The organism is Vibrio sinensis, assembly GCF_003605645.1.
GTDB lineage: Bacteria > Pseudomonadota > Gammaproteobacteria > Enterobacterales > Vibrionaceae > Vibrio > Vibrio sinensis.
On sequence record NZ_QVMU01000007.1, the window covers coordinates 57,672 to 115,342 of the forward strand.

The 57,671-nt window shown below is 42.7% G+C and carries 53 protein-coding genes (2 of these 53 cut by a window edge); 39 read left to right on the top strand and 14 right to left on the bottom strand.

Annotated elements, in window-relative coordinates:
- Positions 1–1,370, bottom strand: the 5' portion of a protein-coding gene (htpG, locus tag DZ860_RS09805; protein ID WP_120030757.1) for a molecular chaperone HtpG. Its footprint begins 535 nt before the window's first position; only the first 1,370 of its 1,905 coding nucleotides appear in the window; its start codon is at positions 1,368–1,370; its stop codon lies beyond the left edge, outside the window.
- A gap of 262 nt (positions 1,371–1,632) precedes the next feature.
- Here htpG and DZ860_RS09810 point away from each other — a divergent pair, with 262 nt between their 5' ends.
- The 3 genes from DZ860_RS09810 to DZ860_RS09820 all read left to right on the top strand — a co-directional run bounded on the left by DZ860_RS09810 (position 1,633) and on the right by DZ860_RS09820 (position 3,891).
- Entirely contained in the window at positions 1,633–2,526 is an 894-nt protein-coding gene (locus DZ860_RS09810) for a transcriptional regulator (protein ID WP_120030758.1), read from the top strand.
- Between the two features lie 12 nt (positions 2,527–2,538).
- Complete coding sequence (locus DZ860_RS09815; protein ID WP_120030995.1) at positions 2,539–3,057, top strand: regulatory protein ToxS; 519 nt, start codon at positions 2,539–2,541, stop codon at positions 3,055–3,057.
- A gap of 78 nt (positions 3,058–3,135) precedes the next feature.
- Positions 3,136–3,891, top strand: a complete 756-nt coding sequence (locus DZ860_RS09820) for a sulfite exporter TauE/SafE family protein (protein ID WP_120030759.1) — start codon at positions 3,136–3,138, stop codon at positions 3,889–3,891.
- A gap of 239 nt (positions 3,892–4,130) precedes the next feature.
- Here DZ860_RS09820 and yfcE read toward each other — a convergent pair whose 3' ends face one another.
- A complete protein-coding gene (gene yfcE, locus DZ860_RS09825) occupies positions 4,131–4,679 on the bottom strand; it encodes a phosphodiesterase (protein WP_120030760.1) in 549 nt (182 codons plus the stop codon).
- 312 nt (positions 4,680–4,991) lie between these two features.
- Here yfcE and DZ860_RS09830 point away from each other — a divergent pair, with 312 nt between their 5' ends.
- From DZ860_RS09830 to DZ860_RS24410, 6 genes are all read left to right on the top strand, one after another.
- Positions 4,992–5,906: a TIGR01777 family oxidoreductase gene (locus tag DZ860_RS09830; protein ID WP_120030761.1), complete on the top strand. Its 915-nt coding sequence runs from the start codon at positions 4,992–4,994 to the stop codon at positions 5,904–5,906.
- A 79-nt stretch (positions 5,907–5,985) separates the two neighbouring features.
- Positions 5,986–6,813: an SDR family oxidoreductase gene (locus DZ860_RS09835; protein ID WP_120030762.1), complete on the top strand. Its 828-nt coding sequence runs from the start codon at positions 5,986–5,988 to the stop codon at positions 6,811–6,813.
- Between the two features lie 310 nt (positions 6,814–7,123).
- On the top strand, positions 7,124–7,978 hold the full coding sequence (locus DZ860_RS09845; protein WP_120030763.1) for a co-chaperone YbbN: 855 nt from the start codon (positions 7,124–7,126) through the stop codon (positions 7,976–7,978).
- Positions 7,979–8,255: 277 nt separating this feature from the next.
- The gene (locus tag DZ860_RS09850) at positions 8,256–9,185 is read left to right on the top strand and encodes an SPFH domain-containing protein (protein ID WP_120030764.1); all 930 of its coding nucleotides are present in this window, start codon (positions 8,256–8,258) and stop codon (positions 9,183–9,185) included.
- Between the two features lies 1 nt (position 9,186).
- Positions 9,187–9,642 (top strand): NfeD family protein, encoded by a 456-nt coding sequence (locus DZ860_RS09855; protein WP_120030765.1) that lies wholly within the window; start codon positions 9,187–9,189, stop codon positions 9,640–9,642.
- A gap of 399 nt (positions 9,643–10,041) precedes the next feature.
- Positions 10,042–10,215, top strand: coding sequence for a hypothetical protein (locus tag DZ860_RS24410; RefSeq protein WP_165862882.1), 174 nt, complete (start codon positions 10,042–10,044; stop codon positions 10,213–10,215).
- A gap of 67 nt (positions 10,216–10,282) precedes the next feature.
- On the opposite strand, the gene DZ860_RS09860 is transcribed toward DZ860_RS24410, so the two are convergent.
- The 4 genes from DZ860_RS09860 to zipA form a co-directional block, all read right to left on the bottom strand.
- On the bottom strand, positions 10,283–11,173 hold the full coding sequence (locus DZ860_RS09860; protein WP_120030766.1) for a DUF2057 domain-containing protein: 891 nt from the start codon (positions 11,171–11,173) through the stop codon (positions 10,283–10,285).
- Between the two features lie 227 nt (positions 11,174–11,400).
- Positions 11,401–12,561 (bottom strand): porin, encoded by a 1,161-nt coding sequence (locus DZ860_RS09865; protein ID WP_120030767.1) that lies wholly within the window; start codon positions 12,559–12,561, stop codon positions 11,401–11,403.
- Positions 12,562–13,105: 544 nt separating this feature from the next.
- On the bottom strand, positions 13,106–15,055 hold the full coding sequence (locus DZ860_RS09870) for a BRCT domain-containing protein (RefSeq protein ID WP_120030768.1): 1,950 nt from the start codon (positions 15,053–15,055) through the stop codon (positions 13,106–13,108).
- A gap of 365 nt (positions 15,056–15,420) precedes the next feature.
- Entirely contained in the window at positions 15,421–16,347 is a 927-nt protein-coding gene (gene zipA / locus DZ860_RS09875; RefSeq protein ID WP_120030770.1) for a cell division protein ZipA, read from the bottom strand.
- A gap of 198 nt (positions 16,348–16,545) precedes the next feature.
- On the opposite strand from zipA, the gene cysZ reads away from it, so the two are divergent.
- The 5 genes from cysZ to crr all read left to right on the top strand — a co-directional run bounded on the left by cysZ (position 16,546) and on the right by crr (position 21,778).
- Complete coding sequence (cysZ, locus tag DZ860_RS09880; protein ID WP_120030772.1) at positions 16,546–17,295, top strand: sulfate transporter CysZ; 750 nt, start codon at positions 16,546–16,548, stop codon at positions 17,293–17,295.
- Positions 17,296–17,772: 477 nt separating this feature from the next.
- Complete coding sequence (gene cysK / locus DZ860_RS09885; protein WP_120030774.1) at positions 17,773–18,741, top strand: cysteine synthase A; 969 nt, start codon at positions 17,773–17,775, stop codon at positions 18,739–18,741.
- Positions 18,742–19,042: 301 nt separating this feature from the next.
- Positions 19,043–19,300, top strand: a complete 258-nt coding sequence (locus tag DZ860_RS09890) for an HPr family phosphocarrier protein (RefSeq protein ID WP_120030776.1) — start codon at positions 19,043–19,045, stop codon at positions 19,298–19,300.
- A 134-nt stretch (positions 19,301–19,434) separates the two neighbouring features.
- Positions 19,435–21,159 (top strand): phosphoenolpyruvate-protein phosphotransferase PtsI, encoded by a 1,725-nt coding sequence (gene ptsI, locus DZ860_RS09895; RefSeq protein ID WP_120030778.1) that lies wholly within the window; start codon positions 19,435–19,437, stop codon positions 21,157–21,159.
- A gap of 109 nt (positions 21,160–21,268) precedes the next feature.
- Complete coding sequence (gene crr / locus DZ860_RS09900) at positions 21,269–21,778, top strand: PTS glucose transporter subunit IIA (RefSeq protein ID WP_120030779.1); 510 nt, start codon at positions 21,269–21,271, stop codon at positions 21,776–21,778.
- Between the two features lie 87 nt (positions 21,779–21,865).
- Here crr and DZ860_RS09905 read toward each other — a convergent pair whose 3' ends face one another.
- On the bottom strand, positions 21,866–23,017 hold the full coding sequence (locus tag DZ860_RS09905) for a 2-octaprenyl-3-methyl-6-methoxy-1,4-benzoquinol hydroxylase (RefSeq protein ID WP_120030781.1): 1,152 nt from the start codon (positions 23,015–23,017) through the stop codon (positions 21,866–21,868).
- Positions 23,018–23,285: 268 nt separating this feature from the next.
- Here DZ860_RS09905 and miaB point away from each other — a divergent pair, with 268 nt between their 5' ends.
- The 5 genes from miaB to lnt all read left to right on the top strand — a co-directional run bounded on the left by miaB (position 23,286) and on the right by lnt (position 28,869).
- Positions 23,286–24,710 (top strand): tRNA (N6-isopentenyl adenosine(37)-C2)-methylthiotransferase MiaB, encoded by a 1,425-nt coding sequence (miaB, locus tag DZ860_RS09910; protein ID WP_120030783.1) that lies wholly within the window; start codon positions 23,286–23,288, stop codon positions 24,708–24,710.
- 66 nt (positions 24,711–24,776) lie between these two features.
- Positions 24,777–25,874 carry a PhoH family protein gene (locus DZ860_RS09915; protein WP_120030785.1) on the top strand — a complete coding sequence of 366 codons (1,098 nt, stop codon included), beginning with the start codon at positions 24,777–24,779 and terminating at the stop codon, positions 25,872–25,874.
- Positions 25,875–25,881: 7 nt separating this feature from the next.
- Positions 25,882–26,349 (top strand): rRNA maturation RNase YbeY, encoded by a 468-nt coding sequence (ybeY, locus tag DZ860_RS09920; RefSeq protein WP_120030787.1) that lies wholly within the window; start codon positions 25,882–25,884, stop codon positions 26,347–26,349.
- A 71-nt stretch (positions 26,350–26,420) separates the two neighbouring features.
- Positions 26,421–27,320, top strand: a complete 900-nt coding sequence (gene corC / locus DZ860_RS09925) for a CNNM family magnesium/cobalt transport protein CorC (RefSeq protein WP_120030789.1) — start codon at positions 26,421–26,423, stop codon at positions 27,318–27,320.
- 40 nt (positions 27,321–27,360) lie between these two features.
- Positions 27,361–28,869 (top strand): apolipoprotein N-acyltransferase, encoded by a 1,509-nt coding sequence (lnt, locus tag DZ860_RS09930; RefSeq protein WP_120030791.1) that lies wholly within the window; start codon positions 27,361–27,363, stop codon positions 28,867–28,869.
- 108 nt (positions 28,870–28,977) lie between these two features.
- Here lnt and DZ860_RS09935 read toward each other — a convergent pair whose 3' ends face one another.
- Positions 28,978–29,448, bottom strand: coding sequence for a zinc ribbon-containing protein (locus DZ860_RS09935; RefSeq protein ID WP_120030793.1), 471 nt, complete (start codon positions 29,446–29,448; stop codon positions 28,978–28,980).
- Between the two features lie 123 nt (positions 29,449–29,571).
- Between DZ860_RS09935 and leuS the strand changes: the two genes are divergently transcribed.
- From leuS to DZ860_RS10000, 13 genes are all read left to right on the top strand, one after another.
- Positions 29,572–32,148: a leucine--tRNA ligase gene (leuS, locus tag DZ860_RS09940; protein ID WP_120030794.1), complete on the top strand. Its 2,577-nt coding sequence runs from the start codon at positions 29,572–29,574 to the stop codon at positions 32,146–32,148.
- 195 nt (positions 32,149–32,343) lie between these two features.
- A complete protein-coding gene (locus DZ860_RS09945; protein WP_120030796.1) occupies positions 32,344–32,970 on the top strand; it encodes an LPS-assembly lipoprotein LptE in 627 nt (208 codons plus the stop codon).
- A gap of 17 nt (positions 32,971–32,987) precedes the next feature.
- Positions 32,988–34,001, top strand: coding sequence for a DNA polymerase III subunit delta (gene holA / locus DZ860_RS09950; protein ID WP_120030798.1), 1,014 nt, complete (start codon positions 32,988–32,990; stop codon positions 33,999–34,001).
- A gap of 61 nt (positions 34,002–34,062) precedes the next feature.
- Positions 34,063–34,374, top strand: coding sequence for a ribosome silencing factor (rsfS, locus tag DZ860_RS09955; RefSeq protein WP_120030800.1), 312 nt, complete (start codon positions 34,063–34,065; stop codon positions 34,372–34,374).
- A gap of 3 nt (positions 34,375–34,377) precedes the next feature.
- On the top strand, positions 34,378–34,848 hold the full coding sequence (rlmH, locus tag DZ860_RS09960; protein ID WP_120030802.1) for a 23S rRNA (pseudouridine(1915)-N(3))-methyltransferase RlmH: 471 nt from the start codon (positions 34,378–34,380) through the stop codon (positions 34,846–34,848).
- 6 nt (positions 34,849–34,854) lie between these two features.
- Positions 34,855–36,762, top strand: a complete 1,908-nt coding sequence (gene mrdA / locus DZ860_RS09965; protein ID WP_120030804.1) for a penicillin-binding protein 2 — start codon at positions 34,855–34,857, stop codon at positions 36,760–36,762.
- A complete protein-coding gene (gene rodA, locus DZ860_RS09970) occupies positions 36,762–37,883 on the top strand; it encodes a rod shape-determining protein RodA (RefSeq protein WP_120030806.1) in 1,122 nt (373 codons plus the stop codon). Before mrdA ends, rodA begins: the two co-directional genes overlap by 1 nt.
- A complete protein-coding gene (locus tag DZ860_RS09975; RefSeq protein WP_120030808.1) occupies positions 37,884–38,669 on the top strand; it encodes a septal ring lytic transglycosylase RlpA family protein in 786 nt (261 codons plus the stop codon).
- Between the two features lie 87 nt (positions 38,670–38,756).
- Positions 38,757–39,935 carry a serine hydrolase gene (locus DZ860_RS09980; protein WP_120030810.1) on the top strand — a complete coding sequence of 393 codons (1,179 nt, stop codon included), beginning with the start codon at positions 38,757–38,759 and terminating at the stop codon, positions 39,933–39,935.
- A 154-nt stretch (positions 39,936–40,089) separates the two neighbouring features.
- Positions 40,090–40,368, top strand: a complete 279-nt coding sequence (ybeD, locus tag DZ860_RS09985) for a DUF493 family protein YbeD (protein WP_120030812.1) — start codon at positions 40,090–40,092, stop codon at positions 40,366–40,368.
- 226 nt (positions 40,369–40,594) lie between these two features.
- Positions 40,595–41,248, top strand: coding sequence for a lipoyl(octanoyl) transferase LipB (lipB, locus tag DZ860_RS09990; protein ID WP_120030814.1), 654 nt, complete (start codon positions 40,595–40,597; stop codon positions 41,246–41,248).
- A gap of 7 nt (positions 41,249–41,255) precedes the next feature.
- Positions 41,256–42,221 (top strand): lipoyl synthase, encoded by a 966-nt coding sequence (lipA, locus tag DZ860_RS09995; RefSeq protein WP_120030816.1) that lies wholly within the window; start codon positions 41,256–41,258, stop codon positions 42,219–42,221.
- 142 nt (positions 42,222–42,363) lie between these two features.
- Entirely contained in the window at positions 42,364–42,690 is a 327-nt protein-coding gene (locus DZ860_RS10000; protein WP_120030818.1) for a hypothetical protein, read from the top strand.
- Between the two features lie 83 nt (positions 42,691–42,773).
- Here the strand turns inward: DZ860_RS10000 and glyA are convergent, their stop codons facing one another.
- Positions 42,774–44,024, bottom strand: a complete 1,251-nt coding sequence (gene glyA / locus DZ860_RS10005) for a serine hydroxymethyltransferase (RefSeq protein ID WP_120030819.1) — start codon at positions 44,022–44,024, stop codon at positions 42,774–42,776.
- 386 nt (positions 44,025–44,410) lie between these two features.
- On the opposite strand from glyA, the gene DZ860_RS10010 reads away from it, so the two are divergent.
- Positions 44,411–45,010, top strand: a complete 600-nt coding sequence (locus DZ860_RS10010; RefSeq protein ID WP_120030821.1) for a YitT family protein — start codon at positions 44,411–44,413, stop codon at positions 45,008–45,010.
- Between the two features lie 108 nt (positions 45,011–45,118).
- Here the strand turns inward: DZ860_RS10010 and gmhB are convergent, their stop codons facing one another.
- Entirely contained in the window at positions 45,119–45,670 is a 552-nt protein-coding gene (gmhB, locus tag DZ860_RS10015; RefSeq protein ID WP_120030823.1) for a D-glycero-beta-D-manno-heptose 1,7-bisphosphate 7-phosphatase, read from the bottom strand.
- 223 nt (positions 45,671–45,893) lie between these two features.
- Between gmhB and metN the strand changes: the two genes are divergently transcribed.
- Genes metN through DZ860_RS10030 form a run of 3 tightly spaced genes read left to right on the top strand, consistent with a single transcriptional unit; the run spans position 45,894 to position 48,440 of the window.
- Positions 45,894–46,928, top strand: coding sequence for a methionine ABC transporter ATP-binding protein MetN (metN, locus tag DZ860_RS10020; RefSeq protein WP_120030825.1), 1,035 nt, complete (start codon positions 45,894–45,896; stop codon positions 46,926–46,928).
- Positions 46,918–47,595, top strand: a complete 678-nt coding sequence (locus tag DZ860_RS10025) for a methionine ABC transporter permease (protein WP_120030827.1) — start codon at positions 46,918–46,920, stop codon at positions 47,593–47,595. Before metN ends, DZ860_RS10025 begins: the two co-directional genes overlap by 11 nt.
- Positions 47,596–47,630: 35 nt before the next feature.
- A complete protein-coding gene (locus DZ860_RS10030; RefSeq protein WP_120030829.1) occupies positions 47,631–48,440 on the top strand; it encodes a MetQ/NlpA family lipoprotein in 810 nt (269 codons plus the stop codon).
- A 110-nt stretch (positions 48,441–48,550) separates the two neighbouring features.
- Here the strand turns inward: DZ860_RS10030 and DZ860_RS10035 are convergent, their stop codons facing one another.
- Entirely contained in the window at positions 48,551–49,432 is an 882-nt protein-coding gene (locus DZ860_RS10035; RefSeq protein ID WP_243641839.1) for a glycosyltransferase, read from the bottom strand.
- A 299-nt stretch (positions 49,433–49,731) separates the two neighbouring features.
- On the opposite strand from DZ860_RS10035, the gene tsaA reads away from it, so the two are divergent.
- Both tsaA and DZ860_RS10045 read left to right on the top strand, forming a co-directional pair.
- Positions 49,732–50,427 (top strand): tRNA (N6-threonylcarbamoyladenosine(37)-N6)-methyltransferase TrmO, encoded by a 696-nt coding sequence (gene tsaA, locus DZ860_RS10040; protein ID WP_120030833.1) that lies wholly within the window; start codon positions 49,732–49,734, stop codon positions 50,425–50,427.
- 113 nt (positions 50,428–50,540) lie between these two features.
- Positions 50,541–52,256 (top strand): proline--tRNA ligase, encoded by a 1,716-nt coding sequence (locus tag DZ860_RS10045; RefSeq protein WP_120030835.1) that lies wholly within the window; start codon positions 50,541–50,543, stop codon positions 52,254–52,256.
- A 104-nt stretch (positions 52,257–52,360) separates the two neighbouring features.
- Here the strand turns inward: DZ860_RS10045 and DZ860_RS10050 are convergent, their stop codons facing one another.
- The gene (locus DZ860_RS10050) at positions 52,361–53,206 is read right to left on the bottom strand and encodes a class II glutamine amidotransferase (protein WP_120030837.1); all 846 of its coding nucleotides are present in this window, start codon (positions 53,204–53,206) and stop codon (positions 52,361–52,363) included.
- Between the two features lie 96 nt (positions 53,207–53,302).
- Positions 53,303–53,881, bottom strand: coding sequence for a D-sedoheptulose 7-phosphate isomerase (lpcA, locus tag DZ860_RS10055; RefSeq protein ID WP_120030839.1), 579 nt, complete (start codon positions 53,879–53,881; stop codon positions 53,303–53,305).
- 294 nt (positions 53,882–54,175) lie between these two features.
- Here lpcA and fadE point away from each other — a divergent pair, with 294 nt between their 5' ends.
- A complete protein-coding gene (fadE, locus tag DZ860_RS10060) occupies positions 54,176–56,623 on the top strand; it encodes an acyl-CoA dehydrogenase FadE (RefSeq protein WP_120030841.1) in 2,448 nt (815 codons plus the stop codon).
- Positions 56,624–56,731: 108 nt separating this feature from the next.
- Here fadE and DZ860_RS10065 read toward each other — a convergent pair whose 3' ends face one another.
- On the bottom strand, positions 56,732–57,671 hold the 3' portion of the coding sequence (locus DZ860_RS10065; RefSeq protein ID WP_243641840.1) for a TIGR03503 family protein. Its footprint extends 314 nt past the window's final position; 940 of the gene's 1,254 nt are visible here — the last part of the coding sequence; its start codon lies beyond the right edge, outside the window; its stop codon occupies positions 56,732–56,734.

Consider the following 57,671-nt stretch of genomic DNA (forward strand, 5'->3'; position numbering starts at 1 on the left):
TGCTCTAAGTGAGGGCTATTTTTCGCCGCAGCATAGCTATCAGCAGTCAGATAATAGATCTTATCCTGCCCCTCTTTCATGCGTTCTACGTAAGAGCTTAAACCAATCGTCTGTTCAGCTGAATCAACTTCTGTCGATGCAAAACGAAGCAGTGAAGCGACTTTCTCTTTATTTGCCATATCTTCCGCAGGGCCTTCTTTCAAGACCATGCCGAATTCTTTCCAGAATGACAGATATTTTTCATTGTCATTTTTTGCCATGCGTTCAAGCATAGAAAGAACACGTTTAGTACAAGCACCACGTAGAGACTGAGTCACTTTATTGTCTTGTAGGATCTCGCGCGATACGTTCAGTGGTAGATCATTTGAATCAATCAAACCTTTTACGAAACGTAAGTACGAGGGCATAAACTGCTCTGCGTCATCCATAATGAATACGCGTTGAACATACAGTTTCAAACCTGATTTATGTTCACGGTTCATCATATCCCAAGGCGCTTTAGCTGGGATATAAAGCAAGCTAGTGTAATCGTTTTTACCTTCTACTCGATTGTGGCTCCAAAGTAGAGGATCAGCAAAGTCATGTGAAACATGCTTATAGAATTCTTGATATTCCGCATCAGTAATGTCTGATTTATTGCGCGTCCATAGTGCTTGAGCTTTGTTAATTTGCTCCCACTTCTTCTCGCCTGTTTCTTTGCCTTCTTCATCACGAACAGCAGTTTGGATTGAAACAGGGATGCCAATGTGATCAGAGTATTTACCAATCACTTCACGCAGACGCCACTCATTTAAAAACTCTTTACCATCTTCACGCATGTGCAGAATAATGTCAGTACCACGAGTTTCTTTATGAATATCTTCAATCGTGTAATCACCCTCGCCTGCTGAATGCCACTGTACCGCTTGGTCTGCACTTAGACCTGCTGCTCTTGTACGAACAGTAACAGCATCAGCTACAATAAACGCGGAGTAGAAACCAACACCAAATTGGCCAATCAGTTGAGAGTTTTTACCTTGCTCTTCAGAAAGGTTTGAGAAAAACTCTGCGGTGCCTGATTTTGCGATAGTACCAAGATGTTCAATCACATCTTCACGGCTCATACCGATGCCGTTATCGCAAATAGTTAAAGTGTTCGCAGCCTCATCAAACGCCAATTTTACGCCTAACTCTGCATCACCTTGATACAAGTCAGCATTAGACAACGCTTGAAAACGTAACTTATCAGCAGCATCAGATGCATTGGAAATCAATTCACGTAAAAAAATCTCTTTATTTGAATAAAGAGAATGAATCATTAGGTGAAGTAGTTGTTTTACTTCAGATTGAAAACCACGTGTTTCTTTGTTCTGTGTCACAGTTTCGCTCATGTTCGCTCCATAACATCTATACTTATCAAGCCTCTACTCGATTCGATTAAGGCCAATACAATGATGATTTGTTTTAAAACATGAGGGTATAAAATGTAAATTCAAGGTCAAAAATGATAAAAACAGTGTTTTTTTTCCTCTAACTTGACTATCCTTGCATCTCAAAAAAACAATAACATAAATACTCAATCATCAGGTTGATGAATCTTTTTTTATAAGCGCGCGAATAAAATCTGGATTTTTTATAATAATGGCCAATTCCATGAGTAACATCGGCACCAAGTATATCCTTGCAAGCAGATTCACTTTTGATCCCAATACTAATTCGTTGATCGATGTGGAATATGCTAGCGAAATCATCCGCTTAGGCAGTAACGAAAGCCGAATTTTACTGCTACTCGCTGAGAAACCCAATGAAGTCATTTCTCGCAATGAACTGCACGATTTTGTCTGGCGAGAGCAAGGGTTTGAAGTCGACGATTCAAGCCTAACGCAAGCGATTTCTACCTTAAGAAAGCTGCTAAAAGACTCAACGAAATCACCTCAATTTGTAAAAACCGTTCCTAAGCGCGGCTACCAACTGATTTGTACCGTCGAGAGAACAACACCTTTGCTAAGTGGCGAAGAAGAAACCTCTGTTCTATCGATTGACTCAGATCTTGAACTTGAAAGCCCTCAAGAGCGCTTACCTGAAATTGAATCAGCACCTGAACTTATCACTGTCGAAGAAGCGTTACCTGAGCCAGAATTAAAAAACAAAGCTGCAAACTCATCCTCTACACAAAAAGAATCAAAGCCAATGTCTTGGTCGATTCGTATCATGCTTGCTCTGGCTGTTTTACTTCCTCTCTTTGTTATTTTACTGACTACCCCTGCTGAATCAGAGTTTCGTCAGATTGGTACCTATGACAATGTCAGTGTAAAAACAACCGTTAACCATCCTGATCTTTCTCGCTGGAATGCCTCGATAGAGCAATGCATCATTCGATATAATAAAACACATACTGGTGAACTTACTCCGATAGAAGTCATTGCGACTGGTGGTGAGAACAATCAGCTTGTTTTAAATTATATTCATAGCCTCAAACATTCCGGCGAAAACGTCACATTACGCATCTTTGCTGAACAAGAAGATTTCAGTAAAGTGTGCCAATAGATGGGAAATAAGATGAATCAAAAAATTGCAGCTGGAATCCTTATTCTCTCCGCTATCTTTAGTACATGGTTGTATTGGGGAAGTGATTTAAAAATTGAGCAAATCCTCACATCACAAGAGTGGCAATCTCGCATGGTCACCCTTATTAGTGAACACATTCGTGAAGATGCCGTCGGCCCTTTACGTCAGGTGAAAGTCTCTTCAAATGTGAAATACTTACCGAACGGCACATATATTCGTGTCGCTATCGTAAAACTCTATTCAGCAAATCACCCAAACAATGAAAGCGTAATAAATATATCTGAATCAGGAAGTTGGGAAATCAGCGATAACTACTTATTAGTTTCACCAACAGAGTTTAAAGATATTTCATCATCACAAAACAAAGACTTCACAGGCAGTCAGCTTAAGCTTATTACCCAGTTGTTTAAAATGGATGCACAACAAAGTCGACGTATTGATATTGTGAATGAAAAAACCTTGCTACTGACTAGCTTAAGTCACGGCTCTACGGTACTTTTCTCTAACTAAACTTTTTGTTACGCAAACGAAGGAGGCATGATGCCTCCTTTTTTATCACCTGATTTACTATGAAAGCGACTGTATTATATGGATTGGATACACTCTCTTGGCCTCTTTGTCGGCTCTCTTATTGCTAATACTCTAGCCTCACTTTCCGGAGGCGGTGCGGGTTTACTGCAATTCCCACTGTTGATATTTTTGGGCCTGCCCTTTTCTACTGCTCTTGCTACTCATAAAGTCGCTAGTGTCGCTCTCGGGCTCGGTGCTGCTTTTACTCATATCAAACAGAAAAGCATTCCTCCTACCATAGCCCTATACCTCATTTTAGTGGGTAGCCTAGGCGTTATTATTGGCGCTAATCTTGTACTCATGATCCCTGAAAATATCGCTGAAAAAGCGCTGGGTGGCATGATACTAGCGATTGGAATCTATTCTCGAGTTAAAAAACAACTAGGCCAAGAAGAGATACAAGCAAATCGAACCGTAACGGGTTGGACTATTGGCGGAATCATTTTCGTGCTTATCGGTATTATCAATGGATCACTCACCGCCGGCTCCGGCTTGTTGGTGACACTATTTCTCGTTCGCTGGTTTGGTTTTAGTTACAAGCAAGCCGTTGCGCTTACTATGATATGCGTGGGGTTATTTTGGAACGGGATTGGTGGTATAGCAATGATACAGGCAGGAGCGCCTATTCATTGGCCCTGGCTTGGTACTTTACTGCTCGCATCATTACTCGGTGGAGCACTAGGTGCATTCCTTACGACTCGATTAAGTAATCAATTCATTAAACTCTGTTTTGAGTTACTCACCGCTGCGGTGGGCATCAAACTCTTAGTATAGAGGTTAATATGAACAAGGCTATCATCGGTATCTATTCCTACCGTCAGTGTAACTAGATGCTTGGTTCGTCAGGTCTTCATATCCAATCAAAGAAGTACGCCCTGACGAATCAGGGCGTACTTCTTTGAATAAGGCAGCTTGGATAGTGCTATTTAAGCAGTGAAGTTCACCTCAATATATCGGGCGCAACACTACTATTTATTATGCGTTTTTTATCACGAGTGATTAGTTACGAGTGATTACATGATACTTGTTTGCAGTAATACATCGCCGTCAAAATTAACCACTTGCAGCAAACCGTTACTCAGCAACCCATAGCTGGCAGCAAAATTATCGCGCGGGAAAGTGATTGAACCCGGATTAAAAATAAACTGCTCACCATCCTTTTCAGCGACTGGAATATGTGAATGTCCATGGACAATCGTGTCGCCGATGCGCAACGCTGGACGTTTTGAAGCATTATATAAATGCCCATGAGTCAAAAACAAACGCTGTCCAGATTCTAACAACAACCATGCGTAATCCATCATCATTGGGAACGACAACAACATCTGATCCACTTCGCTATCACAATTACCACGTACTGCGACGATTCGGTCGGCGTAACTATTTAATAATTCAGCGACGGCTGGTGGGTTGTACCCTTCCGGAATAGGGTTACGAGGACCGTGATTTAAAATATCCCCGAGCAAAACCAATGTGTCGGCGCCAGATTGATTAAACGCACTCAACATTTTTTCAGTTGCTGGCAAGCTACCGTGTATATCTGAAGCAAAAAAGACTTTCACTACATCATCTCCTCAAAATACTTGAGGGCATTCTACGTAAATGAACTCGACTCGTCATCTGAACCATCCCATTAATCACAATATTATGGTACCTAATATGGCTGTCTCTCATCTCGTCTCATCAGGATTTTAAAATATCTATAACCTGACACTTAATGAACCAAATGCTTCAAGCTCTTCGTACTATATAACTGCCAATAAGACTTGTGAGATGCTCCCATTAGAACACTAATAAATCACTCACTATCAATTGTGATTGTGAGCATCTCTATGCGACTTAGGTATATAATTAACTAACAACAGGAGGTGAACATGAAACTATTGTTAACGGGCGGCAGTGGATTTATCGGTCGAGAGCTATTGAAACACTTAACTAATTACAACATTGTTTTATTAACACGCTCACCAGAGCAAGCGCGAAAAAACCTCCACTATGCCGACCTTGGCAATATCTCCTATATAAATAGTTTAGATGAATTTGACGATCTGAATGATTTTGATGCTGTCATTAATTTGGCTGGAGAGCCGATTGCAGATAAACGCTGGAGTCCTAAGCAAAAAGAGCTCATTTGTAACAGTCGTTGGAAGACGACTGAAAAAATTGTTGACCTCATCCACGCGAGCACCACACCTCCCGAAGTTTTTATCAGTGGCTCAGCGGTTGGTTATTATGGTGATCAACAACACCACTCTTTTGATGAATCTTTGCATGTCCACAACGATGGTTTTCCTTATACAGTCTGCGCAAAATGGGAACAAATAGCCTTAAGAGCACGTTCAGAACAAACCCGTGTCTGCTTACTGAGAACCGGATTGGTTCTTTCTCCGCAAGGAGGTGCACTAGGCAAAATGCTGTTACCTTATAAATTGGGCTTAGGGGGTTCTATCGGGTTAGGTAAACAATACATGCCATGGATTCATATGCTCGATATGGTTCGCGGCATCGTTTATTTACTCGATACTAAACATGCCAGTGGTGTGTTTAACTTCTGCGCGCCTCATCCTGTGACTAACATGCACTTTAGTAAAATGCTCGCCAAAACACTGCACAGACCCCATATATTGTTCACCCCTAAGTGGGCGTTAAAATTGGCGATGGGTGAAAGTTCTGTGTTGCTGTTTGATAGCATACGAGCCAAGCCCAAAAAACTCACCGAGCTTGGATTTACCTTTAGTTACTCTCGTTTAGAACCCGCATTGAAAAACTTATTACAACATCATGAATAATCCATTACTCTGAATCTGTCTCCCCTTAAACCGCCTAGATAGCGTTACTTAAGGGCAACTTATTTCACGGAAGGACGTCATGAATAAGGCGGTATTGATTACAGGGTGCTCAACTGGTATTGGTTACACTTGTGCACACGCATTACAAAGTCAAGGTTACCAAGTCATCGCAACCTGCAGAAAAGCAGAAGATGTTGAACGACTTAAGCAAGAGGGGTTAACTTGCATTCAATTAGACTTAGCTGATAGCAACAGTATTTCTAATGCAGTAAAAGAAGTATTCGCCATCACTCATGGTCAACTCTATGCCTTATTTAATAACGGCGCTTACGGTCAACCCGGTGCATTGGAAGACTTACCCACTCAAGCATTGCGTGAACAATTTGAAACTAATTTCTTTGGCTGGCACCAACTTGTGACCGAAATATTGCCGATAATGAGACGTCAAAACGAGGGGCGGATAATACAAAACAGCTCGGTGTTAGGGTTTGCAGCAATGAAATATCGTGGCGCTTATAATGCGTCAAAGTTTGCATTAGAGGGATGGACAGACACACTGCGATTAGAACTAGCCGGTAGCAATATTCATATTAGCTTAATTGAGCCAGGCCCTATTGAAACCCAGTTCAGAGCAAATGCGCTTCGTGCTTTTCGACGCTGGATAAACATAGAGCAGAGCGTTCATAGCAAACAATATCAACAACAAATAGCTCGGCTAGAAAAAACCACCTCCAACAATGCGTTTACTCTACCACCGGATGCCTGCATTGCACCGTTACTCGATGCATTGACGGCAAAAAAACCAAAAATCCGCTATCGTGTTACGACTCCAACCAAAGTATTCGCAATTTTAAAACGAATATTACCCACTAGAACTCTGGATAAAATATTGCAAAAAGCCGCATAAAAGTGTGGCTCTGTCATGCTACCGTCACAATAGAAGACTAGGATACATAATGTCCCCAAACAGCATCCTTAAACAAGCGTTTCATACGGTAATAGACATGACATTGAACCAGCTCAACTGGCTATGCGTGGGTGTTACGCTAACATGGTTTATTGTGACGTAAACGCCTACGCTTGTTATTAAAACAAAAAACACTGCTTTTATAGCAGTGTTTTTTGTTTGTGCGCACCATAGCCACCAGAATGACTTGATATAACGGCTCTCTGCCCATATGTTTGTTGCATAGACAGACATCGCAAGGATACGTCAAATGCATTCACCTTTTATTATTGAACTGAATGAGCAAAACTTCCGTCAAGTGTTAGAAAGCTCAATGCAGTCACCTGTATTAGTTCATTTTTGGGCTCCAATGAGCCAAGAAAGCGCTCAAGTCATCCCAGACCTGCAAGCTTTAACTCAACAATACAATGGCGCTTTTACCCTTGCTTTACTTAACTGCGAGCAAGAACAAAACATTGCCTCTCAGTTTGGTGTGCAAAGCATTCCGACCATTGCTCTGTTTATTAATGGGCAAGCTGTCGATGGGCTCGGCGGTCCTCAAGGTATTCATGAGATTCAACAAATGCTCGTGAAACACTTACCAAGCCAAGATGAATTAAATTTCATGCAAGCGGTTGAGCTTATCCGTCAAGGAGAGCACGCACAGGCACTTCCCCTACTTAACCAGCTTTCTCAAGAACGCCTGCAAAAAGGTGATGCAAAATTAGCATTGGCGGACTGTTTGATTGAAACCCAAGATTTTGTTCAAGCCGAGCAAGTGCTCAGCCACATTCCTCTTGAATATCAAGATAATGATTACAAAAGCTTAATTGCCAAATTAGATTTACATAATCAATCTGCAAATAGTCCTGAAATTCAATTGCTAGAAGCCAGTTATCAGCAAAACCCTGACGATCACAAAATTGCTAATGAGTTAGCCCTTAGCTACCATCAAGTTCAGCGTGATGAAGAAGCATTAGAAATGTTGTGGACGATTTTACGTGCAAATATGAATGCGCTCGATGGTGAAATCAAAAAAACATTTATGGATATTCTTGCAGCTCTAGGGCAAGGAAATAATGTTGCAGGAAAATATCGCCGACAGCTGTACTCTCTCCTTTACTAAAAAATTCAAGACAAAAGCTGGAATCCCTCAGCTTTTGTCTTATTTATATCCTATTGACTGACACCTCAGACATTGAATACCTCGCTAGATAGTAAATAAGAATACTTTCAGCGCATAAGTGGACTATGTAATTAGAGGGGACTAACCTAGCCCACACCGCTGTAATTTTAAGTATGACAAGCACATAAATCGTCCTGCATCTCATTTATACGTTTGTTTCTATCGCTCAATTAAGCAACAATATCGTCTGTTATTTACAGATATGGATATTATAGAGATGATAGATTACTCACTTATTACCATTGGCGTCTTCATCGTTGTCGTGATCGCAGTCATTGCTGCCGGTGTTAAAACCGTTCCGCAAGGAAGTCACTGGACAATAGAACGATTCGGCCGTTATACCCACACACTCACGCCAGGCCTTAACATCATTATTCCTTTCGTTGATTCTGTTGGGCAGAAAATCAGCATGATGGAACGTGTCCTTGATATCCCTGCTCAAGAAGTTATTTCGAAAGATAATGCCAACGTCACCATTGATGCAGTTTGTTTTGTTCAGGTTATCGATGCTTCAAAAGCTGCTTATGAAGTCAATGACTTAGAGCATGCTATCCGAAACCTAACCCTCACCAATATTCGTACTGTCCTAGGTTCTTTAGAGCTCGATCAAATGCTCAGCCAGCGTGACATGATTAACGTTAAGCTCCTTGCCATTGTCGATGAAGCAACCAACCCATGGGGTGTAAAAGTTACCCGTATTGAAATTAAAGATGTTCAGCCACCCGCCGATTTGACAGCAGCAATGAATGCGCAAATGAAAGCTGAACGTAATAAACGTGCGGATATCTTAGAGGCAGAGGGGGTTCGCCAGGCTGAGATCCTCAAAGCAGAGGGGCATAAACAATCGGAAATCCTCAAAGCCGAAGGACAAAAGCAAGCCGCTATTTTACAAGCAGAGGCTCGTGAACGTGCGGCTGAGGCCGAAGCAAAAGCGACCCAAATGGTTTCAGAAGCTATCGCAAAAGGTGACATGCAAGCGGTCAACTACTTTATTGCACAAGGTTATACCGAAGCCCTTAAATCAATCGGGCAAGCCGAAAATGGCAAGATCATTATGCTACCATTAGAAGCAACGGGGCTAATGGGTTCCGTCGCTGGTATTGCAGAAATGTTTAGCCATTCTGCCGCAAAAAAAACTAAGGAATGATGTGAACGAACTATTGAATAGCCTAACTTACTGGCACTGGCTTGCTTTGGGTCTTGCCTTGCTAGCCGCAGAATTACTGGGAGCAGCAGGTTACTTACTATGGCTTGGTATTTCGGCACTCCTTGTCGGCGGGGTGCTCACCTTTATCCCAATGAGCTGGCAATTACAGTGGGTCTCTTTTGGGGTATTTTCCCTGGTCACGACATGGTTGTGGTGGCGCAAACAGTTCAAAAAAGACAAAACTCTCGACGATACAAGAAACTTAAATCAAAAAGAGAAGCAACTTATCGGTCAAGTCATTACTCTCGATAGTGATATTCCTGCTGGGAGAGGAAGAATTCGAGTGGGAGACACCACATGGTCTGCTTATTCTGAGCATGAGATTAAAGCTGGCAGTGCGGTGGTGATAACCGAGTTAAACGGCATCACTCTCACCATAGAACCCAAAGCAGATTGAATAAAAAGCCATTAAACTGAAAAAAATCACCATATCAATAAGACACCACTCTCTCTAGTGGTGTCTTTTTTTGCCCATTATTATCGTCCCCCCTCATAAAGTAACCACATTTCAAAACGATAAGCTAAATACTCTTTGAAAAACAACTCTCATTAAAAAGTGCAAATAGCGCTGATTTTTTTCAAAACCCTCACTCTTTAAAGTATTAACACCCATCACGATTCAGTAGGTTATTGTTTTATCACAAATATTAAGTCGAACTTTTTTTATATAGGAATTTTGTTTTTTCGGATCTTTACCATACTTTGTACATACTAAAAGTATCTCTACCCACACGACTTGAAGATACAGGTCGGACGGGTACCCATTGTGAGTTCACTTAGAGGAAGGATAAACGTTATGAAATCGATAATCGTATTTTTTGTTAGCTTATTTTTTGCCTTTGGCGCATCCGCATACTCGGTAGGTAGTTCAGCAACGGGTCCACTGGTTAATTGCGAATTTCAAGATGGTAGCGTGAAATATATTCCGATCCTCATTTGCAAACACAGTGAAGGGAAAGTCATCAGATAAAATAAATGCCGCATTGATTTCATTACAACTCAATGCGGCATATTTTCTTTTTAGCGGAGAGCGGAGCTTAGTCTAATAGGCGGATAATAATATTCTTACGCTCTTGCTCATTGGCCTTGTTAAACCAGTAACCAAACATTTGCTCTTCTTGAGATCCTGAAACAGCATTAATGCTTGCTGTTTTTCGATTTTCTACGGCCCATTGCGTCATGGACTCTTTCTGAGTGTCATTAAGTTGTTCAAACCAATATTGAGTCATCTCTTGCGGCTTAGACTCTTCCACAACTGTTTCTGATACAACTGTGGTATCTGTTGCTGCTACCACTACTGGCACAGCCGCTACACTGGCAGCACCTGCGCCTGCGGTTATTGTCATGGGTGTTGTAGTAGATGTCGCAACCATTGGTGACGAGGATATTGATGCTTGAGAATACGCATTGCCTCTTTCGACAATCGCTTCAATATAACCGGCTGGAATTACGAAATTAATCTTATCATTGTCAGAAACCGCGACATCAAAGGAAAGATCTTCTAGTGTTGCCTGTTCAACATCTTGATTAGATAGTGGGATATTAAAATATTGTGTTTGAGTACAAATATCACTGCACGTCTCAGATGGAGCAGCATAGTTAACTAAAGGTATTTTAGTGCTATCACCATCAACGGTCGCAAACTTATATTCGTCATAAGTTTTAAAGTAGGTCATTTCCATTGAGATAAACGAATCTGGGGCAACAATATCTTTAAGAGGCGCAACGTAGTTCAGCTCTAGTGATGATTTGACTAATTGACCGCCTCGTTGCGGATTAGCAATGGGTGTCAACGATTTACCGACAACAAGAGTATAGTTTTGTTTTTCTTCAATTGAATCAATTGCATCAGAGAAATCGCTATTAGCATCTAACGTCGTACAGCCAACCAATAGTAAAGGAAATGATGCGCATATAATTCTTTTCATGTTAACCACCTTTAAACAATTTAACCCCATAATACTACTCACGACTCTTTACTACAGGTGCTATCTATTCTTAATTGAAACATTCATTTGATGACGCCTACAAAATATCGCTTTGCCTTGATGCAAAAAACGCTGACCAAGATGATCAGCGTTTGCATTCTATCAAAGCAATATCGTGCTTAGGTCGTGATGATGTTTAAGTAACATTTTCACTTAAATAAGCAGGCTTAGAAGCCGTACTCAAGACCAACACGAACAACGAACGTTTCATTTTGCTCATGCTTACCAGCTGCATTCGATTTAATATCACGTTGTGCGACACGTACGTACGGTACAAAACCTTCATGCACATACATTAGCTGACCAGAAATAATGCTATCTGCATCATCTTGTTTCTCGCCGCCCACTTTAGAGTCTTCATTCGCTGCGTAGCCTAGTTTGAAGCCCCATGGGCCATTCCAGTATTGACCGATGATAGAATAAGACCCTTGCTCTGATTTTTCACCCGTTGCTATATCTTTAGACTCACCCGCTTTGTATGCAGCAGCTAAACCAAAGCCCGCAGGAAGAGAGGCTTCAAAGCCAACTAGGTAACCAAAAGTATCTGCCATTTCAGCAGCTGAGCCTGCTGATTGGTAGTTATTACCTACAGCAATATTGGTTCCATTTTTATCTTCACATCCAGCTGCCGTAGTACAAATCCCCCACGCAGAATCAACTTTAGCCTTTAGTTGACGATCCGTTTCCGTTTCCAATGCACCGTGTAAGGTGATTGAATCCATCACTCTCCAAGTTGCTGATGCACCGTAGAAGTAGTTGTTGTCGACGTCTTTATCACCACGGCCCGTTGCTAAAGCGAAACGGAAACCGTTGTAATCCACAGAGTCGTAACGAGCCATGTCGCCGTGGCGGTCACGGTTGTATTTTACATCACCGCCCCAGTCCCATGCAGCGCCCAAACCTGGGTTCGCGTAAGGCCAGTCAATGATTTCGTACATAGGAGTTAGCATACGACCGAAACGAACTTTACCCCAATCACCAGAAAGGCCAAGGAAAGTGTCGCGGTTGCCTAGGGTAGCACCGTCACCGTTCTCGCCTACGTAGCCAGATTCAATCTGCATAAGAACGTTGAGGTTATCAAACATGTTTTTACTTGCGCGGAAGCCAATGCGCGATTCATTTTCGTAATCGTAGCCCGTGCTCTTATCGGCTACCGCACCTGTTTTAAGGTTAGTGACATCAGAATCGTAGTTAACAATCGAAATAGCCGCAACACCGTAAGCTTCGACTAAGAAATCACTATTAACACCAACTTGCTTAGCCATAGCGCCTGTTGACGCGAATGCAACCGCCGCACCCACTAAGGTACGTTTGAAAATTTTGTCCATGGAAAAACTCCTAAATTTGGATATAGCTGTTTTGTGTTTCCCCCCTAAAGTTGGCCGCCGAAGGGAGAAAGAATTCCTTTTAAATCGTCATCATCGTGGTAGTCACTGATTAGTGATACTGCATTTGATGCTTCCGATTTAGCTTTGCTGGATACACCTTGTCTATCCATAATGCTAAGACTAACTTCGCGGAGGAAAACATCAATGAGAACTTAATTTCCGTGTAAAAAAATATGAGCTACGGCATACTTTTTCCAACTAAGTGATCGAGATCTAGTTTATACCTGAATTTACATTGAACTTTCACAAAATCAATAACAAACAATAACTTAGAAAATCAGCAAAACTCTATTGTTGATTTCCATCTCAAAATGTTAATTAATACAACATTCTATATAAAGATCGGAGCTTGATCACTGACAGGAAAGAGAAAATATTGGGTACAGCTCAGGAAGCTTTATTTTAAGTATAAAAAAAGCAGCCATCGATGATGACTGCTCTCTATCTAAAAAAATATCGGTGGCGTTAACTCAACCAAACCGTTTTATTTACTTATTAGATCAATATATTCTTGCTCAGATAGAACGGTGACACCTTTCTCTTTGGCGCTATTAATCTTCGTTTCTCCAACCTTAGTTCCCGCAACGAGATAACTAGTTTTGCCAGTCACTGACTTAGCAACTTTTGCGCCTAACTCTTTCGCATGCTTTTCCATATCACCACGCTTTCCTTGAAGCATTGTGCCGGTGAAAACGACTATTGCTCCCGCAATTGGTGAGGATGAGTCATCTTTCTCCGAAGCTTTAGGCGTAATATTTAGATTAAATCCAAGCTCGTAAACTTTGAAGAACTCATCTTTAATATTCGCCAACCCTTCAACTATTGCTTCTGCACTGAGTTTCGCGAAGCCATCAAGATCAGCAATATCTTCTGCAGTCAGGGCAAATAGTTCGACCAATGAGTAATGTTCAAGAAGCTTTTCACAATTACCACCGCCTAAGCGACTCACTCCAAATGCTGACAAGAATCGCCAATCTTCTATACCAATTTCTCGGCTTGCTTGTAACTGATCAAATAGATTTTTAGACGTTTTTTCGCCAAACCCATAAGCTGCAAACTCATGTGCTTTCAGGTTATACATTTGATGGATATGTTTAACACCAAGATTAGTTAATTTTTCAATATTTTTTGGACCAAAACCATCATTGTTACCAAGCGTTTTGAAAAAGTGAACCAGCGTATTCTCTGTCTGAGCAGGACAATCATTTTTATTTGGACAGACCAAATGATCCGATTCCCAAATCAAATGAGATTGACAACTTGGGCACGATTCAGGAATTTGTGGCTCTGCCGCTTTAATCACTTTTTCAATTTTAGGTATAACTAAACCACTTCGCACAATTTGAAGTATCGCACCAGGACCTACGCCATTGGTTTTAACCATATTATAATGATGCACAGTCACACGGCTTATCGTTGCACCACTAATTCTTGTTGGGACCAACTCTGCAACAGGCGTAACTCGACCTGTTCTGGACGTTTGTGGTGTCACACTAATGACTTCAACTTCAGCAGCTTCTTCATTAATTTTGAAAGCGATTTGCCAACGATGGAATTTTCTCGTTGCACCCATGTGCTCTTTGATACGAGAGTCCGTCGCTTCCAGTATTACCCCGTCGACATCATACCCAACCGCATTCCATATTTTGTCGATAATGGTTTCAAACTCAGCCATTAGTTCCTGATAACTACCCGTCCAATTATCAATTGAACTAAATGGATAAAATACACAAGCGCCATCATGGATGGCTTTTTGAACTCGCTCATCAACGTTTTTCTCTGCAATAATCGCAGCTTGAATGTTTCGAGAGTTCTCAAAGTACTGACTTAAATTGCTTTCAAAATAAGCTTTATCAATAACTATCTCTCCAGCACCTAACCCTCTTTCACCATTTCGAGCTACTTTTAGCCCACGTTCGAAAGCTCGAGTTACATCCTGACCTCTTACACCATCACCTCGAGTATAGAGTTTTTCACCATCATCAAATGCCGCATAACCATCGAGTTTTGGGGTAACGCGAATTTCTATTTCTTTAGTGTCTAGATCTAATTCCTTTGCCGCTTTGATGATTCTATCAAGCCACTTCTGGATCTCTTTCTTCGAATATGCCTTATCCGTAGATAGCATTTTTTGCGGCAATGTAACGGTTTTTCCAACATTGATTACCTCTGATTCAACAGAAGTCACAAATGGATGATTCGGGTTTTCACTAGCGAATTGTTTACTGAATTCATCATAAGTAGAATCATCGATTACAGGAAAGCCGGAGCGATAACAAGCATTGGCAATAACCAATAAAGATAATTGTTCATCATTACTTAGGTTGTCATTAGTTTTATTGCCAAAAGCAATTTCTAACTTGTTCAAATCAATATCGACTTCCAATTCATGAATAATGGAAAGCTGATCATTGTTAAACTTAAATTCTGTCATTATCTAATACCAATTGGTTCTTTGTTCTGTTCTAGGTATGACCCAAGAAACTTGAATATACAGGCAGCCAGTAAGCCTCTGAGCATCGATGAACTATGTGATTGACGTACGAACGTCATCAGCACCGCTGCAGTTTCAAGTATGGTGGGTATATAAGTCTATTTGAAACTCTACCAGTTGATTGGGTAGCAAACCAAGTCGTTTATTGAGGTTGAATCTCACTCGACATAACTGGTTCTAAATTCAAATAAACGAAGAATAAAAGGAGTATGACGACCCAATTGCTTAGGTGCAATAAGAAGTCAACACTGCAATAAAAAAGGCCCCGAATCGGAGCCTCTTATCGAATAGCAGTCATGCTCAAACTAAACAGTTTGAGCTGCCTTAAACGCTCTGATTTGTGCTCTGTATGCATCTAAACGATTTGATGACATTAAGTTGCGTCCATCATCAAGTACATTTCCGCCCATATCATCAGCGATTTGTTGTGCTGTTTTTAGCATCAACTTAAAGTTCTGCTCAGGGTCGCCAAAACAAGGTAGCGTCATAAAGAAAGAGATCCCCTTGGTAGAGAAATCCGCTGGGTCATCATGTTGTAACGTTCCAGGCTGCATCATGTTTGCAACGCTAAATAACACTTTCCCGGTGCCCGATAGATCCGCATGGCGATGGAAAATATCCATATCGCCGTATAACAGACCATTTTGCTGCATGCTATCGAATAGCGTAGTGCCAATAAATGGCTCTTTACCTGCACAATGCACGTTAAAAACTATCACCTGTAATTCAGGTTCTGGTTCCGGTTCAGGCTCGGTTGCAATAACAGGCTCATTGATCGGTTCAATGACGGTTTCTTCTACCACTTCAACCGTAGCCATAGGCTCATGTGCCGTGTTGAGTTCATGGGTGATATTCGATTGCAACGGTTCAACGTCATCCTTGCTGACCTTGATTGATGGAATGTCAGATAGAGGCTCAGCTTCAGGAACCACAGTTCTTGCCTCTGACACAACATCGTCATAGCTATCAACCAATGGATCAGCCGAGGGTCTGTTCACTGAAAACTCAGGTTCTTTACGCTCCTTGCGAATGATTTCGTAATCATCTTCGGGTGCAAAACCACGCTCAGGAACACTCTCTAACACATCGTCATTTTCGACGTCTAATTTACCGAGTGGCTTATCTCCAAACTTAGATTTGCCTTCTTTTTTGCTTGTCCAAAGCCCATGAAACAACAAAGCTGCAATGGCCAAAGCCCCAACGATGATGAGTACGAATCGCAATTCCTGCATTTTTAGCTCTCATTTGCTCGACGACGAGTTAACTACTCGCCATTAGAGTCTGATTAAACTGATTTACGAATTACTTTACCAAAACTACCTAGGGTTTTAGAACAACTTAATGTGAGAAGTTCCCAAGATGTTGTGATTTTGAACACGCTTTTTTCCTGTTAAGATAAAAAAGCTCAATTTCTAAACGTAAAATAAGATATGAATACACACATTCAGCCACGTTCTGGCTTCAGCTATTTCTTTTATGGATTACAAATCGCCCTTACTCCTGGTATTCGTCGATTTGTTCTCATGCCACTTCTCGCCAATATCCTCTTGGTCGGGGGGGCTCTTTTTTATTTGTTCTCACATATGGACCAATGGATACAACAACTACTTGGCCAAATTCCTGATTTTCTCTCTTGGTTAAGCTATGTGCTTTGGCCTTTAATTGCCATTACTATATTAGCTACTTTTTCCTACTTCTTTAGCACACTGGCCAATTTTATTGCCGCACCCTTTAACGGACTGCTTGCTGAAAAAGTGGAAATGCACCTCACAGGGAAAAAAATCAACGATGACGGCTTACTCGATATCGTTAAAGATGTCCCACGCATACTCGGTCGCGAATGGCGTAAGATCCGTTACGTTCTCCCAAAAGCTATTGGGTTATTTCTGTTGTTGCTAATCCCAGGTCTAGGACAAACACTTGGCCCTGTATTATGGTTTATCTTTACCGCTTGGATGCTGGCTATCCAATATTGTGACTATCCATTTGATAATCACAAAATTAGCTTTCAGGATATGCGACACAATTTGAAACAAAAACAGACCACTGCGTATGGCTTCGGGGCATTGGTTGCCGTGTTTACCACTATCCCTATCTTAAATTTGGTCGTAATGCCGATTGCGGTATGTGGTGCAACGGCGCTATGGGTTGCAGAGTTTAAACATAAACACACATCATAGAACTCTATACCCTACAACTTATAACGTGAAGAGGTACGCCCAGTGCCTCTTCAGGCTCCATACTCAGGCTTATCACTCACTCAATATCTGTACAACTCACTGGCCTCCGAAGAGCTATAAAATCCTATCGATTTACATCAATCATAACCAGATTAAACAACGCTAATAGCAACATTTGACGCCACTTTTATACAGAAATCGCATCTAATTAATAAGATATAACTTTTTCGTACTTCTCTCTGTTTTTTTCCTGTCATAATCTAAAACCACAGTCACAACACACAAATGCGATACCCAAACACCTTGGAGTAGCCAGTCGGCAATAAATTAATGGTACCCATGAGCATAGCTAGACTATGAAATTGAGTGCACTAATGCAGGCAGTGACACTATAACTTCAAGTGGGAAGGGTATAACTTGCTTGAGTTTACTCGCTAATATTCAAGCAAGCGGCCTATTACATAAAGGATGATACCTATGAGCAAAATCTACGAAGACAACTCCCAGACTATTGGTAATACTCCCCTAGTTCGTTTAAACAAAGTCAGTAATGGTAACGTGCTAGCTAAAATTGAAGCTCGTAACCCTAGCTTTAGTGTTAAATGCCGAATCGGCGCCAATATGATTTGGGATGCGGAGAAGCAGGGAAAACTCAAAGCTGGTGTCGAACTTGTTGAGCCAACCAGTGGTAACACGGGTATAGCACTGGCTTTCGTCGCTGCTGCACGTGGTTATCAACTCACGCTAACGATGCCAGAGTCAATGAGTCTTGAGCGTCGTAAATTACTTAAAGCGTTAGGCGCAAAACTTGAGCTGACAGAAGCAGCTAAAGGCATGAAAGGCGCAATCGCTAAAGCTGAAGAAATTGTGGCAAGTAACCCTGAAAAATATTTGCTACTACAACAATTCAACAACCCAGCTAACCCTGAAATTCATGAAAAAACCACAGGACCAGAGATTTGGGATGCCACTGATGGCGAAATTGATGTGTTTGTTGCTGGTGTCGGTACGGGCGGTACGATTACAGGTACAAGCCGTTACATCAAAGGCGAAAAAGGCAAAGCCATTTTGTCTGTTGCTGTTGAACCAGCAGAATCTCCAGTCATTGCACAAGCGATTGCCGGTGATGATATTCAACCTGCGCCACATAAAATCCAAGGTATTGGTGCTGGTTTCATTCCTGGAAACCTCGATCTTGAGCTAATTGACCGTGTCGAGGCCGTAACTTCTGAAGAAGCAATTGAGATGGCTCAGCGCCTTATGGAAGAGGAAGGTATCCTTGCAGGAATTTCTTCAGGAGCTGCGGTAGTTGCTGCCAACAGAATTGCAGAACTACCTGAATTCAAAGGGAAAACAATCGTAACGATTCTACCAAGTTCTGGTGAGCGTTATCTCAGCACAGCCTTGTTTGCAGGCATATTTACTGAAAAAGAGAACCAACAGTAATACGTATCCAAATCAATTTTTGGTTTAAAAAAGCCCCAACAAGGGGCTTTTTTGTTGATCCTAGCCTCACCTTTGGTAATATCAGCACTGTTTTATTTTTAGCTGTAAAATAAAAAGCTAAAACAAGATTAAGAGCAAAGGCGAATGAAGGCGAAGATCGGAAGCGCGTTTGCAGAAATTATAATCGGCATAAGCTCTAGCATAAAATGCTACTTACTCGTCTAGCGATAAGTATTATTAAGAGTTAAGCTAATTATCGGTTAATAAACTATCTAAATATAAATCAATTGGGGTATACACAATGTACGAGAAGCAAGTTGAAATCACTGCAGAAAACGGTCTTCACACTCGTCCAGCAGCACAGTTCGTGAAAGAAGCTAAAACATTTGACGCAGACATCACAGTAACTTCAAACGGTAAAAGCGCTAGCGCAAAAAGCCTATTCAAACTACAAACTCTAGGCCTAGTAAAAGGCACTGTAGTGACTCTTTCTGCTGAAGGTCCTCAAGCTCAACAAGCTGTTGACCACCTAGTTGCCCTAATGGACCAACTACACTAATCAGTGTGACCTATTTAAAAGCCATTTTGTGAAAACAAAGTGGCTTTGTTGGAAATAGGCTCAAAAATAAGCTACACATTATCGTTAGCGTATCCATTTTTCCCGTTTAAAGTTGACCAATTTAAGGTAAGGCTATGATTTCAGGCATCCTAGCATCTCCTGGTATTGCTGTTGGTAAAGCACTACTACTTCAAGAAGATGAAATTGTCCTAAACACCCAAACTATCTCAGACGACCAAGTAGAAGCCGAAGTTGCGCGTTTCTTTGATGCTCGTAACAAATCTTCAGCTCAGCTTGAAACTGTCAAGCAAAAAGCACTTGAAACCTTCGGTGAAGAAAAAGAAGCGATCTTTGAAGGTCACATCATGCTTCTTGAAGACGAAGAGCTAGAAGAAGAAATCCTAGCACTGATCAAGAAAGACAAAATGTCTGCAGATAACGCTATTTACACCGTTATCGAAGAGCAAGCATGTGCTCTTGAATCACTTGATGATGAATACCTAAAAGAACGTGCAACTGATATCCGTGATATCGGTACTCGTTTCGTTAAAAACGCACTAGGCATCAACATCGTATCTCTAGCTGATATCGATCAAGAAGTGATTCTAGTTGCTTACGACCTAACGCCATCTGAAACTGCACAAATCAACCTAGACTACGTTCTTGGTTTTGCTTGTGACATCGGCGGTCGTACTTCTCACACTTCTATTATGGCTCGTTCTCTAGAACTTCCAGCTATCGTAGGTACTAACGACATCACGAAACAAGTTAAGAATGGCGACATGCTAATTCTTGATGCGATGAACAACAAAATCGTGATCAATCCTAGCGATGCAGAAGTAGCTGAAGCGAAAGCGATTAAAGCTGCATTCCTTGCAGAAAAAGAAGAGCTAGCAAAATTAAAAGACCTTCCAGCTGAAACGCTTGACGGTCACCGCGTAGAAGTATGCGGTAACATCGGTACTGTTAAAGACTGTGATGGCATCATCCGCAACGGCGGCGAAGGTGTTGGTCTGTACCGTACTGAGTTCCTATTTATGGATCGCTCTGCACTACCAACTGAAGATGAGCAGTACCAAGCTTATAAAGAAGTTGCTGAAGCAATGCACGGCGAAGCTGTGATCATCCGTACTATGGATATCGGCGGCGACAAAGATCTACCTTACATGGATCTTCCAAAAGAAATGAACCCGTTCCTAGGCTGGCGTGCAGTACGTATCAGCTTGGATCGTCGTGACATTCTACGTGACCAGCTACGTGGCATCTTACGTGCGTCTGCACACGGTACGCTACGCATCATGTTCCCAATGATTATTTCTGTAGAAGAAATTCGTGAGCTGAAAAAAGCGATCGAAGAGTACAAGGCAGAATTGCGTGCTGAAGGTCTAGCATTCGACGAAAACATCGAAATCGGTGTTATGGTTGAAACGCCAGCAGCTGCGGCAATCGCACACCACCTTGCGAAAGAAGTTTCTTTCTTCTCTATCGGTACTAACGACTTAACGCAATACACTCTTGCAGTTGACCGTGGTAACGAAATGATTTCTCACCTATACAACCCACTATCACCAGCAGTACTGACTGTGATTAAGCAAGTTATTGATGCTTCTCACGCAGAAGGTAAATGGACTGGTATGTGTGGTGAGCTTGCAGGTGATGAACGCGCAACACTGCTACTACTAGGTATGGGTCTAGACGAGTTCTCTATGAGCGGTATTTCTATCCCTGCAGTTAAGAAAGTTATCCGTAATTCTACATTTGCTGAAGTAAAAGCAATGGCAGAAGAAGCGCTTTCTTTACCAACAGCGGCAGAAATTGAAGCGGTTGTAGAAAAATTTATTGCTGCTAAAAGCCAGTAATCTACTGCTTCTTGTTAAATAGACGGGCATTTAAAAATGTTCGTCTATTCAGTGAGAGTGGTATACTATATTTCGAAGAAATAAAACTAAACGTTAGGAGCATGACACAATGGGTCTGTTTGACAAACTTAAGAAGCTAGTATCTGACGATAGCTCTAATGCTGGTGCAATCGAAATCATCGCACCACTATCAGGCGAAATCGTAAACATTGAAGATGTGCCAGATGTTGTATTCGCAGAAAAAATCGTTGGTGACGGCATCGCGATTAAACCTGCTGGCAACAAAATGGTAGCTCCAGTAAACGGTACTATCGGTAAAATCTTCGAAACGAACCACGCGTTCTCAATCGAATCAGATGACGGCATTGAGCTTTTTGTTCACTTCGGTATTGATACTGTTGAACTGAAAGGCGAAGGCTTCAAGCGTATCGCAGAAGAAGGTCAATCAGTGAAAGCTGGTGACACTGTTATTGAATTCGATCTTGCTCTTCTTGAAGAAAAAGCAAAATCAACTCTAACACCTGTTGTTATTTCTAACATGGACGAAATCAAAGAGCTAAACAAGCTTTCTGGTTCTGTAACTGTTGGTGAAACTCCAGTTCTACGTGTAACTAAGTAATTTTACTTAGCTAAACGAAAAAACGCTGCTCTCGGGCAGCGTTTTTTATTGTCTTTATTTCTGGTAACTTTCTATTTTTATAACGGTCTACTTTAAGCCCAAAGCGTACTTAAGTACTTGCTGTTTCACTGGGCCAGTCTTATCCGCTATTTTCAATGCAGCATTACGTAGCAATTTCAACGGCGCAATATCATTGCTAAAACTCGTGTAGAAGAAATCCATACCAGCCTGCATTAACAGGTTATCGCCTCGACGTTTACGCTCATACGCCGCCAATAATTCCTCTGAGATGGCTTCTCCACCAACCACATCCAATAGCGCCGCAACATCTTTAAAGCCAAGATTGACGCCTTGCCCCGCTAGCGGATTGATTGTGTGTGCAGAATCCCCAACTAAAATACAACGATTCTTCACGTATTGCTGAGCATGACGACGAGTCAATGGGAATGAACCATGTTGGAGTACTTTAATGTCACCAAGCTCTGTTGGGAAATGAATCAATATCTCTTCTCGCAATTGTTCATTACTCATCGCACTCAATTGCTTAATTCGTTTCGGTGAGTCATACCACACCAATGAACCTTGCTTGCCACAAAGTGGTAAAAAAGAACGGGGCCCAGATGGGTTAAATTGCTGCCAAGTAATATCTTGCTGCTCTAATGTGGTTTCCACATTAATCAACATACAATGCTGACGATAATCCCATGCGGTAATACCAATGCCTGCGAGTTGGCGAACTTTCGAATTTGCGCCATCGGCACCAATAACCCATTCTGCGCTCAATGTACGACCTGACATGAGCGTCATTTCAACTTCCTGTGCAAAAGTCATAGAAGCTAATGAATCAGGACAAATCACCGTCAGATTAGGATATTGTGAAAATTGCTGCCACAAACCAAGTTGGATTACGCGGTTCTCGACAATATAACCAAGTTGCTCCAATTCAAGCTCTTCACTACTAAAACGAGTTCGACACTCTGGGTGTTCCCACGTTTCTAAACGGCGATATGGGCAAATTCGCATCGCCTCAATTCCTTGCCATGCACCAAGCTTTTGTAGGATCTCAACTGAGTGGTGTGAAATGGCAGAAACACGAATATCCATCGCTTGATCCACGGTGAATGCTTCGGGCTGATGCCCCTCAACCAACACAACTTGTCGGCCTTGCTTAGCAAAACCCAGTGCGACGGCTGCACCAACCATGCCGCCACCGATCACAGCAATATCAAACTTGTTCATATTTCGCGCGTCATCATCTTGATTTGTGAATGATTTTTTATTGTACGGATTGATTACGAAAATGTAACTAAAAACCTTAACTCGACTGAGGGCAAAGCCCTTGTAAAATCAAGCTTTGACTGATTTTACCTCAGCACTAGTCAGGTGCTTTTTAAAGCAGTACAATACGCCGCTTACCGCCGCGATGGCGGCTATAATTTGAATGAACAGTGGTCAATCAAGGCTGCCAGTTCAACGATTTTTAAGATTTAACACGAGCGAAAGTGAGATGAGTAAGAAACTGCTAATTAAAACTTGGGGTTGCCAGATGAACGAATACGATTCATCAAAAATGGCCGACCTGCTTAACGCTGCAAATGGCTATGAGCTAACAGAAGACCCTGATGAAGCAGATGTACTTCTACTTAATACCTGTTCGATCCGTGAAAAAGCGCAAGAGAAGGTCTTCCACCAACTTGGTCGTTGGAAAACACTGAAAGACAAGAAACCTGGTGTTGTTATCGGCGTTGGTGGCTGTGTTGCGACACAAGAAGGTGATCATATTCGTCACCGCGCGCCATTTGTCGATGTTATCTTCGGTCCACAAACCTTGCACCGTTTACCTGAGATGATTAGACAATCTCAAAGTAATGATGCGCCGGTAATGGATATCTCTTTCCCTGAGATCGAAAAGTTTGACAATTTGCCTGAACCTAAAGCTGACGGTGCAACTGCATTCGTTTCTATTATGGAAGGCTGTTCGAAATACTGTACTTACTGCGTAGTGCCATACACTCGTGGTGAAGAAGTTAGTCGTCCAATGGATGATGTTCTATTTGAAATCGCACAACTTGCTGAACAAGGTGTTCGCGAAGTAAACCTACTTGGCCAAAACGTCAATGCATATCGTGGAGCAATGCATGATGGTGATATTTGTTCATTTGCTGAACTTCTCCGTCTCGTGGCAACAATCGATGGTATCGACCGTATTCGTTTTACAACCAGCCACCCACTAGAGTTTACTGATGACATCATCGCAGTCTACGAAGATACACCTGAACTGGTAAGCTTCTTACACCTACCAGTACAAAGTGGTAGCGATCGCGTATTAACAATGATGAAGCGCCCACACACAGCTATCGAATACAAATCAATTATTCGTAAGCTACGTAAGGCTCGTCCTGATATTCAAATCAGTTCTGACTTTATTGTTGGTTTCCCAGGCGAATCAGATCAAGACTTCCAAGATACAATGAAGCTAATTAAAGAAGTCGATTTCGATATGAGCTTCAGCTTTATCTTCTCTCCTCGCCCAGGAACGCCTGCTGCTGATTATCCATGTGATCTAGCAGAAAATGTGAAGAAAGAACGCTTGTATGAACTACAGCAAACAATTAATACTCAAGCGATGCGCTATTCACGCCTAATGCAAGGTACTGAGCAACGCATTCTTGTAGAGGGCCCATCGAAAAAGAACTTGATGGAGCTTCGTGGTCGTACTGAAAACAGCCGTGTAGTTAACTTTGAAGGCTCAGCTGATCTTATTGGTCAATTCGTTGATGTTAAGATTGTTGATGTCATGACAAACTCACTACGTGGCGAGCTTGTTCGTACAGAAAAAGATATGGATCTTCGCAGCGTTGTTTCGCCAACTCAAATGATGGCAAATACACGTCGCGCGGACGAACTTGGGGTTGCAACCTTTACGCCATAGTTCGAATTAACGCCGTAAGGGAGTAGTTTTAAGCTTGCTCCCTTACAGCAACAATGAGAGGTAACTTTGAGCAATAAAATTGTCACGCTAGAAATCGATCTAGAACCTTCCGATAACCACCGTTTAGCCAGTCTCTGCGGTCCATTCGATGACAATATCAAACACTTAGAGCGCAGACTTGGCGTAGAAATAAGCTACCGAGGTAATTTTTTCACCATCGTAGGTCAGCCTCATACTTCCGCTGCTGCACTCGAAATCATTAAAACTCTGTACGTCAACACTAGCCCAGTTCGCGGCACGATACCGGATATTGAACCGGAAGATATTCATCTTGCCGTCAAAGAAACGGGTATATTAGAGCAAACAACTGAGTCGGCGATTCCACACGGAAAAGAAGTCTTCATCAAAACGAAGAAAGGGGTAATTAAACCTCGCACGCCAAATCAGGCTCAATATCTCGTCAATATGGTGACTCACGACATCACGTTTGGTGTGGGTCCTGCAGGTACGGGTAAAACCTACCTCGCCGTTGCTGCTGCTGTTGATGCACTTGAAAGACAAGAGATTCGTCGAATTCTTCTAACTCGTCCAGCTGTTGAAGCGGGTGAAAAACTTGGTTTTTTACCTGGCGACCTCAGCCAAAAGGTTGACCCTTATTTGCGTCCACTGTACGACGCTCTGTTTGAAATGCTTGGTTTTGAACGCGTTGAAAAATTGATGGAACGTAATGTTATTGAGGTTGCTCCTCTCGCTTACATGCGTGGGCGCACACTTAATGATGCGTTTATCATTTTAGATGAGAGCCAAAATACAACCGTTGAACAAATGAAAATGTTCCTAACCCGTATTGGCTTCAATTCACGTGCCGTCATTACTGGCGACATTACTCAAATTGATTTGCCTCGCGGTTCTCGTTCAGGGCTACGTCATGCTATTGAAGTATTGAACGACGTTGATGAAATCAGCTTTAATTTCTTCCAATCGGATGACGTCGTTCGTCACCCTGTTGTTGCTCGCATTGTGAATGCCTATGAAAAATGGGAAGCACAGGACCAAAAAGCACGTAAAGAGATTGAAAAACGTCGCCGTGAAGAACACGAAACAAAACTGTTCGAAGCCGCTAAAGCTGAACTATCCGAAAATTTAGAAACACACAAGGAATAATCAATCGATGAGTATCGAACTTGATTTACAATTGGCCGTTGAAGATGAAACGGGCTTACCGACCTATGAAGAAATCCATCATTGGTTAAGCACTGCCGTTCTTCAATTCCAGCCTCAAGCCGAAGTAACGATTCGCATTGTTGATGAAAAAGAAAGTCACCAGCTAAATTTTGACTATCGCGGTAAAGACAAACCGACGAATGTGCTGTCATTCCCGTTTGAATCACCACCGGGTATGGAATTAGACCTATTAGGTGATTTAATCATCTGTAAACAAGTTGTTGAAGCGGAAGCTCCAGAACAAAACAAGCCCGTCACAGCACACTGGGCGCATATGATTGTACATGGTAGCCTGCATCTGCTAGGTTATGATCATATTGAGGATGATGAAGCCGAAGAGATGGAATCCCTCGAAACAGAAATTATGCAAAGTATGGGATTTGAAGACCCTTATATTGCAGAAAAACAAAACTAGAACACAAAATATTTGATATCTAGTTTACGTGTGCTATCACACTTTTGATAGCGTTACATTATAGAGACACAATGAACGAAGACAATTCGCCCTCTTCTGTAGAAGGGAAGAAGGAAAAATCTGAAGGTCCGAGTAGAAAGTCCTTCTTTGAACGCTTAGGCCAATTATTCCAAGGTGAACTTAGAGATCGCCAAGAGCTTGTGGATGCTATCCGTGACTCGGAAGAAAATGACCTAATTGACCATGACACTCGAGATATGCTTGAAGGTGTTATGGAAATCTCCGAAATGCGTGTGCGCGATATTATGATCCCACGCTCGCAAATGGTTACTGTTGAACGCACTGATAATCTAGATGCTCTGATTGCACTGATCACCGATGCTCAACACTCTCGCTACCCTGTTATTAGCGAAGATAAAGACCATGTGGAGGGCATTCTACTAGCGAAGGACCTACTTAAGTATTTAGGCTCAGGCTGCGCCCCTTTCGATATCGAACAAGTCATCCGTCCTGCGGTTGTTGTTCCTGAAAGTAAGCGGGTAGACCGTCTCCTCAAAGAATTCCGCGAAGAACGCTACCATATGGCTATCGTTGTCGATGAATTTGGTGGAGTATCCGGTCTGGTTACGATTGAAGATATTCTCGAAGAAATCGTTGGTGATATCGAAGATGAATTTGATGACGAAGAAGAAATCGATATTCGTCAGCTCAGCAAACACACCTATGCGGTGAGAGCGCTAGCAACCATCGAAGATTTCAATGACACGTTCGGCACTTCATTCAGTGATGAAGAGGTGGATACCGTTGGTGGTATGGTGATGACAAGTTTTGGTCACTTACCTACTCGCGGTGAAGTCATCGAAATTGATGGCTATAACTTCAAGATCACAGCAGCAGACAATCGTCGTATCGTTCAATTACAAGTAACGATTCCTGACGAAGAGACGCTTTCTCTACCTTTAGAAGAGTAATTCTACGAATTATCTTCAAAACAGTTCAGAACAATAAACGATGATAAAACCTCTTTTTCATCGCCTAAAGCGGCCTTTAATGGCCGCTTTTGTTGGCGCATCCACTACTCTCGCTTTCGCACCCTATCAAATGTGGCCTCTCGCTATTCTAAGCCCTTTGTTTTTGTTATTGCTACTTAGTAAGCAATCACCAAAAAAAGCGGCATGGATAGGCTATGCGTGGGGTTTAGGACAATTTGCAACGGGCATTAGCTGGGTCCATGTCAGCATAGATACCTTTGGTGGCATGCCAAAAATTGCTAGCGTATTTTTAATGACAATGCTGATTGGATACCTCGCCATCTATTCAGCCCTATTTTCTTGGAGCCTCAACCGCTTCTTCCCTACCACTAATCGCGTTCGCTTGTTATTAGCTGCCCCTGCACTATGGCTAGTTTGCGACTGGTTACGCGGCTGGGTAATGACTGGGTTTCCTTGGCTTTGGCTTGGTTACAGCCAAATCGATAGTCCATTAGCAAACTTCGCTCCTATCGGTGGCGTCGAGCTTCTCACCTTATTACTGATCATTTGCGCGGGAGCATTCACCTACGCGATTGAGCAACGCCAATGGCTACATCTCTTTATCCCTGGTGTTATTTTAGCGACCGGCTATGGCCTCAATGCTGTTTCATGGGTGACTCCTAACCCAGAGAGCACCACTAAAGTAGCCCTAATTCAAGGTAACGTTGACCAAGCTCAAAAATGGCTACCAAGCCATCGCTGGCCAACAATCATGAAATATACCGACCTCACGCGTGCCAACTGGGATGCTGATATCATTATTTGGCCAGAAGCCGCGATTCCAGCTTTTGAGTTCGAAATAGGTTCTTATCTAAGTAATTTAGATTCAGCCGCAAGAATGAATCACAGCGCCGTGATTACCGGTGTAGTGAACCAAGGTGATGACAAGCAGTTTTATAACAGCATACTTACCGTCGGTGAAACCGACAACGGTGAGTACAGTTTCGATGTAAGCAAGCGATACAATAAGCATCATCTACTGCCATTTGGCGAGTTTGTACCGTTTGGCGAAATTCTTCGCCCAATCGCACCATTTTTTAATCTACCGATGTCCTCATTCAGTCGAGGAGCTTATATCCAGCCAAATATTGATGCCAACGGCCGACATCTGGCTGCTGCTCTTTGCTATGAGATCATTTTTGGTGAGCAGATCCGTCAAAACATTACTGATGATACCGACTTCATTTTGACCTTGTCGAATGATGCCTGGTTTGGTAAATCAGATGGTCCATTACAACATATGGAAATTGCCAGAATGCGAGCATTAGAGTTTGGTAAACCGGTCATTCGTTCAACCAACAATGGCATCACTGCTGTCACGGATTATAAAGGCGAGATCGTTAAACAAATTCCTCAGTTTGAAACTGGCGTGCTTAAAGCTGATGTGGTTTCAACCACAGGCAATACCCCGTATTACAGCGTAGGTACTTGGCCTCTGTATATCTGGGTGTTTTTGAGTTTAGTCATTGGTTGGCGAATTAAAGAGTAATCGCGACTAAATCACCTTGATAAACTTATCACTTCAACAGATTTAACTATAAACAATCAAGGCTCTTACCAAAGAGCCTTGATTTTATTAGATAAACCATAAAAAAGACTACGGTTTAAGAGCCTGTCGACTGAATCCTGTATGACCACATTGAGTACATGGAATAATCGTCGTCGGATGATTATATTGCACCTTATGCCCACACTCATCACACACTAGAGTCCCCAACCCAATAACCTCTCCGGCTTGATAAAGCCCTTGATGCTCTAAATCTTGAAATAACTCGACCCATTCCACCTTAGTATGGTCGGTAATATCCAGCAAGCCTTGCCAAATAGAGTCAGTAACCATCAGATAAAACGCGCCACCTTTTGACTCTTCATAATTATCAGCAAACTCTTTTAAATCTGCTTTGACATACGCCGAAACTAACGCCAATTCATCCTTCGTCATATCATTTGCAGCTTCCACGACTTTGCCTGATGTTTCAAAGACATGGTTCACTTCATCAGGGCTGTGCTTCAAAGCTTCGACCACATCACCCAACATCTCTTCATAACCAGTTTTATGTTTTGGCATAACTGACCTCCCCCCAACTTAGATTGGCTATTGTTGTGCTTCGCTCCTTTAGGTATTCTATGACGATCTATCATTGTCTGTTCTAACTGAACTCACACTTTCCAAGATAACCGGATATCATCGATGCAAGAGCAATATAAACCGCAAGATATTGAACAGAAAGTTCAACAGCACTGGGACAACAACAAAACGTTTGTTGTAAGTGAAGACCCAAATAAAGAAAAATTCTACTGTCTGTCTATGTTCCCTTACCCAAGTGGTCGACTGCACATGGGTCACGTGCGTAACTACACTATCGGTGATGTGGTATCTCGTTTCCAACGTCTACAAGGTAAAAACGTAATGCAACCTATCGGTTGGGATGCGTTCGGCCTACCTGCAGAAAATGCCGCAGTAAAAAACAACACTGCACCTGCGCCTTGGACTTACGAAAATATCGAATACATGAAAAACCAGCTTAAATTGCTAGGTTTTGGCTACGACTGGAATCGTGAATTCGCAACGTGTACTCCTGAATACTACCGTTGGGAACAAGAATTCTTCACTAAGCTTTATGAAAAAGGCTTGGTTTACAAGAAGACTTCATCAGTAAACTGGTGTCCAAACGACCAAACTGTTCTTGCAAACGAACAGGTTGAAGATGGTTGCTGCTGGCGTTGTGATACTCCTGTAGAACAGAAGAAAATTCCACAGTGGTTCATTAAAATCACTGAATACGCACAAGAGCTACTTGACGACCTAGATAATCTTGACGGTTGGCCTGACATGGTTAAAACCATGCAACGCAACTGGATTGGCCGTTCAGAGGGTGTTGAACTTTCATTTGAAGTGAAAGGTGAAGATGCACCTCTAGAAGTTTACACCACGCGTCCTGACACGCTAATGGGTGTTACATACGTTGGTATCGCAGCAGGTCACCCTCTTGCTGAGAAAGCGGCTGAAAGTAACCCTGAGCTTGCTGCATTCGTTGAAGAGTGTAAGAACACAAAAGTAGCGGAAGCTGAACTAGCGACAATGGAGAAAAAAGGTATGGCGACTGGCCTTACTGCTATTCATCCATTGAACGGTCGTGAAGTACCAGTATACGTTGCTAACTTCGTACTAATGGATTACGGCACAGGCGCAGTAATGGCGGTTCCAGCTCACGATCAACGTGACTTTGAATTTGCAACTAAGTACGGCCTAGACATTATCCCAGTGATTAAGCCAGCAGACGAGTCAGGTGTTGACGTTTCAGAAGCCGCTTACACTGAAAAAGGCGTGTTGTTTGATTCTGGTGAGTTTGATGGTCTAGATTTCCAAGCTGCATTTGACGCAATTGCTGCGAAACTAGAAGCAGAAGGTAAAGGCACTAAGACCGTTAACTTCCGTCTACGTGACTGGGGTGTATCTCGTCAACGCTACTGGGGTGCTCCAATCCCAATGGTAACAACTGAAGATGGTGAAGTTCACCCAGTACCTGCTGACCAACTGCCAGTGATTCTTCCAGAAGACGTGGTAATGGACGGCGTAACTAGCCCAATCAAAGCTGACAAAGAGTGGGCGAAGACCACATTTAACGGTGAACCAGCTCTACGTGAGACTGACACGTTCGATACGTTCATGGAATCTTCTTGGTACTACGCTCGTTACTGTTCACCACAAGCTGATGATATTCTAGATCCAGAAAAAGCAAACTACTGGCTACCAGTAGACCAGTACATCGGTGGTATCGAGCACGCTTGTATGCACCTATTGTACTCGCGCTTCTTCCACAAATTGCTACGTGACGCTGGTTACGTAACGTCTGATGAACCATTCAAGCAGCTACTATGTCAAGGCATGGTACTCGCAGATGCATTCTTCTACACCACAGAAAAAGGTGGCAAAGAGTGGGTTGCACCAACAGATGTTACTATCGAACGTGACGGTAAAGGTCGCATCGAGAAAGCCGTTGATAACCAAGGCCGTAACGTTGAGCACTCAGGCATGATCAAAATGTCTAAGTCTAAGAACAACGGTATCGACCCTCAAGAGATGGTAGACAAGTACGGTGCTGATACTGTACGTCTATTCATGATGTTTGCATCGCCTGCTGACATGACTCTTGAATGGCAAGAATCAGGTGTTGAGGGGGCTAACCGCTTCCTAAAACGTGTTTGGAAACTGGTTCACGGCCACTCATCAAAAGGTGCTGCTGAAATCGTTGATGCTGCTGCACTATCTGGTGATCAAAAAGCACTTCGTCGTGATGTTCACAAGACCATCTCAAAAGTGACTGATGATATTGCACGTCGTCAAACGTTCAATACGGCAATTGCTGCCATCATGGAACTGATGAACAAACTAGCAAAAGCACCTCAAGAATCAGTGCAAGACCGTGCAATTCTTGATGAAGCACTAAAAGCGGTTGTTCGTATGCTTTACCCAATGACACCACACATTTCTTACGAAATGTGGGTTGCGCTAGGTGAATCTGATATCGATTCAGCAACATGGCCAACATTTGATGAGAAAGCACTGGTTGAAGACGAGAAAACTATCGTTGTTATGATCAACGGTAAACTTCGAGCAAAACTAACTGTTGCTGCTGATGCAACAGAAGAGCAAGTTCGTGAACTTGGTCTAAACGATGAGAATGCAATTAAGTTCCTAGATGGTTTAACCATCCGTAAAGTAATTTACGTCCCTGGTAAACTACTGAACATCGTTGCTAATTAATTAGCAAATTCTATGGGAAATAAGTCAGTCTCTGACTAGAACCCATTTTAAACGGGGTCATTAAGGCCCCGTTTAATCAATCGATAACAAAATAGGGTGGAAAACACCCTATTTATCTCAAATTATTTATGGGTAATCACAACCACATTCGAGTGATGTGAGATAAATATTTCAATTTAAGAGAGCCATTCTCCAATGCGTCTAATTTCGTCTTTAAAGTTAACCAGCGTCATTCTGGCCGCTAGCCTTCTTTCAGCCTGTGGCTTTCATCTTCGTGGCGATTACTCTGTTCCAGAAGAATTGCACAAGATGTCATTGACCAGTTACGACCAATACAGCTCATTTACTCGTATGATGAAAGGTCAATTGCGAATGAACGAAATTGATGTCGTTCCACCAGCAGCAAATATTCCAAACTTGCACCTTTTAAACGAGGGTGTTGCTGAACGTACTCTATCTTTATATCAAAACACGAGAGCAGCAGAGATCGAACTGACTTTCCGCACCAGCTATCGCGTTACTATTCCTGAGTTTGGCCAAAAAAGTTTCTCTACCAGTGTAACTCGTAGTTATTTAGACAACCCATTGACTGCTTTAGCGAAGTCTGTTGAACGTGACATGATTGAAGACGAGATGAGAAAACTGGCGGCTAGCCAAATCATTCGTCAAATGGCGCGCTTAAAAGCTGACATCAAAAACCACAAACTTGAATTAGATAATAAAAACGCGCCTGACGAAGACGTACCTATGGACTACCGAGTCATCACCGTAGATGGTGCTGAACCAACATTGGAAAGTTCACCTGTACTATCAGACGAATAAAGTAATAGAGATAATTAATGCGCATTTTTGCAGACCGTCTAGCTGAGCAACTGAGCAAGCAGCTTCATCCAACGTATCTATTGTTCGGAAATGAACCCCTGCTCATTCAAGAGTCTCGCCAAGCCATCCGACTTGCTGCCGCGCAACAGGGCTTTGACGAACGACACCGCTTTGCCATTGATAACAGTGTTAACTGGAATGAAATCTACGATTGCTGTCAGGCCATGAGCCTGTTTTCACCTCGACAGTTAATTGAATTAGAGCTTCCAGAAGCTGGTGTTAATGCGGCGATCGCTAAAGAATTACTCTCTTTAGCGGAAAGCTTACATGAAGATATCTTAATTGTGCTTGTGGGTTCAAAACTCACCAAGGCGCAAGAAAGTGCCAAGTGGTTTAAAGCATTTGCCAACAAAGGTTGTTGGGTCAACTGTCTAACCCCAGATGCCCAACGCTTGCCTCAATTTGTTCAAGCACGTTGTCGTGAACTCAAATTACAACCCGATGCTGAAGCGGTGCAAATGCTCGCTCAGTGGCATGAGGGGAACTTATTTGCCCTTACCCAAAGCTTAGAAAAATTAGTGTTGCTTTATCCTGACGGGCAACTGACTTTAGTTCGCTTAGAAGAATCTTTAAGTCGCCATAACCACTTCACCACTTTTCATTGGGTTGATGCGTTATTAGCAGGAAAAGCGAACCGTTCACAACGAATACTCCGTCAACTCGAAGTCGAGGGAGTCGAAAGTGTCATCATCATACGAACAGTACAAAAAGAACTGATTCAATTATTGCAAATGCAACAACTAGCGATGCAAATGTCGATGACTCAAGTATTCGAACGCTATAGAATTTGGCAATCAAAACGCCCACTCTACTCTTCGGCGCTACAACGACTAAACCAAACGAAGTTAAAGCAATTATTGCAACTACTTTCACAAATCGAAGTCATGACCAAAACTCAGTACGATGACTCGAGTTGGCCATTATTACATCAGCTAGGACTTGAGCTTTGCTTACCACAAGTGAAGCTATAAAAAGTATGCTATGCTTCGCCGCCCAAAATAACCCATACTAAACCAACACAAGGATACGCTCTTGCAACTTGCACAATTGAACGATTTCTTAGTCGACAAAGTCGATGACATGAAAGCCGAAGATATCAAAACTATCGATGTCCAAGGAAAATCAAGCATTACTGACTTCATGATTATTTGTACTGGTACATCCAAGCGTCACGTCGCTTCAATTGCTGATCATCTTGCTAAAGAAAGCAAAGTTGCAGGCTTAACACCACTTGCGATTAGTGGTGATGATGAATGGGTTGTGGTTGATATGGGTTCAACCATTGTTCATGTTATGCAAGAAGAACAACGTAACCTGTACCAGCTAGAGAAGCTGTGGGGTTAAGCGATGAAAATACAATTGATCGCTGTTGGCACCAAAATGCCAAAATGGGTAGAAGAAGGGTTTCAAGAATACCGTCGTCGCTTCCCACATGACATGCCTTTGGAGCTGGTTGAAATCACAGCTGGCAAACGTGGAAAAAATGCTGACATTGCAAGAATTTTGCAAAAAGAAGGCGAAGCGATGCTGGCTGCCGTGCCAAAAGGCAACCGAATTGTTACTCTTGATATCCCTGGTAAAAAATGGGACACGCCTCAGCTTGCAGAACAGCTAGAAAGCTGGAAACTTGATGCGCGAGATGTATCTATTTTAATTGGAGGTCCAGAGGGACTTTCCCCTGCATGTAAAGCTGCTGCCGATCAAAGCTGGTCGCTATCTGCTTTAACTTTGCCTCATCCACTGGTTCGTATCGTTATGGCAGAAAGTCTATACCGAGCGTGGAGTATTACGGCTAACCATCCGTATCACCGAGAATAACTTTACATGTTAAGAACGCGTACAAAAATACGAGACTACCTAGAGGAAGCACGGCTATTTCGTAGTCGTGCTGTCGTTGCGTTTCTGGGTATTATTCTGATGATCGGACTTTTGGTAACGAATCTCTACTACATTCAAGTTAACCAATACCAAGATTATAAAACGCGTTCAAATGACAACCGTATTAAAATCGTACCCATCGCTCCAAACCGTGGGTTAATTTATGACCGCAATGGTGTATTGCTGGCTGAAAACCGTCCGGTATTTAGCTTGGAATTGATCCCTGAAAAAATCAAGGACATGGACGACACCATTGCTCGTCTACAAAAAATCGTTGAAATAACCCCTGAACAAGTTGCGCGCTTTAACAAAGAGCGCAAACAAACGCGACGCTTCAAATCAGTACCTATTCTGAATCAGCTATCACCTGAAGATGTTGCTAAATTCTCCGTTAATCAACACCACTTTCCTGGTGTTTCCGTCAATGCCAACCTGAAACGCTATTACCCATATAGTGAAATACTCACCCATGTTATTGGTTATGTTTCGCGCATCAACGATCGTGATATGCAAAGATTAGTTCGCGAAGAAAAAGAGGCTAACTATCAGGCCACGCGTGACATTGGCAAACTGGGCATTGAACGTTATTACGAAGATATTTTACACGGTACAGCTGGCTATCAAGAAGTTGAAGTCAACAGTCGCGGACGCATCATCCGTACCTTAAAGTATGTTCCGCCAGTCCCGGGTAAAGACATCGTGCTCAATTTGGACATCAATTTACAGATGTACATCCATGAGTTACTTGATGGTCGCCGCGGTAGTGCTGTGGTTCTCGATCCGAAAGATAATGGCGTCTTGGCTATGGTTTCAAGCCCAAGCTATGACCCAAATGCATTTGTCCACGGTATCTCAGGTAAAGCTTATCGTGCATTATTGAATAACAAAGATCGCCCACTAGTAAACCGTGCGACATTAGGCATTTATCCACCAGCTTCAACCATTAAACCAATGATGGCCGTGTCGGCATTACAGGAGGGGGTGATTACCCCATCAACCGTGCGTAATGATCCTGGCTACTGGAAGATTCCTAATTCCAAAACAAAACCGTTCCGAGATTGGTTACGTTGGGGTCACGGCAAAGTTGATGTACTTAAATCCATTGAAGAGTCTGTCGATACATTCTACTACCAAGTCGCGTACGACATGGGGATAGACCGTATTTCACGTTGGATGATGATGTTTGGCTTTGGCGACTATACCGGCATCGACATCTATGAAGAAAGCAAAGCAAACATGCCGACTCGGGAGTGGAAACGTGCCAGACATAAAACACCTTGGTACCAAGGTGATACGATTCCGGTAGGGATTGGTCAAGGCTACTGGACCGCAACACCAATGCAAATTGCTAAAGCAACATCAGTATTGGTGAATCATGGTGAAGTTATCGCACCTCACCTATTACGCGCCACCATTGATAATGGCGAACAATTTGCAAAACAAACCCTTGCAGAGCCAGAGAGCTATCCACCGATTACCGGCGTGAAAGATCAGTACTGGGATCTCGCGATAGAAGGTATGCATCGAGTAAACCAAGGGCGAAAGGGAACTGCACGTCGCGCCTTTGCTGGAACGCCTTACACTTCCGGTGGTAAATCGGGAACGGCACAAGTATTTGGCCTTGCGGAAGATGAAGAATACAACGCAGATGAAATCGCTGAACACCTACGCGACCATGCGTTATTTACTGGCTTTGCGCCACTCGAAGATCCGAAGCTTATCGTCACCATCGTACTTGAAAATGCGGGCGGAGGCTCAAGTAATGGTGCACCTGTGGTTAGGAAGGTGTTTGACCGAGTATTATTACAAGACACCATAGCTGACAACTCAGAACCAAAACAGGCGACCCCTTAATGGAATTAGACCCATCAACCGGACAAAACCGAGCGTTATTTGAGCGTGTTCATATCGATCTCCCTCTACTACTCGGTATCATTGTCCTGATGGGTTTTGGGCTAGTTGTGATGTATAGCGCTAGTGGGCAAAATCTGATCATGATGGAACGCCAAGCGATGCGGATGGTACTCGCATTGGGCGTACTTATTTTACTGGCTCAAATCCCACCCAGAAGCTATGAAACGCTCGCACCACTATTGTTTTTCATTGGAGTGACATTACTGCTCGGTGTACTCTTCTTTGGTGAATCATCCAAAGGCGCACAGCGGTGGCTCAATTTAGGCTTTATTCGCTTTCAGCCCTCCGAATTACTCAAACTTGCCGTGCCATTGATGGTTGCTCGCTATATAGGAAAACGCTCACTTCCACCGAAGCTTCAAACATTAGTGGCTTCTTTAGTCATGGTGTTTATCCCAACTATTTTGATCGCAAAGCAGCCTGACTTAGGTACATCAATATTGATTGCCGCTTCCGGGGTTTTTGTTATCTTCCTTTCGGGTATTAGTTGGAAAATTATCATCGGTGCAGCTTGTGCCCTTGGCGGTTTTCTGCCAATACTGTGGTTTTTCCTAATGCGCGAATATCAAAAAGTTCGCGTACGTACACTGTTTAACCCAGAGTCCGATCCCCTCGGAGCGGGCTACCATATCATTCAAAGTAAAATTGCAATTGGTTCGGGTGGTGTGACGGGTAAAGGTTGGCTTCAAGGCACACAGTCCCAGTTAGAATTTATTCCTGAGCGACACACAGATTTTATTTTTGCTGTTATCGCCGAGGAATGGGGCCTGATTGGTATTCTTATCTTGCTCACTATTTATCTATTTATTATTGGTCGTGGCTTGTACCTCGCAAGCAAAGCACAGACTGCTTTTGGCAGAATGATGGCAGGCAGTATCGTATTAAGCTTTTTTGTCTATATTTTTGTGAATATTGGCATGGTCAGTGGTATCCTTCCGGTCGTCGGCGTTCCACTCCCCCTTATTAGCTATGGTGGCACTTCAATGGTCACCTTAATGGCTGGTTTTGGCATTCTTATGTCAATTCACACACATAGAAAAGCATTCTCTAAGGCAACATAAATGAACAACCTAAAACATATTTCAACGATTGTGCTCGCTGGTGCAATCTTGTCTGGCTGCTCAACCAGTTCGAAACGTTATGATATAGATGACGATATTGCCCCTGAGAAACCCATTTCCGTTGAACACATTGAAGATGCCGTTCCACAATATGAACCCTATAGCTTAGGGGGCAATAGCGACTATACCCTGCGTGGACAACGCTATGAAATCATCAAGGAACCACAAGGTTTTACCGAGAAAGGTCAAGCATCATGGTATGGGAAAAAATTCCATGGCCATCTGACCTCCAATGGCGAAATCTATGACATGTACTCAATGACGGCAGCGCACAAAACTTTGCCTATCCCTAGTTATGTCAAAGTCACAAATACAGACAACGGAAAATCAACGATTGTGCGAGTCAATGACCGTGGTCCCTTTCATCCCGGACGAATCATCGATTTAAGTTATGCAGCTGCAACTAAGCTAGATGTTATTCGTACTGGTACAGCTAATGTCGAGATTGAAGTGATTCAAACAACGAAACCCGTTGAAGAGCATAAGCAAAAAGCCTTTCCTAAGTTTGTTATCCAAGTCGCCTCTTCCCAACATGAAGATAGGGTGAGAACTTTATCGCAAGATTTGGGTCAAAAGCTATCAGTCGCTAGTTTTGTTGGCGTAGGCTCCGATAAAAAGATACATCGCGTATTTTTAGGGCCATTTGATGACTATTTGCTGACGCAAAAAGCATTAGAACAAGTTAAAGTGCTGGGGTATTCGAGCGCTTTCATTAAATCACAATAATCTTACAGTCCGTATAGGCCGCTCTTGCTGGCTTGCATGAATGATTCTGTTAAGATACGTCCAGTTTAAGATAAATCTGTAGCTAACATGAAAAAAACAACATTAATTAAAACCGCTTTTGCGTCTTCCATAGCGCTTTCCGTAACTCTTTCAACTTCAGCGTTTGCCTCTCCAACGGTAATTCCTGATGCGCCGCAAATTGCTGCAAAAGGTTATGTATTAATCGATTATCACTCAGGCAAAGTTCTTGCTGAAAAAGAGATGAATACCAGACTCTCTCCTGCTAGCCTGACCAAAATGATGACAAGTTATGTTATCGGCCAAGAACTGGCTCGTGGCAACATCACTCCTGAAGATGATGTAACCATCAGTAAGAATGCTTGGGCGAAGAACTTCCCTGATTCGTCAAAAATGTTCATTGAAGTGGGCACCACGGTAAAAGTAAAAGATCTTAACCATGGCATTATTGTTCAATCAGGTAACGATGCTTGTGTTGCTATGGCTGAGCATATCGCAGGTTCTGAAGATGCATTTGTTGATCTGATGAATGCTTGGGCTGATACCATTGGTATGGACAACACGCATTTCGCGAACGTTCACGGCCTAGATAACCCTGATTTGTACTCAACCCCATACGACATGGCTTTACTAGGTTCGGCGCTAATTCGTGACGTTCCTGATGAGTACCGTATCTACTCAGATAAAAAATTCACTTACAACGGCATCACTCAATACAACCGTAACGGTTTGCTTTGGGATAAAAGCATGAACGTTGACGGCATCAAAACCGGCCATACAAGTAACGCAGGTTACAGCCTAGTAAGCTCAGCAACCGAGGGCAAAATGCGTTTAGTTGCTGTCGTAATGGGAACCAAAGATGCCAACGCTCGTAAATCAGAAAGTAAAAAACTACTGAGCTACGGCTTCCGTTTCTTTGAAACCGTTAATCCGCATACTGCTGGTGAAACATTCGTTGAAGAAAACGTATGGATGGGTGACAAAGACAAAGTAGCACTTGGTCTAGATCAAGACACTTATGTCACTCTACCACGCGGCCAAGCTAAAAATCTGAAAGCGAGCTTTGTTCTTGAAAAAGAACTCAAAGCGCCAATCACTAAAGGTGAAGTTGTTGGTAAGCTATACTATCAACTTGATGGTAAAGATATTGCTGAATACCCTCTACTAGCACTGGAAAATGTCAATGAAGGCAGTTTGTTCAGTCGTATGTGGGACTACATTGTGATGCTGTTTAAGAGCTTCTTCTAAACAATTATCGCTTTAATATTAAAAGCCGCCAAGTGCGGCTTTTTGCTTTCATCAAGCTTGTGAAAGACGACGTGTTGAGCACAACTTGAGATCAACCATGAATGGCAGTACTATGCGGCGCTGCTAACATTGCTTTCCAACTTGGAGTTTCCTAATGCTAACGATCAACTCTGATGCAAAATTGAAAGACCTGCTTGAGTTCCCTTGTACATTTACTTACAAGGTTATGGGCTATGCAAAACCAGAGCTACCTGAAAAGGTTCTGACGGTTATTCAACGCCATGCTCCTGGTGATTACATTCCTAAAATCACGCCAAGCGCAAAAGGCAACTACCATGCCGTATCGGTAACGATCACTGCTACATCGATTGAACAAGTCGAGACTCTTTATAAAGAACTTGGCGATATCGATATCGTACGTATGGTGCTATAAACTGAATATTCGCTAACCAAAAGTGATGCCCACCCATAGGGTTAGTATTTTATTTTAAATATTCAAATATTTTTGAAAGCAGCCTTTGGCTGCTTTTTCTTTATTAATCAATAAATTATGTGAACAATATATCGAATGGAGTTAAAAACCTGTTACTAAGATATAGTTCATTATGTAGAAGCAGTTTATAATCCAATGACTTTACTAATCGACTAAGGGTTCAAGTATGCCAAGTTCATTGATTGTTAAGCATTGGGGAAAACAGGATTACGAGCCAGTCTGGCGCGCAATGCATGATTTCACCGACAATCGAACCGAGGAAACCCAAGACGAAGTTTGGTTTGTCGAACACAACCCTGTTTTTACACAAGGGCAAGCTGGCAAAGCTGAGCACTTATTAAACACAGGTGACATCCCTATCGTGCAAAGTGATCGTGGCGGGCAAGTGACCTACCATGGCCCAGGTCAACTCGTCGTTTATTTCTTGATCAACCTACGTCGAAAAAAATTAGGGGTTCGCGATCTTGTCAGTAATATCGAGAATCTCGTAATCAACACGCTTAAAGCGTACAATATTGAATCAACAGCCCGTCCAGATGCTCCTGGGGTGTATGCTGATGGTAAAAAAATTTGTTCATTAGGGTTACGTATCCGAAAAGGTTGCTCTTTTCATGGCCTTGCTCTCAACGTCAATATGGACTTAACCCCTTTCTTACGAATTAATCCATGCGGCTATGCGGGTATGGAGATGGTGCAAGTGAGCCAATTAGGTGGACCTGCACAAATCGATGTTGTCGAAAAACAATTATTAGAAGAACTTGTTGCTTTGCTTGATTACGAGCAAGTTGAATTCAACACAGAAGTACTACCTGGAAAGTAAGAGAAGCATGAGTAAACCAATCCAAATGGAAAAAGGCGTCAAGTACCGTGACGCTGATAAAATGGCACTAATTCCGGTAAAGAATATGCCTACCGAGCAGAAAGAAGTCTTACGCAAGCCTGATTGGATGAAAATTAAACTGCCATCAGACAGCCAACGTATCCAAGATATTAAATCTGCAATGCGTAAAAATAACCTGCACTCTGTTTGTGAAGAGGCCTCATGCCCAAACCTAGCGGAATGCTTCAACCATGGTACTGCTACGTTCATGATTCTGGGCGCTATCTGTACACGTCGTTGCCCATTCTGTGATGTTGCCCATGGTCGTCCTCTAGCTCCAGAAATTGGCGAGCCTCAAAAACTGGCTCAAACCATTAAAGATATGAAGCTAAAATACGTGGTTATCACATCCGTAGACCGTGATGATTTGCGTGATGGTGGTGCGCAGCATTTCGCTGATTGTAACCGCGAAATCCGCGAGCTTAATCCAACAATCAAAATTGAAACTCTTGTTCCTGATTTCCGTGGTCGTATGGATGTGGCACTGGATGCGATGAAAGATAATCCACCAGATGTGTTTAACCACAATCTAGAAACGGCACCACGTTTGTATCGCAAAGCGCGACCAGGGGCAAATTACAAATGGTCACTGCAACTGCTGCAAAAATTCAAAGAACAGCATCCGACTATTCCAACTAAATCGGGTGTAATGATGGGGCTGGGTGAAACCAAAGAAGAAATCGTTCAAGTATTGAAAGATCTTCGCGAACACGGTGTAACAATGCTGACTTTAGGTCAGTACTTAGCACCAAGCCGTCACCACCTACCGGTTGAACGTTACGTTCCACCATCTGAGTTTGATGAATTAAAAGAGATCGCTCTTGAGCTTGGTTTTACCCATGCAGCTTGTGGTCCATTCGTTCGTTCTTCTTACCACGCCGATCTACAGGCCCAAGGTATTGAAGTTAGCTAACTCATTTTCGCGAAACACCAGTGAAACTGTAATAAAACCGACGATAACGTCGGTTTTTCGCTATGTGCTTGCTTGAATAATAAAATGCTTCACTCTAGGATAAGGGTGAAAAATAAAAGAAACCAACATTCAAGGAATGATCATGACAAAACTCAGTTTGCTCGTTATTAGTTGCGCTACTTTTCTCATCGGTTGCAGTTCAACAACCCCTCAAGATAATTTTAGAGAAGCGTCATTCGAGCTCTGCAATACCAATGTCGATCTCTATTCTGTTAGTGATGATGGTCGTGTACGTATTGTTTGTTCTGATGGTGCAAAATTCGCGTTGCATCAAGAAGAAACTCTCGAAACAATGCGTGATATTAATATTGATTATTGCCAAGGCGAAGGGCTAGGTAAATTTAGCGAAAGCAGTAAATACTACCTATTTAAATGCAAGTCAGGAACACTACTTAGCATAACTAAATAAACTTTTCTTGCTGATTTAATCAAACTCAGCTGATACAAAAAAGGAGCCAAATGGCTCCTTTTTATTTTTCGTATGAACACGAATTATGCGTAAACTGGTAGACGCTTACAAATCTCGAGTACTTTCGCTTTAGTCGCTTCGATAACGCTTTCGTTGCCAATGTTATCAAGTACGTCACACATCCAATTCGCAAGTTCTTTAGAATCTTCAACCGTGAAGCCACGACGAGTAATCGCTGGCGTACCAACACGAATACCAGACGTTACAAACGGGCTGCGCGGATCGTTTGGTACAGAGTTCTTATTAACAGTAATGTTCGCCGCACCTAGTGCTGCATCTGCATCTTTACCTGTAATGTCTTTGTCGATCAAATCAACAAGGAACAAGTGGTTTTCTGTGCTATTCGATACAATCTTGTAGCCGCGCTCTTGGAACTGAGCAACCATTGCTTTAGCATTTTGTACAACGCGAGCTTGGTATTCTTTAAACTCTGGCTCCATTGCTTCTTTAAACGCTACCGCTTTACCAGCGATAACATGCATTAGAGGACCACCTTGACCACCAGGGAATACCGCTGAGTTCAGCTTCTTGTACATCTCTTCGCCTGCGTTTGACAGGATAAGACCACCACGTGGACCTGCTAGCGTTTTATGCGTCGTTGTTGTTACAACATGAGCGTGTGGTACCGGTGTTGGGTAAACACCTGCAGCAATAAGACCGGCAACGTGTGCCATGTCCACAAATAGGAACGCATCGACTTTGTCTGCGATTTCACGCATACGTTTCCAATCTACGATTTGTGAGTAAGCAGAGAAACCACCAATGATCATCTTTGGTTTATGTTCAAATGCTAACGCTTCCATCTCGTCGTAATTGATTTGACCCGCTTCATCAATACCGTAAGGAATCACGTTGTAGTGCTTACCTGAGAAGTTAACTGGAGACCCGTGAGTTAGGTGACCACCGTGTGCTAGGCTCATACCTAATACGGTATCGCCTGGTTTCAGTAGTGCCATGTACACTGCGCTGTTCGCTTGTGAACCTGAGTGAGGCTGAACGTTCGCATATTCACAATCAAATAGTTGGCATGCGCGGTCAATCGCAAGAGTTTCTGCTTTGTCTACATACTCACAGCCACCGTAGTAACGCTTGCCAGGGTAACCTTCTGCGTATTTGTTCGTTAGCTGAGAACCTTGAGCTTCCATTACACGCGGGCTGGTGTAGTTTTCAGAAGCGATTAGTTCAATGTGCTCTTCCTGACGAAGAGTTTCCTCTTGGATAGCTGCAAACAATTCCGCATCGTAATCTGCGATGTTCATATCACGCTTAAGCATCTGTATCTCCTGACTCAGATTTAGACTGAAAGTAGTTCTGTCCGATGTTGACGATTCATGAAAGACAACATCAGGCATAAAAACTGGTTCTCGACCCTAACGCAAACGTTTTCGTCGCGCTAACGTCGCGCATTTTACATAATTTGATCTATGCCATAAAGAGAAAAATACAATTTTTATCATGCAAATTTCTCATGGCGATATGTGAAGATTATCATCTAGACCGGTTCTAAATCCCGTGAAGAAACTAAAAGGTCTATTGATATCTTTACACTGTGTAAAATGATAATTACATAGGTTTACCTTAAATTTCACTCTCAAGCTACCGAAAAGCTCTTTTTTTCCTTAGTATTCGCGCCTGAATTCGCTTACTAAGTTTTAGATTGATGGAAAAACATACACACAAAGAAGATTGGATTGCCATTCTAACGGGCACATTTGTCGTCGCTCAAGGCATTTTCTTTCTACAATCAGCCAATCTTCTCACCGGAGGAACAACGGGGCTTGCACTGCTGGCGAGTCAATTTATTCCTCTCTCTTTTGGCACATTATATTTTTTGGCGAACTCACCCTTTTATCTTTTAGCGTGGCGACGTTTCGGCAAACGCTTTGCTTTAACAAGTGCTCTATCTGGCGGCTTAGTCTCTATTTTGACCGATCACCTTGATTTGGTTATCTCTCTCGACAAAGTGAACCCTGTCTATTGTGCTATCGCAGGCGGATTATTGATGGGGTTGGGGATGTTGATTTTATTCCGTCACCGCACCAGTCTAGGAGGATTCAATGTGCTGTGCTTGTTCATTCAAGACCGCTTTGGCATTTCAGTAGGAAAAACCCAAATGGCAATTGATTGCACAATATTAACCGCTTCTCTGTTTTTTGTTTCGCCAATAACAATTGCTCTTTCTGTTCTTGGCGCGTTGGTGCTAAACATTGTATTAGCGATGAATCACAAGCCAAGTCGCTACATTGTTACTTACGGATGAATGTTACTTACGGATGAATTGTTACTTACGATTGATGCTAATACTTGTTAGCGGTTAACCTACCCACGATCAAAAAGGGAAGCATTAGCTTCCCTTTTTTAATGACGATTACTTGCTTAAATAAGCAGGCACCTCTGCAATACTATCAAGTACGACACTGGCTAGCGCCTCACCTTTTTCAGTGATTGGCTTACCGGTACGAACCAAAATCTTGGTACCAACGCCTGCCGCTTCCGCTGCCATCATATCTTCGGCTTTATCGCCAACCATAACGGAATTGGCCATATCGATTTTTAGAAAATCGCGCGCAGAAATAAACATGCCCGGCTTTGGTTTACGGCAATCACAATCTTCCTTGTAAACGCCTTGTCCATGCTCAGCGTGGTGTGGACAGTAATAGATACCATCTAATTCAACACCATTGTCAACGAAGTTCCAATCCATCCATTGAGTCAGAGATTCGAAACGCTCTTCGCTAAATTTACCGCGCGCAATGCCAGACTGGTTAGTCACTAGTACAAGTAGGTAACCCATGTCTTTCAATTTTTTAGTCGCCTCAAAGACACCCTCAATAAATTCAAAGTCATGTTCATCGTGTACATAGCCATGATCAACGTTAATAACACCGTCACGATCTAAAAAGACTGCTGGTTTCGCCAAAATTTGCTTCTCTATCTACTTTATTTACTCAGAATTATTGCATGCTTTATTTCTTAGAGCATCATCTAATTACCTCAGCGCCTTTCTTAAATGAACGTTTAGACGTCTAGACGTAAAAATATCTATTGACACTATATTCACAAAGCCATAGCATCTTCTACTAAATCACGCTTAGTTCAACATAATCATCTGTCCTAATAACATGTGAGTAGTAGGTTTATTAATGATTGAAATTAATCAAGTAAATAAGGTTTTCCATCAAGGGAATAGAGAAATCCATGCTTTGAAAGAGATAAACCTGCACATTCCTGAAGGGGGCATTTTTGGTGTTATTGGCGCCTCCGGTGCGGGTAAAAGTACGCTGATTCGCTGTGTCAATATGCTTGAAACGCCAACATCAGGCGAAGTCATTGTGGATGGTATTGATCTTACTCGTCTTTCAAAACGAGATCTTAGTGCCGCTCGCCGAAATATCGGGATGATTTTTCAGCATTTCAATTTACTCTCTTCACGTACGGTTTTCGGTAATATTGCATTACCACTAGAACTAGCGGGCACTGAAAAGCACTTAATTGATACGAAAGTCACAGAGCTTTTGAAATTGGTCGGTTTGGAAGATAAAAGCGAGAGTTACCCTGCGAATCTCAGTGGCGGACAAAAACAACGTGTTGCGATTGCACGGGCCTTAGCTTGCGACCCAAAGGTTTTATTGTGCGATGAAGCGACCAGTGCCCTAGATCCGGCCACAACTCAGTCTATTTTAGCCTTGCTCAAAAAAATCAATCGCAAGCTAAAAATCACCATTCTTCTCATCACACATGAGATGGATGTCGTAAAAAGTATTTGTCATGAAGTGGCCATTATTGGTGGAGGTGAACTGGTTGAAAAAGGAACAGTCGGCGATATTTTCGCTCACCCAAAAACAGAACTGGCCCATTCATTCATTCGTTCAACTCTCGATTTATCGATTCCTGAAGATTATCAAGTTCGCTTACAACAAACTCGAGTTGAGGGCAGCCACCCTCTAGTACGTCTCGAATTTACTGGTGCGACTGTAGACGCGCCTTTGATGTCGCAAATCGCAAGAAAATTCAATCTTGATGTCAGCATTTTGAGTTCCGACCTCGATTACGCTGGCGGTGTAAAGTTTGGCATGATGGTCGCTGAATTATTTGGCTCTGAAGCCGATGACCAAAACGCTATCGATTTTTTACGCCAACACAATGTTAAGGTAGAGGTGCTAGGTTATGTCCTTTAATACGATCACTGAATGGCTCAGTTTTAATAGTAGCTTATTACTTGGAGCAACATGGGAAACCCTTTACATGGTTGGTGTTGCAGGAATCGTCGGCTTTGCGATTGGCATTCCCCTAGGCGTCATTCTACATACAACTAAAAAAGGTGGGTTGCTCGAAAACATCCGATTGAACAGTGCCCTTGGTGCATTTGTTAATATTGGTCGTTCAGTCCCTTTCCTTGTGTTGATGGTTGCCATTATCCCTATCACCAAATTATTAGTCGGTACTTTTATCGGGACTACAGCTGCCATCGTTCCGCTAACAATTGGCGCTGTTCCATTTGTGGCTCGCTTAATTGAAAGTGCACTACTTGAAGTTCCTACCGGATTAGTTGAGGCTGCGCAGTCTATGGGCGCAACACCACTTCAAATCATTACTAAAGTGTTGCTACCAGAAGCGATGCCAACCATCGTAAATTCCGTCACGATCACCATGGTGACACTCGTCAGTTACTCAGCCATGGCAGGAACAGTGGGTGGCGGCGGGCTTGGCGATGTGGCTATTCGTTATGGCTTTCACCGCTATGACGTCACGATTATGGCTGTCACCGTCGTCATGCTTATCGTGCTAGTTCAAATTATTCAATCAATTGGCGACGCTATTGTCCGCCGTGTAGATCATAGATAAATTCAAAAAATTCAAGATATAACAGGGAGATAATCATGAAATTTAATATTAAACATTTAGTCACAATCGCTACCGCTGCATCGGCTCTTGCTCTGACAGGGTGTGGTGAACAGGAAGTTGATACCAACAAGATTAAAGTGGGTGTCATTGCTGGCGCTGAAGAACAAGTTGCTGAAATAGCAGCCAAAGTTGCAAAAGAAAAATACGACCTTGATGTTGAACTGGTTGCCTTTACTGATTATGTCACGCCAAACGCAGCCCTAGATGATGGGTCAATCGATATCAACGCATTCCAGCATAAACCATATCTAGATCAGCAAGTCACTGACCGTGACTACAAGCTAACTATTGCTGGCAACACCTTTGTCTACCCTATCGCTGGGTATTCAAAACAGATTAAATCACTAGATGAACTACAGGATAATGCGCGCATTGCCGTACCTAATGATCCAACTAACCTAGGTCGCTCTCTACTGCTACTTGAGCAGCAAGGACTTATTAAGCTACGTGATGGTGCAGGCCTACTAGCGACAGTACGTGATATCGTTGAAAACCCAAAAAACATCACTATTGTTGAACTTGATGCAGCCCAACTACCTCGCTCTCTCGATGATGTTGCGCTATCAATCATCAATACCACTTACGCGAGCTCTATTAACCTAGTCCCAGAAAAAGATGGCATATTCATTGAAGATAAAGAATCACCATATGTGAATCTGATTGTGGCTCGTGAAGAGAATGTGAATGCAGAAAATGTTCAGAACTTCGTTAAAGCTTATCAAACAGAAGAAGTTTACCAAGGTGCCGCTAAAATCTTTAAAGGTGGCGTAGTTAAAGGCTGGTAACGAGAAACAAATAGATAAAGACGAATAACCAAAAGCAAACTCTGTTTGCTTTTCAAATAAAAAAGCTAGCACTCGCTAGCTTTTTATTAACTTCCACACCTTAAACTAAGCTAAAGAGCCATTCCGTACTCTGCTTTTAGATTATCTAGGTAAATGTCGTTTTTACCATCCCCTACATTCTGATGTTTAAGCCCTTCACCTGATTTTTGCGTTAGGAACGTAAACTTATTTCGGTAAGACGTATTCATTTCCAGTTTGACGATATTTAGGTTATTGAGTCTCGCTATATAATTGATCCATATATCATCGGCATTGGGACAAAACTTAAGAGCATTTTCAGGATCATTAAAGATGTTACGCCTCTCACCTGCAGGGAATAATGTCCCTCCCCCTGTTGTAATAAAGGTATCTAATTTAGTGTCAGCATCCACCTCATTTAGCCACTCTCTGTAAGGTTTTGCTAAACCTGTTTTATTATCTCTAATAATCTCATGAGCACGACAACCGATGAGTGAGTCAGGGTATTTATCATGGGCCCTTAGTAAGCGTTCAATCATGTCATATGAATACAAAATATCATCATCGATGGTGATGATGTGTTGATCAGGGAAGTGACGTATTGAGGGAAACAGTTTTTTGTAAGAACCGGTGTTATTGGTAAAGCGAACATCAAGCCCTCTACGCATTTGTTTTTTTAGCGTTTCAGGCAACGAATCTAAAGAAAATTCATCTTCATCCAACCATAGGACTATCGCATTAGGTTTGACTGTTTGATGACCTATAGACTCAATCGCTAGATAAACCTCTTCTATTCGATGTGAGTATGTGGTGAGACTAACGATAACATTGTTATTTTTCTTATGTTCAATCAGTGAGTCATCGGAAGATAAGCATTTATTTAGATAGTGGTTTACTAAAATTTCTTCTTTGATTTTTTGTTCATGTGAAAAGTAATCTCTCACTTTTTTCTTAAATTTTCGTATCATTTTCATTCCAAAAATGGGCCTACAAAAATACATGGCACTTGTTCAAGCAAAAAGTACCGCCTCTTACCTACAACTAATGTTATCGATCATTACACCGCTAATAGATTAAAAACATGTTTTCAGACTTAAAGTCCCCCAATTTTCAAAAGTGAAACATGGCGACACTCCACTCCACTTCACTTTTAACACAAGCGCACAAAAACCATTTTTCACTGACTCATAAAGCAAAGGTGACTTGACCGACAAGTCGGTAAAAATATGGTATTTTGTGAGCATTAACACGCTCAGAATTGAAACAAGCTAACATGCATGCCATCACTCCAATTGGGACTATTGAAAGCCCTTACAAAGAGAAATTTGCCGTCCCTCGCCAACCAAGGTTAGTGCCAAGTGCGACAGCAAGAGTAAAACTATCAGGCGGCGTCAATTGCCAAGAAGCGATTCGTGGTATTGAACAATTTAGCCATCTTTGGCTACTGTTTTTGTTCGACCAAAATTTAGCTGCTGGTTGGAAACCGACCGTTCGTCCACCAAGACTCGGTGGCAACGAACGAATTGGAGTGCTTGCCTCGCGCTCTACATTTCGCCCAAATGGCATCGGTATGTCTGCTGTTGAGTTAAAAGGAATTAGCCAAGAGGGTGACCAATTTTATTTAGAGCTTGGCAGTGTTGATCTCGTTGATGGAACCCCAATCGTCGATATCAAACCTTACATTCCCTACTCTGATGCCATTATTGATGCGCAAGGTGGATACGCTGAACAAGAGCCTGAAAAAGCCATTGTCTGTTTTTTACCAAGTGCTGTAGAAAGCCTAGAAAAGCTCAAAAACAGTCAACATATACGTCAAGTCATTGAACAGGTTTTGGCGCAAGACCCACGTCCTGCTTACAAAAAAAACAAACCTGACCTAAAAGAATATGCGGTAAATTTGTTCAACTTAAATGTTAAATTCACCGTAAACGATAACTTAGTGTCTGTTACTGTCATTGAACGCTTTTGACAAAGCCGAATGGCTGATACTATAAGCGGCTAAATTGAATTCCCCTTTGTGGGATCTCCTAGCTCCTAACCATTTCGGTTAGAGTGTTTAACTTTAATAAACGGATAAATTGAATGCGTACCAGTAATTATCTTCTTTCTACTCTTAAGGAGACTCCAAACGACGCAGAAGTAGTGAGCCACCAGCTCATGCTACGTGCAGGTATGATCCGTCGTCTAGCTTCAGGTCTTTACACCTGGCTGCCAACTGGTCTACGTGTATTGCGTAAAGTCGAAAACATCGTTCGTCAAGAAATCGACAATGCAGGTGCAATCGAAACCTTGATGCCCGTTGTTCAACCGTTTGAACTTTGGGAAGAGACAGGCCGCTCAGAAAAAATGGGCCCTGAACTACTTCGCTTTACTGACCGCCACGTTCGTCCGTTTGTTCTTAGCCCGACAGCTGAAGAAGTGATCACTAGCCTTGTGCGTAACGAAGTGAGCTCTTACAAACAGCTTCCGCTAAACCTGTACCAAATCCAAACGAAATTCCGTGACGAACGCCGTCCACGCTTCGGTGTGATGCGTGCTCGTGAGTTCTGCATGATGGATGCATACAGCTTTGATATCGATAAAGCGGGTCTAGAGAAATCTTACCAAGCAATGCACGATGCTTACTGTAAAGCGTTCGATCGCATGGGTCTTGAGTACCGTCCAGTACTGGCTGACTCAGGCGCTATCGGTGGTAACGGCTCTCAAGAGTTCCACGTTCTAGCTGAAAGCGGTGAAGACTTAATCGCATTCTCAACAGAATCTGATTACGCAGCAAACATCGAAAAAGCAGAAGCGGTAGCCCCTGCAGGTGAGCGCGCGGCACCAACTATCGAGATGACGCTAGTTGATACACCAAACGCAAAAACCATCGCAGAATTGGTTGAGCAACACGGCCTAGCTATTGAGAAAACGGTTAAAACGCTTTTCGTTAAAGCTTCAGATCAAATCGATGCACCAATCGTTGCATTGATCATCCGTGGTGATCACGAACTAAACGAAATCAAAGCTGAAAACCTAGCTGAAGTTGCAGCACCTCTTGAAATGGCAAGTGAAGAAGAGATGCGTGAACTTATCGGCGCTGGCGCAGGTTCACTTGGTCCTGTCGGTCTTGAGCTACCATTTATCGTTGACCGCTCTGTAGCGGTAATGAGCGATTTCGGTGCTGGAGCAAACATCGATGGCAAACACTACTTCGGTATTAACTGGGGTCGTGACGTTGAACTAGGTCAAATCGCCGATCTACGTAACGTAGTTGAAGGCGACCTAAGCCCATGTGGTCAAGGTACGCTGATGCTTAAGCGTGGTATCGAAGTAGGTCACATCTTCCAACTAGGTAATGTTTACTCTGAAGCAATGAACTGTAGCGTTCTTGATTCAAACGGTAAAAACGCAATCCTGGAGATGGGTTGTTACGGTATTGGTGTTTCTCGTGTTGTTGCTTCTGCTATCGAACAAAACAACGATAAATACGGCATCATCTGGCCAGACGCTCTAGCACCTTTCCAAGTTGCTATCGTACCAATGAACATGCACAAGTCTGAGCGCGTTAAAGAAGCGGCAGAGAAGCTATACGCAGAGTTCACGGCAATGGGTGTTGAAGTTCTATTTGATGACCGTAAAGAGCGCCCAGGTGTGATGTTCTCAGATATGGAGCTGATCGGTATCCCTCACACTATCGTGATTGGTGATCGCAGCATGGATGAAGGTAACTTTGAATATAAGAACCGTCGTTCAGGTGAGAAAACTGCAGTAGCAATGGCTGACATTGTTGAGCACGTTAAAGCACAATTTGCTTAATTTCCTACGAAGTTAAGTGATTCAAAATAGAAAAGGCTGACGATTTCGTCAGCCTTTTTTTGTTCGCTTTTCATTTACAACACGAAACTATCGCATGTGTGGATTTAATTTAAAGGTTCAGTTGGAGCCTGACTCGCAACCTTTTTTGGCGCAAACTCAACATCTGTTAACGCATCTTCATTGCCATCGATCAATTCGCCAAAATGAAAAATACCGAACTCTCCCGGCTTCATTCGATGCCAAGATTCATTATCCGTTAAAGGCTGTGTTGCAATCACTGACACCACATCATTCTGTGTCGTCTCTTCTTGAAAGTTAATCGTGACGTCTTCATCAATCAATGACGCTTTACCAAACGGCGCTCGACGAGTAATCCAATAAAGGTGGTTCGTACAATAAGTCATTACGTACTCACCATCAGAAAGCAGCATGTTAAACACGCCTTTCTCGCGCAAAGTATCGCAACACTGGGCAATAAAGCGGAATACACCAACCATATCTTGCGGTGGCTCTGGATAGCGTTCTTCTAATTGCTTTAGCAGCCAACAAAATGAGAGTTCACTGTCCGTCTCTCCGACGGGACGAAAACGCCCAGTTTGTAACGCTTGATAATCACTTAATTGACCATTGTGAGCGAAAGTCCAATAACGTCCCCAAAGCTCACGAGTAAATGGGTGAGTATTTTCCAAATTCACACCACCTCGGTTGGCTTGGCGAATATGGCTAACCACTGCCAAGCTTTTTATTGGGTAGTTTTGCACTAACTCTGCAATCTTAGAATCGCAGCTTGGATTTGGATCTTTGAAAGTACGAAAGCCTTTGCCCTCATAAAAGGTAATACCCCAGCCATCACGATGTGGCCCCGTATTACCTCCACGTTGCATCAAGCCGGTAAAACTAAAGCAGATATCGGTGGGTACGTTCGCGCTCATACCGAGCAATTCACACATGGCTTACCTTACTCCCTTTAAACTGGTTCACAACGGCTCACCAAACCTTTGGCGAACCGCTGAGTGCCTAAACCGTGTGGCTTGTTGAAATGAAGATTATTTCTCCATTTCCTTTTCAATTAGCTGAATAACGATGTGGATGATCTTGATGTGAATCTCTTGAATTCGATCCGCATAACCAAAGTGAGGTACGCGAATTTCGATGTCCGCACAACCTGCCATTTGTCCACCATCTTTACCCGTTAAAGCGATGGTTTTCATTCCTTTCGCTTTTGCCGCTTCAATCGCTTTAAGAATATTGCCGGAGTTACCTGATGTAGACAAACCAAATAACACGTCACCTTTTGAACCAACCGCTTCAACATAACGGGAGAAAACAAAATCGTAGCCAAAATCGTTACTCACACAAGATAAGTGGCTTGGATCTGAAATCGCAATACCTGGTAACCCTGGGCGATTTTCACGATAACGGCCCGTCAACTCTTCTGCGAAATGCATTGCATCACAATGAGAACCACCGTTACCACAAGACAGTACTTTGCCACCTTGTTTAAACGACTCTGCAATCATTGTTGCTGCTGCTTCAATTTGCGCAATGTTATGGTCATCACTTAGGAACTTATTCAGTACATCCGCAGCTTCGGTCAGCTCGCTTTTAATCAGATCATGGTACATAGCATTCTCTTTAAAATCTTTTCAATGAGAGCTGCAAAAAACAGCCCCTAACCTTATCTGAGTTTACTCAAACAAATGTCACTGTCGATAGCATAGCTCTAACATTTCACGCTTTCTTCTCTTTTCATGCCCACAAAGACCGCTTGATTCGACAGAATTAGGTTTTTCACTCTACTCGGATCACTTTTTAAACAATTTCATGTTTTACATTTTATTAATAAGTCGATTACAATTTAACTGGTTAGACCTCTTATCAGAAACAGACAATAACAAGTCTGAAAAGGAAAACATGACATGGATATCTTGCTCTCTATACTTTTTTTCGCTGCTGTACTCTCAGTATGCCTATATCACCGGTCTTCCCTGATCGTATCGCTCGTGACATTAACCACCACGATGCTGTTGCTATCGTGGTTCGGTTCTGTCGGTACAATAAGCTGGCTCGTTTTCATTTTTATTGCCGCACTTATTTCTGTCCCACAGCTACGCCAACCCCTGATCAGTGCTAAAGCGCTTATTCTGTTTAGAAAAGTCTTACCAGCTATGTCTCAAACAGAGAAGGAAGCATTGGATGCGGGTACGGTTTGGTGGGAAGCGGATCTATTTAAAGGAAATCCTGACTGGAACAAGCTTCATGACATTAAAGCGCCAACCCTAAGCCAAGAAGAACAAGCATTTCTTGATGGCCCGGTTAGTGAAGTCTGCTCAATGGTCAATGATTACCAAGTCACGCACGAACTTGCAGATCTACCGCCTCATATATGGCAATACCTTAAAGACCACAAGTTCTTTGCCATGATCATTAAAAAGCAATATGGCGGTTTAGAATTCTCGGCTTATGCTCAATCACTGGTATTACAAAAACTAACTGGTGTCTCTAGCGTACTTTCTTCTACCGTTGGTGTGCCTAATTCTTTAGGCCCTGGTGAACTTCTACAGCACTATGGAACCCAAGAACAAAAAGATCATTACTTACCACGCCTTGCTGCGGGTAAAGAGATTCCTTGTTTTGCTCTGACTAGCCCGGAAGCGGGCTCTGATGCTGGCTCAATCCCAGACTACGGTATCGTCTGTCACGGCGAATGGGAAGGAAAGCAGGTGCTTGGTATGCGTCTAACTTGGAACAAACGCTACATCACACTAGCACCTGTCGCAACCGTACTTGGACTTGCATTTAAATTGCGAGATCCTGATGGACTACTGGGAGACAAACCTGAGCTTGGTATCACCTGTGCTCTTATTCCAACACACCTTAAGGGCGTAGAGATTGGTAACCGTCACTTCCCACTCAACGTACCATTCCAAAACGGCCCAACCCAAGCACAAGATCTATTTGTACCGATCGATTTTATTATCGGTGGCCAGAAAATGGCAGGCCAAGGCTGGCGTATGCTTGTCGAGTGTCTATCAGTCGGTCGCGGAATCACCCTTCCATCAAATTCAACCGGCGGAATAAAATCAGCGGCACTAGCAACTGGAGCTTACGCTCGAATTCGTCGTCAGTTCAAACAACCGATTGGACAGATGGAGGGGGTTGAAGAGCCATTAGCACGCTTAGCGGGTAATGCTTATGTTATGGACGCGGCAAGTAGCCTTACTGTAGCCGGTATTGATTTAGGCGAAAAACCATCGGTTATTTCTGCGATTGTGAAATACCATTGCACCCATAGAGGTCAACGCAGCATTATCGATGCAATGGACATCGTCGGCGGGAAGGGCATTTGTTTAGGTCCATCTAACTTCCTTGCTCGTAGCTATCAGGGCGCACCGATTGCTATTACCGTTGAAGGCGCCAATATACTGACTCGTTCTATGATCATCTATGGCCAAGGTGCTATTCGTTGCCATCCATATGTTTTAAAAGAAATGGAAGCAGCTTACTCAACAGATAGCCATGCATTACAGCAATTTGATGCGGCAATCGCAGGACATGTCAGTTTTGCACTGAGTAATTTTGTTCGTAGTTTCTGGTTAGGTCTAACCGACGGTCGCTTCTCTCCAGCACCGGTTAATGATCAAACACAACGTTACTATCAACAACTCAATCGCTATAGCGCTAATATTGCCTTGTTATCTGACATATCGATGGCAACGCTCGGTGGCTCTCTAAAACGTAAAGAACGCATTTCTGCACGTTTAGGTGATGTTCTTAGCCAGCTTTATCTTAGCTCTGCTACATTGAAGCGCTTTGATGAAGAGGGGCGTCATGCAGAAGATTTACCATTGGTTCACTGGGGGCTTCAAGATAGCCTACATCAAACGGAACAAGCGATTGATGAGTTATTAGCTAACTTCCCTAATCGCTGGGTAGCAAAAGCACTAAGAGTCGTGTTAATGCCATTTGGTCAAGTAAGAAGAGCTCCAAATGACAAACTCGATAGCAAGGTAGCACAAATTATTCAAACGCCATCAGAGACCCGCTCTCGTCTTGGCAGAAACCAATATTTAAATGCTACTGAATTTAACCCTGCTGGCAGAATTGAGCATGCACTAGAAGTGATTCTTTCTGCTGAACCTATCTTTAAAACGATTTGTAAAGCGATTGACGAGCGCCGTCCATTCGTTGGGCTCGATAGCATCGCAACGATCGGATTGGAAAAAGGTATTATCAGTCAATCTGAAGCTGAAATATTGATAGAAGCTGAAAAACAACGTTTGTATGTTATCAACGTTGATGATTTTTCACCGCAAGAGCTCGCAGCAAAAGCGAATTATTCTCCAGCAATGGGGGAAGTAGCATAACGCCACGTAAACGAATGTGAACGTCTACTAACAAGATCGACTAAAATGACAAAGGGCTGCAATTTGCAGCCCTTTTTAATCAGTTAAGATTTGTAAACGATTAACGCTTTATTTCTTCGGCATTTCTAACTGCATTTCTGGAATCGCGGCTTTCTTCGCCTTAATCTTCCGTTTCACAAACCACACGACGATGCCTAAAATCAGAACAATTACATTGCCAATCACAATGAACATTATGCTGCGAGAACGTTGCTCTTCACGTAATTGAATAATACGCTGCTGCTCAAGTCGTTTTTTCTGTTCCAACTCCTCAAGCTCCCGCATTCGTTTCACTTCAGCAAGGTCAATTTCTTTAACAACGTTGTATGCTTTCTCTTTTAGCGGGAAATACAATGGCCTTTTGGACCCCGCTTCTGTCGCATAGACCTTTCCGTCCCACGTGTAATGTCCATAGTCGCCATCGTTAGCAATCAGCAAATCGGTTTTATTACTATCTGGCTCAGCAATGCCCTCTACCAGTTGTGTTTCACCATTGTCACGCGAATGTTCGATATGAGTCACTATTGACCCGGGTATAATCATTCCTTGCTCACCAGAGATGATCACATGATGCGGATCGTCCTCTTTTCTCGATTGAATAAAAGATGCTTCAATCGGCGTTGGGTAAACAAGAACTACTTGTTCCTGAGCTCTTAAGAACACCCCATTACCAGAAGTGATCCGAACTCGGTACTTACCCGGTTGAGTCCCTATTGGTAAAGACACGGTAAACACCCCATCACCTGGGTACTCATCTAGACCCCGACCGTCATCGGAAAATTCACCCAATAACTTAGGAATTGGGCGAGCCTCTTCACTTAAATTCTCTTCATCTGGCACATACTTGCTAAACGTCACCATCAACTTCACTCGATCAAGAAAATCACGCAAAATTAACGGCTGACCATCAGAGGTTAATCGGGCGGTAAACTTGATCTCTTCCCCTTCGAATAAGCGATTAGGTAACTGCTGTGACGAGAGCTTCAGGTGTGAAATCAGTTTGATTTTA

Bases quoted from the DNA above. Each gene is read 5' to 3' on its own strand.
- cysK (WP_120030774.1), top strand. From the start codon at position 17,773: ATGAGCAAAATCTACGAAGACAACTCCCAGACTATTGGTAATACTCCC.
- DZ860_RS09835 (WP_120030762.1), top strand. From the start codon at position 5,986: ATGAATAAGGCGGTATTGATTACAGGGTGCTCAACTGGTATTGGTTAC.
- DZ860_RS24410 (WP_165862882.1), top strand. From the start codon at position 10,042: ATGAAATCGATAATCGTATTTTTTGTTAGCTTATTTTTTGCCTTTGGC.
- DZ860_RS10025 (WP_120030827.1), top strand. From the start codon at position 46,918: ATGTCCTTTAATACGATCACTGAATGGCTCAGTTTTAATAGTAGCTTA.
- holA (WP_120030798.1), top strand. From the start codon at position 32,988: ATGCGCATTTTTGCAGACCGTCTAGCTGAGCAACTGAGCAAGCAGCTT.
- DZ860_RS09870 (WP_120030768.1), bottom strand. From the start codon at position 15,055: ATGACAGAATTTAAGTTTAACAATGATCAGCTTTCCATTATTCATGAA.
- lnt (WP_120030791.1), top strand. From the start codon at position 27,361: ATGATAAAACCTCTTTTTCATCGCCTAAAGCGGCCTTTAATGGCCGCT.
- DZ860_RS09865 (WP_120030767.1), bottom strand. From the start codon at position 12,561: ATGGACAAAATTTTCAAACGTACCTTAGTGGGTGCGGCGGTTGCATTC.
- DZ860_RS10010 (WP_120030821.1), top strand. From the start codon at position 44,411: ATGGAAAAACATACACACAAAGAAGATTGGATTGCCATTCTAACGGGC.
- rlmH (WP_120030802.1), top strand. From the start codon at position 34,378: ATGAAAATACAATTGATCGCTGTTGGCACCAAAATGCCAAAATGGGTA.
- DZ860_RS09975 (WP_120030808.1), top strand. From the start codon at position 37,884: ATGAACAACCTAAAACATATTTCAACGATTGTGCTCGCTGGTGCAATC.
- DZ860_RS09980 (WP_120030810.1), top strand. From the start codon at position 38,757: ATGAAAAAAACAACATTAATTAAAACCGCTTTTGCGTCTTCCATAGCG.
- ptsI (WP_120030778.1), top strand. From the start codon at position 19,435: ATGATTTCAGGCATCCTAGCATCTCCTGGTATTGCTGTTGGTAAAGCA.
- DZ860_RS09830 (WP_120030761.1), top strand. From the start codon at position 4,992: ATGAAACTATTGTTAACGGGCGGCAGTGGATTTATCGGTCGAGAGCTA.
- ybeD (WP_120030812.1), top strand. From the start codon at position 40,090: ATGCTAACGATCAACTCTGATGCAAAATTGAAAGACCTGCTTGAGTTC.
- ybeY (WP_120030787.1), top strand. From the start codon at position 25,882: ATGAGTATCGAACTTGATTTACAATTGGCCGTTGAAGATGAAACGGGC.
- DZ860_RS10000 (WP_120030818.1), top strand. From the start codon at position 42,364: ATGACAAAACTCAGTTTGCTCGTTATTAGTTGCGCTACTTTTCTCATC.
- lipA (WP_120030816.1), top strand. From the start codon at position 41,256: ATGAGTAAACCAATCCAAATGGAAAAAGGCGTCAAGTACCGTGACGCT.
- lipB (WP_120030814.1), top strand. From the start codon at position 40,595: ATGCCAAGTTCATTGATTGTTAAGCATTGGGGAAAACAGGATTACGAG.
- DZ860_RS10050 (WP_120030837.1), bottom strand. From the start codon at position 53,206: ATGTGTGAATTGCTCGGTATGAGCGCGAACGTACCCACCGATATCTGC.
- DZ860_RS10045 (WP_120030835.1), top strand. From the start codon at position 50,541: ATGCGTACCAGTAATTATCTTCTTTCTACTCTTAAGGAGACTCCAAAC.
- DZ860_RS09820 (WP_120030759.1), top strand. From the start codon at position 3,136: ATGGATTGGATACACTCTCTTGGCCTCTTTGTCGGCTCTCTTATTGCT.
- DZ860_RS09905 (WP_120030781.1), bottom strand. From the start codon at position 23,017: ATGAACAAGTTTGATATTGCTGTGATCGGTGGCGGCATGGTTGGTGCA.
- DZ860_RS10030 (WP_120030829.1), top strand. From the start codon at position 47,631: ATGAAATTTAATATTAAACATTTAGTCACAATCGCTACCGCTGCATCG.
- miaB (WP_120030783.1), top strand. From the start codon at position 23,286: ATGAGTAAGAAACTGCTAATTAAAACTTGGGGTTGCCAGATGAACGAA.
- metN (WP_120030825.1), top strand. From the start codon at position 45,894: ATGATTGAAATTAATCAAGTAAATAAGGTTTTCCATCAAGGGAATAGA.
- DZ860_RS09850 (WP_120030764.1), top strand. From the start codon at position 8,256: ATGATAGATTACTCACTTATTACCATTGGCGTCTTCATCGTTGTCGTG.
- lpcA (WP_120030839.1), bottom strand. From the start codon at position 53,881: ATGTACCATGATCTGATTAAAAGCGAGCTGACCGAAGCTGCGGATGTA.
- DZ860_RS09935 (WP_120030793.1), bottom strand. From the start codon at position 29,448: ATGCCAAAACATAAAACTGGTTATGAAGAGATGTTGGGTGATGTGGTC.
- DZ860_RS09810 (WP_120030758.1), top strand. From the start codon at position 1,633: ATGAGTAACATCGGCACCAAGTATATCCTTGCAAGCAGATTCACTTTT.
- zipA (WP_120030770.1), bottom strand. From the start codon at position 16,347: ATGCAGGAATTGCGATTCGTACTCATCATCGTTGGGGCTTTGGCCATT.
- fadE (WP_120030841.1), top strand. From the start codon at position 54,176: ATGGATATCTTGCTCTCTATACTTTTTTTCGCTGCTGTACTCTCAGTA.
- leuS (WP_120030794.1), top strand. From the start codon at position 29,572: ATGCAAGAGCAATATAAACCGCAAGATATTGAACAGAAAGTTCAACAG.
- DZ860_RS09945 (WP_120030796.1), top strand. From the start codon at position 32,344: ATGCGTCTAATTTCGTCTTTAAAGTTAACCAGCGTCATTCTGGCCGCT.
- DZ860_RS09815 (WP_120030995.1), top strand. From the start codon at position 2,539: ATGAATCAAAAAATTGCAGCTGGAATCCTTATTCTCTCCGCTATCTTT.
- DZ860_RS09890 (WP_120030776.1), top strand. From the start codon at position 19,043: ATGTACGAGAAGCAAGTTGAAATCACTGCAGAAAACGGTCTTCACACT.
- DZ860_RS09845 (WP_120030763.1), top strand. From the start codon at position 7,124: ATGCATTCACCTTTTATTATTGAACTGAATGAGCAAAACTTCCGTCAA.
- DZ860_RS10035 (WP_243641839.1), bottom strand. From the start codon at position 49,432: ATGAAAATGATACGAAAATTTAAGAAAAAAGTGAGAGATTACTTTTCA.
- cysZ (WP_120030772.1), top strand. From the start codon at position 16,546: ATGAATACACACATTCAGCCACGTTCTGGCTTCAGCTATTTCTTTTAT.
- crr (WP_120030779.1), top strand. From the start codon at position 21,269: ATGGGTCTGTTTGACAAACTTAAGAAGCTAGTATCTGACGATAGCTCT.
- DZ860_RS09860 (WP_120030766.1), bottom strand. From the start codon at position 11,173: ATGAAAAGAATTATATGCGCATCATTTCCTTTACTATTGGTTGGCTGT.
- rodA (WP_120030806.1), top strand. From the start codon at position 36,762: ATGGAATTAGACCCATCAACCGGACAAAACCGAGCGTTATTTGAGCGT.
- glyA (WP_120030819.1), bottom strand. From the start codon at position 44,024: ATGCTTAAGCGTGATATGAACATCGCAGATTACGATGCGGAATTGTTT.
- tsaA (WP_120030833.1), top strand. From the start codon at position 49,732: ATGCATGCCATCACTCCAATTGGGACTATTGAAAGCCCTTACAAAGAG.
- corC (WP_120030789.1), top strand. From the start codon at position 26,421: ATGAACGAAGACAATTCGCCCTCTTCTGTAGAAGGGAAGAAGGAAAAA.
- mrdA (WP_120030804.1), top strand. From the start codon at position 34,855: ATGTTAAGAACGCGTACAAAAATACGAGACTACCTAGAGGAAGCACGG.